This is a genomic window from Streptomyces sp. JK94 (assembly GCF_053613315.1).
On sequence record NZ_JBSICH010000053.1, the window covers coordinates 1 to 48,904 of the forward strand.

The following is a 48,904-nucleotide window of genomic DNA, read 5'->3' on the forward strand; positions in this document are numbered from 1 at the left end:
GGTCCTGACGCCGACGCCGGGCATCGACGTCAGGACCGGGGAAAGAGGGTGGGCCTCCAGCAGGGCGTTGATCTGGGCTTCCAGAGCCCGGCGCTGGGTGTGGACGGCGGCGAGCGAGGCGGCCAGGGAGGGCACGACGATGTCGAGGGTGCCGGTGCCGGGCACGACGACGGTCTGCTCGTCGAGCGCGGCGAAGACGTCGTCGATCAGCCGGACGGCCATGCGTGGGGCTTTCGGTCGGATCAGGTCGACGAGTCTGCGGCGGCCGGCCTTGCGCAGGGCGGACGGGGAGCCGTAGCGCTCCAGCAGCCAGGTGACGGCCTGGTGGTCCAGGCGCGGGCCCAGGACGCGTTCAAGGCTGGGGTGGAACTGGGTGAGCAGGCCGCGTATCCGGTTGGAGGTGCGGGTGGCCTCGGCTGCGAGGTCCTGGTCGAAGCCGACGAGGACCGTGAGTTCGGCGGTGATCTCGTCGGTCAGTTCCAGGGACCGCAGGGTGTGCGGCATGGTGCGGGCCGCGTCCGCGATCACCGCGGCGTCCCTGGCGTCGGTCTTGGCCTCGCCCGGGTAGAGATCGGCGATCCGGCGCATCGCCAGTCCGGGCAGGTAGGCGACCTTGCAGCCCGCGTCCCGGGCCACGGTCAGGGGCAGGGCACCGATCGAGGCGGGCTGGTCCACGATCACCAGGACGGTGCCGAACTTCGCGGCCAGCTTGTCGAAGACGGCCCGCAGCTTCGGCTCGCTGTTGGGCAGCTGCTTGTCGAAGACCTTCTTCCCGGCCGGGGTGAGGCCGTGGCCGTGGTGAGTGGTCTTGCCGACGTCCAGGCCCAGGAACACGCCCACGTCTTCGGTGTCGAACATCGCGCCCTTCTCGGGGTGTCGAACGTGCCGGCCTCGGCAGTGGTGTCGTACTCGCGCATCCACGTTATGCAGACCTGCCGTCCGCGAACTGCCCGGCGTTGCGCCGGACCGGACGGTGGCCGGACCTCTGATCAGCGTCTCCGACGGCACCTCCCGGGCCCGGTGACACCACCCCCCAGGTCATCCGTTCGACAGGGGGCAAAAGTCATGCCGGACCCGGAGGCCAGCGGCCCCGTTGCGGGACCGCGGAAAACATAACGGGGCGGGCTCCGGGGAACCGACGGGGTAGTGCAGCACCGGCTGCCAGTCGTGGCGGTGCAGGACCGAGAGGTGGGGCCAGCCGAGGCTGGTGGGTATCAGCAGCAGGCCGCCGTCCCCGGTGGACGTCACGCCGTCTCCGAGCTTGTCGACCGTGATCCGCCCCGCCGACTCGTCCAGCTCGACCGCCGGGGACACCGCGGCCAGCGCCCCGGCCAGGCCCTTGCGCCGCAGGATCTCCGTCTTGTGGCGGGCGTCCGCCGCGAGGGGGTGGCGCAGCCGGGACCAGGCCTCCGCGAAGAACGCCTCGTCGCAGTCCCGCGCGAACTGCCGCAGCCAGCCCCGGATGCGCGGCGGATCGGCCAGCAGCCGCTCACTGAAGCGCAGCTGCTGCGGCCCCCGCGCGGCGGCCAGATCGAGCGCGCGCCGGCGCACTCCGGCGTCCGTGAGCGCCGAGACCCCCTCGGGGCCGTGCGGCGGGACGCAGGTGAACTCCAGCGCCGCGTCCACGAACTGCTCGTCGGACAGCTTGTCGAGCAGGTCCAGGTCCTCGGCGAGGGTGGCGCCGGGCAGCGCGCCGCGGCCCGGCACCCCCGCGCAGGGCAGGAAGAGGTCCGAGAACGTCGTCCGCCACAGGAAGTCGGCCTCGCACATCCGGTCGGCCAGGTGGGGGTCGAGCCGGGTGGTCACGCCCGTGGCCCAGCCCCGCAGGCCCGGGTGGTGTCCCGCCTCGGACAGCGCGTGCAGTGCCATGCCCAGCTCGGCCAGGGGCGAGGGCACGACGGCGACCCTCTCCGGCCGCAGCCCCGCGATGTCGATGTGCACGCTCATGTCCTCATGGTGCACCTCGTCACTGACAGCGCCGGCGTCGATCGGCCGGTGCCGTCGACCGACCGGTGCCGTCGACCGACGGGGCCGCGGTGACGTACCGGCGCGGCCCGGACCCTCCGGCGGGGGGCGCGGCTTGTGGGGTCAGCCAGGCGGGTGGCCGGGCAGCCGGGCGGTCGGGAGGTCGGGCAGCGAGGGGGGCGGCTGCTCATCCGCTCGGTCAACCGTTCGGCCGCTCGGCCGCTCGGCCGCCCATGCGCTGGGCCAACTGCTCAGCCGGTCGGCCGCTCAGCCGGTCAGCCTGGCCAGTCCGGCCGTGAAGTCGGCCACCGCGGCCCTCACGTCGTCGGCCGTCCACCGGAGGCCCGCCTCCTCCACCCCGACCTCGGTGACGGCGAGCCCGGGCCCGGGGGACTGCCAGCCCCGGCTGAAGAGCATGGTGCCGGTCTCCTCGCCCTGCCGGACCGCGGCCTCGCCGACGACCTCGGGGCCGTACGGCAGCCAGACCTGGAACTCGTGGGTGTGCGGCACCTCGGGGTGCACCCGCGCCCACGGCAGCCCGGCCGCCGCGAAGCCGTCCCGCAGCGCGGCGGCCACCACGCGCGCGTGGGCCACGTACTCCGGCAGCCGGGGCAGCTCCCGCTCCAGACCGGCCAGCGCCGACAGCACCGTGGGGAACTGCTGGAAGACCGCGCCGCCGTACCGGTGGCGCCAGGCCCTGGCCTCCTCGACCAGGGTCCGGGGGCCGGCGAGGGCGGCGCCGCCGTAGCCCTTGAGCGACTTGTAGAACGAGACGTACACGCTGTCCGCGAGGCCCGCGATCGCGGGCAGCGGGCGGCCGAAGTGGACGGTGGACTCCCACAGACGGGCACCGTCGAAGTGGACCACCGCGTCGCGCTCCCGCGCGGCGTCGACGACCTCGGTGAGCTCCTCCCAGGTGGGCAGCACGAAACCGGCCTCCCTGAGCGGCAGCTCCAGCATCAGCGCCCCGAAGGGTTCCTCGAAGTCGCGCACTTCGTCGGCGGTCGGCATCCGGGGCTCGCTGGTCAGCCGGGCCGGGCGCAGTCCGCTGACCCGGCTGAAGGCGTTGCGTTCGTGCATCTCGGGGTGACTGAGCCCGTGCAGGGCGACGACGGGGTTGCCGGTGCGGCCCGCCCAGCAGCGCAGCGCCACCTGCTGGGCCATGGTGCCGGTCGGGAAGAAGACGGCCGCCTCGGTGCCGAGCAGGGCGGCGGTCCGCTCCTCCAGGGCCTCCACGACGCCGTTGCCGTACATGTCGGACGGTTCGTCGAGGTCGTACAGCTCGGCGGCCCCGTCCAGCAGGGCGAGCCGCTCGCGCAGCGTCGTGCCGAACCCCGGCCCGGCGAGCACGCGCCGGGCGCCGCGATGGGCGGCCACGCGCCGTTCCCGGAGCCGCGGGCCCCGCTCCTCCGCCGGCTCCGCCCCGGCCGGTTCCGGCGCCCCGGCCCCCCGCTCGCCCGGTGCCGCCTGCCGGCCCCCTCCCACGGGCCCGCCGCCTCCCACGGGCCCGCCGCCTCCCACGGGCCCGCCGCCTTCCGCGGGCCGGTCCGCTTCCGTGGGCCGGGCGCTTTCCGTCGGTCCGTCGCCTTCCGTGGGCCCGTCCCGTTCCGCGCGCTCGTCCTGTTCCGCCGTATCGCTCATGCCGGGATCATGCCGCGCGTGCGCCGACGCGGGCACCCGGGTTTCCCCGCCGCTTCCGTCCCGCCCGACCACGCGCGCGTGGAGGTGCTCCGCACCCCCGCACGGAAACCCACAGCCTGTGGACAACCGGACGCGCCCCGAACCAATCGCGTTAACATGACGAGAAATCGTCCGGTACCCCGAGCGGACTGGAACGGGAAGGCCGCCGTCGCGTGAACACAACCCACCTGCCAGACCCCAAGGACCGCCCCGCGCGGCTCACCGTCGGCGTCGTCGGCGCCGGACGCGTGGGCCCCGCGCTGGCCGCGTCCCTGCAGCTCGCCGGGCACCGCCCGGTCGCCGTCTCCGGTGTCTCCGACGCCTCCAGGCGGCGTGCCGCCGCGCTGCTCCCGGACGTGCCGCTGAGGGAGCCCGCCGAGGTCCTCCAGCGTGCCGAGCTGGTCCTGCTGACGGTCCCCGACGACGCCCTGCCGGGCCTGGTGGCCGGGCTCGCCGAGACCGGCGCGGTACGGCCGGGCCAGCTGCTCGTGCACACCTCCGGACGGTACGGCGCCGGCGTCCTGGACCCCGCGCTGCGCGCCGGCGCCCTGCCGCTGGCCCTGCACCCGGCGATGACCTTCACCGGCAGCCCCGTGGACGTCCAGCGCCTGGCCGGCTGCTCGTTCGGCGTCACCGCCCCCGAGGAGCTGCGGATGGCGGCCGAGGCCCTGGTCATCGAGATGGGCGGCGAGCCGGAGTGGATCGCCGAGGAGAAGCGCCCGCTGTACCACGCCGCGCTCGCCCTGGGCGCCAACCACCTGGTCACCCTGGTCGCCCAGTCCCTGGAGCTGCTGCGCACGGCCGGTGTCGAGGCGCCCGACCGGATGCTCGGCCCGCTGCTGGGCGCCGCCCTGGACAACGCCCTGCGCTCCGGCGACGCGGCCCTCACCGGTCCCGTCGCGCGCGGGGACGCGGGCACGGTCGCCGCGCACATCGTGGAGCTGCGCACCCACGCCCCGCAGGCCGTCGCCGGCTACCTGGCGATGGCGCGCGCGACCGCCGACCGGGCCCTGGACCACGGCCTGCTCAAGGCCGAACTCGCCGAGGACCTGCTCGGAGTACTCGCCGACGGAGCCGGTGGAGCGAGCACGACCGCCGGGACCGGCACGACCACCGGCGCCGCCGGGACCAGCACGACCGCCGGACCCGGCGAGACCGGTACAACCGCCGGCCCCGGTACGACCGGCCCCGACGCCCCCAGGCGCACCGAAGCCACCGAGGGACCCGAAGCCACCGGAGTCACCGAAGGCCCCGAACCCACCGGAGCCACCGAAGGCCCCGAACCCACCGGAGCCACCGAAGGCCCCGAACCCACCGAGGGCCCCGAAAGCCCCGAAGACGCCGAAGACCCGGGCCGCACCACCGGCACCACGGGCACCACCGGCACCACCGGCATCACGGGCACCGACCGCCCCGACGACCCCCACGGAACCGACGGCACCGAGGGAGACGCCCGATGACCGCCACTCCGCCCGCCCTGCTGCGCACCGCCGACGAGCTGCACGCGCGCGTGCGGGACGGTCGCCGGGCCGTCGTGATGACCATGGGCGCCCTGCACGAGGGCCACGCCACGCTGATCCGCGCGGCACGCGACCTCGCCGGCCCGGGCGGTGAGGTCGTCGTCACCGTCTTCGTCAACCCGCTCCAGTTCGGCGCCGGCGAGGATCTCGACCGCTACCCGCGCACCCTGGACGCCGATCTGGAGATCGCCGGGCGGGCGGGCGCGGACGCCGTCTTCGCCCCCGGCGTCGACGAGGTCTACCCGGGCGGCGAGCCCCAGGTCCGCGTCACCGCGGGCCCCATGGGCGAACGCCTGGAGGGCGCCTCCCGCCCCGGCCACTTCGACGGCATGCTCACCGTCGTCGCCAAGCTGCTCCACCTCACCCGCCCGGACCTCGCCCTCTACGGCCAGAAGGACGCCCAGCAGCTCGCCCTGATCCGCCGCATGGTCCGCGACCTGAACTTCGGCGTGGAGATCGTCGGCATCCCCACCGTGCGCGAGGAGGACGGCCTGGCCCTGTCCAGCCGCAACCGCTACCTCTCGCCCCGGGACCGCCGCACGGCCCTCGCCCTCTCCCAGGCGCTGTTCGCCGGCCTGGACCGGCACGCCGCCCAGGAGGCGCTGCGCGCGCGGGCCCGCGAGGTGCCCGCGACCCACGCGCGTGCCGAGGCACTCAGCGCCCTGGGCGAGTCCCGCGCGGCGGCGGACGCGCACGCCGTCGCCACGTCGGCCCCGGCGAGCGCCTCGGCGGTCCGCGCCGCCGCCCGCCTGGTCCTGGACGACGCCGCCCGCCTCGACCCGCCGCTGGAGCTGGACTACCTCGCCCTGGTCGACCCGTCCGACTTCACGGAGATCGGCGACGACCACACCGGCGAGGCCGTCCTCGCCGTCGCCGCCCGGGTCGGCGCGACCCGGCTGATCGACAACGTCCCCCTCACCTTCGGAGCCGCCTCGTGACCAGCACAGGCATACGACTGCACGCCCCCGCGCCCGGCTGGGCGGTCGACGCGGACGTGGTGGTCGTCGGCTCCGGCGTCGCCGGCCTCACCGCGGCCCTGCGGTGCGAGGCCGCGGGCCTGCGGACGGTCGTCGTCACCAAGGCCCGCCTCGACGACGGCTCCACCCGCTGGGCGCAGGGCGGCATCGCCGCGGCCCTCGGCGAGGGCGACACCCCCGAGCAGCACCTGGACGACACGCTGGTGGCCGGCGCGGGCCTGTGTGACGAGGAGGCGGTCCGCACCCTCGTCACCGAGGGCCCCGACGCCGTACGCCGCCTCATCGCCACCGGCGCGCACTTCGACGAGTCCACCGAGGGCGGCCTGGCCCTCACCCGCGAGGGCGGCCACCACCGCCGTCGCATCGCCCACGCCGGCGGTGACGCCACGGGCGCGGAGATCTCCCGCGCCCTGGTCGAGGCGGTACGCGCGCGCGGGATGCGCACCGTCGAGAACGCCCTCGTCCTGGACCTCCTCACGGACGCCGGAGGCCGCACCGCCGGCGTCACCCTGCACGTGATGGGCGAGGGCCAGCACGACGGCGTCGGAGCGGTCCACGCCCCCGCGGTGGTCCTGGCGACCGGCGGTATGGGCCAGGTCTTCTCGGCGACGACGAACCCGTCCGTCTCGACCGGCGACGGCGTCGCGCTCGCCCTGCGCGCGGGCGCCGAGGTGAGCGACCTGGAATTCGTCCAGTTCCACCCCACCGTCCTCTTCCTCGGCCCGGACGCCGAGGGCCAGCAGCCCCTGGTCTCGGAGGCGGTACGCGGCGAGGGCGCCCACCTGGTGGACGCGGACGGCGTGCGCTTCATGCGAGGGCAGCACGAACTCGCGGAACTCGCCCCCCGGGACATCGTCGCCAAGGGCATCATGCGCCGCATGCAGGAGCACGGCACCGAGCACATGTACCTGGACGCGCGCCACTTCGGCGCGGCGATGTGGGAGCACCGCTTCCCGACGATCCTCGCCGCCTGCCGCGCCCACGGCATCGACCCGGTCACCGAGCCGGTCCCGGTCGCCCCGGCCGCCCACTACGCCTCCGGCGGCGTCCGCACCGACGCCCGCGGCCGCACGACGGTCCCCGGCCTGTACGCGTGCGGCGAGGTCGCCTGCACGGGCGTGCACGGCGCCAACCGCCTGGCCTCCAACTCCCTTCTGGAGGGGCTGGTCTACGCCGAGCGCATCGCCGCCGACATCGCGGCGGGCCACGCGGCCGGCACCCTCCGCGCACGCGTGCCCGCACCACTCCCGCGGCCGGCCCACCCGGTGCACCCCCTCCTCCCGCCCGAGGCCCGCCTCACCGTCCAGCGGACCATGACCGAGGGCGCCGGCGTCCTGCGCTCGGCCGGCTCCCTCGCGCGCGCGGCCGACCGGCTGGACCACCTGCACGCCGAGGCCCGCGAAGCCCTGTACGAGAACGGCAAGACCTCCGAGCCGGGCGTGGACACCTGGGAGGCCACCAACCTCCTGTGCGTGGCCCGCGTCCTGGTGGCGGCCGCGCGGCGGCGCGAGGAGACCCGCGGCTGCCACTGGCGCGAGGACCACGCGGACCGCGACGACACGGCGTGGCGCCGCCACATCGTCGTACGTCTGAACCCGGACCGGACCCTCGCCGTGCACACCACGGAGACCGCAGACTTCCCCCCGACCACCCCCAGCCCCCAGGCCCCGCAGCGTCCCCAGGAGCAGTGACAGCAGTGAACACCCCCGACCTTTCCCTCGCCCCCGCCGGAGGCTGCGGCGACGGCTGCGCCTGCGGCGCGGACACCGACGAAGAGACCTTCACGGAGTGCGGCCTCGACCCCGCACTCGCGGCCCTCCTCCTGGACTCGGGACTCGACCCGGTGGAGGTCGAGGACGTCGCGAACATCGCCGTACAGGAGGACCTGGCGGGCGGCGTGGACGTGACGACGGTCGCGACCATCCCCGAGGACGCCGTGGCCACCGCCGACTTCACCGCGCGGGAGGCCGGGGTCGTGGCGGGCCTCAGGGTCGCCGAGGCGGTCCTGTCGGTCGTCTGCACGGAGGAGCTCGAGGTGGAACGCCACGTCGAGGACGGCGACCGCGTCGAAGCCGGCCAGAAGCTGCTCTCCGTCACCACCCGCACCCGCGACCTCCTCACCGCCGAACGCAGCGCGCTGAATCTCCTGTGCCGCCTGTCGGGCGTCGCGACGGCCACCCGCGCGTGGGCGGACGTCCTGGACGGCACGAGGACGAAGGTCCGCGACACCCGCAAGACGACCCCCGGCCTGCGCGGTCTGGAGAAGTTCGCGGTCCGCTGCGGCGGCGGCGTCAACCACCGCATGTCCCTCTCGGACGCGGCCCTGGTCAAGGACAACCACGTGGTGGCCGCCGGTGGCGTGGCAGCGGCCTTCCAGGCCGTCCGCGAGCGCTTCCCCGACGTCCCCATCGAGGTCGAGGTCGACACCCTGCACCAGCTCCGCGAGGTCGTCGAGGCGGGCGCGGACCTGATCCTGCTGGACAACTTCACCCCGTCCGAGTGCGAGGAGGCGGTCGCCCTGGTCGCCGGCCGAGCCGCCCTGGAGGCCTCGGGCCGCCTGACCCTCGCCACCGCCAAGGCGTACGCGGACACGGGCGTCGACTACCTGGCCGTGGGCGCCCTCACCCACAGCTCCCCGATCCTGGACATCGGCCTGGACCTGCGAGCGGCGGAGTAGAGCCATGCTGCTGACGATCGACGTGGGCAACACCCACACCGTCCTGGGCCTCTTCGACGGCGAGGACATCGTCGAACACTGGCGCATCTCCACGGACTCGCGCCGTACGGCCGACGAGCTGGCCGTCCTCCTCCAGGGCCTCATGGGCATGCACCCGCTCCTCGGCGACGAGCTGGGCGACGGCATCGACGGCATCGCCATCTGCGCGACGGTCCCCTCGGTCCTGCACGAACTCCGCGAGGTCACCCGCCGCTACTACGGCGACGTCCCCGCGGTCCTGGTCGAACCGGGCGTCAAGACGGGCGTCCCCATCCTCACCGACCACCCCAAGGAGGTCGGCGCCGACCGCATCATCAACGCCGTCGCGGCCGTCGAGCTCTACGGCGGCCCGGCGATCGTCGTGGACTTCGGCACGGCGACGACGTTCGACGCGGTCAGCGCGCGCGGGGAGTACGTCGGCGGGGTCATCGCCCCCGGCATCGAGATCTCGGTCGAGGCGCTCGGCGTCAAGGGGGCCCAGCTCCGCAAGATCGAGGTGGCCCGGCCGCGCAGCGTGATCGGCAAGAACACGGTCGAGGCGATGCAGTCCGGGATCGTCTACGGCTTCGCCGGCCAGGTCGACGGGGTCGTCAACCGCATGGCCCGCGAGCTGGCCGACGACCCGGACGACGTCACCGTCATCGCGACGGGCGGGCTCGCGCCGATGGTCCTGGGAGAGGCCTCGGTCATCGACGAACACGAGCCGTGGCTGACGCTGATGGGGCTCCGCCTGGTCTACGAGCGCAACGTGTCCCGCATGTAGCCGCCGCGCGCGGGGCGAACGTGTCCCGCATGCAGCCGCCGCGCGCGGGGCGGGCGCCGCGGGTGCCTCCCGCTCGGTCGCGTCCGAGCGGGAGGCCTCTTCCGCACCCGCCCGCCCCACCGCCCACGGCCTCCGCATCCGAGTGGCCCCCGCGCCACACCCACCCCCTATGCCTGGTTTGTCTGATTAGCGCGTATCGTCGCCGCATGCCCACGCCCTACGGATCCCGCGGCGGCATGGCGTTCGGTGCTCAGGAGCTGCGTGTGCTCCGGCGCGCCCTCGCCCTCGCCCTGAACCCCAGCCCCGCCTCGGCACAGGAGGCCGAGGACTGCCTCCGCCTCGCGGAGTCGCTCGACGAGGCGATGCGGGAGAGCGCCCGGTTGCGCGCCTTCCTGGTGGCCGACCTCGCCCGGTACCGCGCCGCCCTCCCGGGCACCGCCGTCGGCTACCTCGCGCTCCTGGACGAGGCGCTGAGCGCCGGGCACCGCCCGGACGCGGACGATCTCGCGGCCCTGGGGGCCCTGCGCGGCAACGCCACCGCGGCCGCCCTCCTGGCCCGCTGCCGCCCCCCGGGGGCCATGGCGGTCACGGCGCTCGCGACGCGGGCGGCCACCGTCGTCCTCCCTGCCGCGCGCACCCGTCTGCAGGCCCTCCCCGGTGGCCGGCAGCCCGACGGGAAGCCCGCGCAGAAGCCGGCCCCCCGCCCCGCCCCGGCCGCTCCCAAGCGCCCCGTCCCCACCCCGGGCGAGGTCTTCCCCCGCCGCAAGCCGGCTCCGCCCGCCCCCGGCTCGCGGCACCACCTCGTCGCCGGCTGAGCCGGGCTGGCTACCCTGGAGTCATGGACTACGTCTCCGCGCTCCTGCCCCCGGCCGTCATGGCCGTGTTCTTCATCGGCGTGATCAGGGTGATCGTGAAGACCCAGGGCGGCGCCAACAAGGCCAAGGAGGACGCGGCCGTCGACGCCGCGCTCGCGCGGGCGGAGGGTGCCCGCCCGTCCGCCCGCCCCGAGGCCTGACCCCGGCCGCACACCCGCGTACGACCCCCCGCGCCCCCGCGGAGGGTCGTACGCCCTTTTTGTGTCTTTTGGCGCTGAAGCGCACGTCCGGCACGCCGTCGCCGGGATCTCCCACTATCGTCGAAGCGTGCCTCGCCCATTGGGAGAACTCGAAGACGCGGTCATGACGAGGGTGTGGAAGTGGAACCGCCCCGTGACCGTTCGAGAAGTCCTGGAAGATCTGCAACAGGAACGGTCCATCGCGTACACCACGGTGATGACCGTTTTGGACAATCTCCATCAGAAGGGCTGGGTGCGCCGGGAGTCGGAAGGCCGGGCCTATCGATATGAGGCGGTCTCCACCCGCGCCGCCTACGCCGCCGCGCTGATGAACGACGCGTGGTCCCAGAGTGACAACCCCGCCGCCGCCCTCATCGCCTTCTTCGGCATGATGAGCGAGGAACAGCGTCAGGCGCTCACGGACGCCATCCGCATCGTGCAGGGGCCGGAAACCCCCGCACCCAACCCCGGCTCGGTACCGGACGCGGGCGAGCGATAGCGTCCCCCCATGCCAAAAGCCATCACCGTCCGGCGGGCCCGCACCGGCGATGTCCCGGACGTACGCCGGCTCCTCGACGCGTACGTCCACGACCGGATCCTGCTCGACAAAGCGATGGTGACGCTTTACGAGAGCATCCAGGAGTTCTGGGTCGCGGAACGGGACGACAACGCCGAGGTCGTCGGCTGCGGTGCCCTGCACGTGATGTGGGAAGACCTCGCGGAAGTGCGGACTCTCGCGGTGAAGCCCGGTCTGAAGGGCCTGGGCGTGGGGCACCGGTTGCTGGAGAAGTTGCTGGACACGGCGCGCCGGCTCGGTGTTCGCCGCGTTTTCTGTCTCACCTTCGAAGTGGACTTCTTCGTCAAGCACGGCTTCGTGGAGATCGGGGAGACCCCCGTCGACACCGATGTCTACGCGGAGCTGCTGCGTTCCTATGACGAGGGCGTGGCGGAGTTCCTCGGTCTCGAACGAGTGAAACCGAACACCTTGGGCAACAGCCGGATGCTTCTGCATCTGTGATCGTCGGGCATCGACGGTCATCCGCAGGACTACGCCAGGTTTATTCCGCCGACGGACCGTGCGCGGGTTCACGTGGGTTCCCTATGTCCGAAACGCGCACCTTTCCGGCCCGGAGGCGGGCTGCCGTCCTCCGCCGGGGGTTTGTGTTTTTCCGGCAAAAGCGGTTTGCTTTCCGACGTACTGCAGTACTGCATATAACAAGGGACGGCGATACGGCGGACGCCGGCGGACCTCCGGCCCTCACGTTATCGATGAAAGGAAATCCGGTGGCACAGAAGGTTCAGGTCCTTCTTGTCGACGACCTCGACGGTGGCGAGGCAGACGAGACCGTGACGTTCGCGTTGGACGGCAAGACGTACGAGATCGACCTCACCACCGCCAACGCGGACAAGCTCCGGGGGCTTCTCGACCCCTACGTGAAGGGCGGACGTCGCACCGGGGGCCGCGCCTCGGGCGGTCGCGGCAAGGCGCGAACCTCCTCCGGCGGCAGTCAGGACACCGCGGCCATCCGCGCCTGGGCCAAGGAGAACGGCTACGACGTCAACGACCGCGGTCGTGTCCCCGCGATGATTCGCGAGGCGTACGAGACGGCCAACGGCTGATCACCCGTCCCGCGCCACCGCCACCGGCATCGGTGACGCTCCGGGCACCTTCAGCGCGCCGTCCGGCGGGGACGCGGGGGCCGGAAGGGCGGGGCGAGCCGGACCCGCTGGCACTGAGTCGCCAGTGTGTGCACCAGTCGTGCGAGGTCGGGGGCGGTTCCGGTGCCTCCCACGGCCGACAGTGCCGGCAGCGAGGCCTCGACCTCGCGCCCCGGTTCCGGGGGCCGCAGCCAGACGGCGGCCCCCCGGCCACAACCCTCCGGGGTGTGCGGCGGCGGACCGGTCGAGCCGGGGCCACGGGAGCGGGGCGCGTCCATGAGGCCCCCGGTGCCGACCGCCGTGAGGCCGAGCGGCAGCGAGCCCCATTCGAGCCACTCCAGCAGCCCGGGCAGCTCCTCCGCGCTGCCCGCCGCCACGAGCAGCAGCATCCGCTCGCCCCGGACGGCAACCGGGAAGCCGTGCGCGGCGGTGCGGGGCCGCCCGAGTCGCTCCAGTGCCGCGCGGCCGGCCTCGACCGGAACCTCCAGGACGTCGAAGCGGACCCCCGTGCGGAGCCGCACCTCTGCCCCGGGGGCCGTCGGCCAGCCGAGCACGCTCTCGTACCACCACCGCAGGCGCTCCCGAGTGCCGCCCGGCCCGAGCGGCCGGCGGGGGAACGGCACCGCGGGGACCGGAGGGGCCGGAAAAGCCGGAGGAACCGGGAGCGGGGCGCCAACCATGCCAAGCGCAACAGCCGAAACGGCTTCCGGGTTACGCTGGGTGGCGCGGTGCATGCGCAGAGTGCCGGAGAAGGGGGCGCCCGGGGGTGCGGGGAGGCGCAAGGTTGTTCGCCCGTAGCGGAGGGAACCGGTGCGCGTGGCATGGAGTGTCCGTCCCGGCGGGTAAGACATCCCTAGTGGGAGGGGGCGACACGCAGATCGGGGCGTCTCACGTTCGCCATCGGCGTACTGGCGACTGGGGTAAGTGCCTGGCCTGCGGGAACATCGTCTCGCACCATCGGGTTGTGGCAGATGTCGGCGTCAGGGGTCAGGAGGCCATCGACGGTGTCGGCAGTTGGAATGAGCGGTCCCCGCTTGCGGGACTAAGCTGCGGAAGGACAGGGAGGGGAAGTTCCCCTTACTGCCTGACCGCTCTGAGGAGCGATTAACGATGTTCGAGAGGTTCACCGACCGCGCGCGGCGGGTTGTCGTCCTGGCTCAGGAAGAAGCCCGGATGCTCAACCACAACTACATCGGCACCGAGCACATCCTCCTGGGCCTGATCCACGAGGGTGAGGGTGTCGCCGCCAAGGCCCTTGAGAGCCTCGGGATTTCGCTCGAGGCGGTCCGCCAGCAGGTGGAGGAGATCATCGGGCAGGGCCAGCAGGCCCCGTCGGGTCACATCCCCTTCACCCCCCGTGCCAAGAAGGTCCTGGAGCTGTCGCTCCGCGAGGCCCTCCAGCTGGGTCACAACTACATCGGCACGGAGCACATCCTGCTCGGCCTGATCCGTGAGGGCGAGGGCGTCGCCGCCCAGGTCCTGGTCAAGCTGGGCGCCGATCTCAACCGGGTGCGGCAGCAGGTCATCCAGCTGCTCTCCGGTTACCAGGGCAAGGAGACCGCCACCGCCGGCGGTCCTGCCGAGGGCACGCCCTCCACGTCCCTGGTCCTCGACCAGTTCGGCCGGAACCTCACCCAGGCCGCTCGTGAGTCCAAGCTCGACCCGGTCATCGGGCGCGAGAAGGAGATCGAGCGGGTCATGCAGGTGCTGTCCCGCCGTACCAAGAACAACCCGGTCCTCATCGGCGAGCCCGGCGTCGGCAAGACCGCCGTCGTCGAGGGCCTCGCGCAGGCCATCGTCAAGGGCGAGGTGCCCGAGACCCTCAAGGACAAGCACCTCTACACCCTGGACCTGGGCGCGCTGGTCGCCGGTTCCCGCTACCGCGGTGACTTCGAGGAGCGCCTGAAGAAGGTGCTCAAGGAGATCCGCACCCGCGGCGACATCATCCTGTTCATCGACGAGCTGCACACGCTGGTCGGTGCGGGTGCCGCCGAGGGCGCCATCGACGCCGCGAGCATCCTCAAGCCGATGCTGGCCCGTGGTGAGCTGCAGACCATCGGTGCGACCACGCTGGACGAGTACCGCAAGCACCTGGAGAAGGACGCGGCCCTCGAGCGCCGCTTCCAGCCGATCCAGGTCGCGGAGCCGTCGCTGCCGCACACGATCGAGATCCTCAAGGGTCTGCGCGACCGGTACGAGGCCCACCACCGCGTCTCCATCACGGACGAGGCCCTGGTCCAGGCGGCGACGCTCGCCGACCGCTACATCTCGGACCGTTTCCTGCCGGACAAGGCGATCGACCTGATCGACGAGGCCGGTTCCCGGATGCGTATCCGCCGGATGACCGCGCCGCCGGACCTGCGCGAGTTCGACGAGAAGATCGCCGGCGTCCGCCGCGACAAGGAGTCCGCGATCGACTCGCAGGACTTCGAGAAGGCCGCCTCCCTCCGCGACAAGGAGAAGCAGCTCCTGGCCGCCAAGGCCAAGCGGGAGAAGGAGTGGAAGGCCGGCGACATGGACGTCGTCGCCGAGGTCGACGGCGAGCTGATCGCCGAGGTCCTCGCGACCGCCACCGGCATCCCGGTCTTCAAGCTGACCGAGGAGGAGTCCAGCCGCCTGCTCCGTATGGAGGAGGAGCTGCACAAGCGGGTCATCGGCCAGAAGGACGCCGTCAAGGCGCTCTCCAAGGCGATCCGCCGTACCCGCGCCGGTCTGAAGGACCCCAAGCGTCCGGGTGGCTCGTTCATCTTCGCCGGTCCGTCCGGTGTCGGTAAGACCGAGCTGTCCAAGGCGCTCGCGGAGTTCCTCTTCGGCGACGAGGACGCGCTGATCTCCCTCGACATGTCGGAGTTCAGCGAGAAGCACACGGTCTCGCGCCTCTTCGGTTCGCCTCCCGGATACGTGGGCTACGAGGAGGGCGGCCAGCTGACCGAGAAGGTCCGCCGCAAGCCGTTCTCCGTCGTCCTCTTCGACGAGGTCGAGAAGGCCCATCCGGACATCTTCAACTCGCTGCTGCAGATCCTGGAGGACGGTCGCCTGACCGACTCCCAGGGCCGGGTCGTGGACTTCAAGAACACGGTCATCATCATGACGACCAACCTCGGCACCCGGGACATCTCCAAGGGCTTCAACCTCGGCTTCGCCGCCGCGGGGGACACCAAGACCAACTACGAGCGCATGAAGAACAAGGTCCAGGACGAGCTGAAGCAGCACTTCCGGCCCGAGTTCCTCAACCGCGTCGACGACGTGGTCGTCTTCCCGCAGCTGAGCCAGGAGGACATCCTGCGGATCGTCGACCTGATGATCGACAAGGTCGACGAGCGCCTCAAGGACCGGGACATGGGCATCGAGCTCTCCCAGTCCGCCAAGGAGCTGCTGTCCCAGAAGGGTTACGACCCGGTGCTGGGCGCGCGTCCGCTGCGCCGCACCATCCAGCGCGAGGTCGAGGACACGCTGTCGGAGAAGATCCTCTTCGGCGAGCTGCGTCCCGGTCACATCGTGGTCGTGGACACCGAGGGCGAGGGCGACGCCCGGATCTTCACCTTCCGGGGCGAGGAGAAGTCGGCGCTCCCCGACGTCCCGCCGATCGAGCAGGCGGCCGGCGGCGCGGGCCCGAACCTGAGCAAGGAGGCGTAGCCCTCCGGGGTGAGCCTGGAAAGGGGGCTGCCCGGGACTTCGGTCCCGGGCAGCCCCCTTTCGCCGTGCCGCGTCAGCGTTCGTCCAGGACGACTTCCGCGTCCGGGAAGAGGGCGGCGAAGGGTGCGGTGTCGAAGCGGGCGCCGGGGGCGGTCTGGAGCACGACGGTGCGTACGCCGGGCACCAGGGCGGGGACGGCCGACACGTCCTCGTCCCCTTCGAGGGCCGCGAGACTCAGGCTGACGACGCCGGGGAGAACCGGCATCGGACCCAGGCCGTCCGGGAGAAGCGACACGTTCAGATACAGGGCTGTGAGCAGTGGCAGCCCGGTGATCTCCGTCCAGTCCCCCGCGTCGAGTGACAGGCCGGGGCCCAGGCTGAGGTACTTCACGCTCTGCCAGTGGGACAGCCCGCGAAGCCCGGTGCCGTCGACGGCCGTGAGGCCGAGGAAGAGGAACTCGAACGGTGCGGCCAGGGGAAGGGCGTCCGTCAGTCGGCTGCCCGGAAGCTCCTGCGTGAGGGAGAGGAAGCGGAGCGAGTCCATCTCGCGCAGACCCGACAGGTCGGCCACGTCACTGAGGGCCAGTTCCCTGAGCGGAAGCGCCGAAAGGCCGCCGAGCCCCCGGGCCGAACGGCACCCGACGAGCTGCAGGCGCCGCAGCGACCCGAAGGCCGACAGCTCACCCAGGTCGGTCAGACCGGGGTCGTCCGCGACGTGCAGTGTCTCGACCGCGTCCGGCTCCCTCACACGGCCGGTGATCCCGGACACGCTGCCCGCGCCACGGAGGTCCAGGCGGCTCCACGGCCGCATGTGGGCGAGGGTCGCGCGCTGCTCGTCCGTGACGCAGTTCAGAAACAGGTCCGTGCGGTCCAGGTGGTCGAGGACCTCCCTCGCGTACTCCCGCGCGTCGAACCGCTCCCACGTCCCGACCAGCTGACGCCGTACGTCCAGCGCGCCGTGCTCCCGGAACCGGCGTAGCAGAGCCAGTGCCCCGCCCGGCTCCTGCTCCGCCAGCCGGGAGGCCGCGACCGTGACCCCGTGTGCCTCCGCGTCCGTGAGTCCCTCCGGCCCCGGCAGCAGCTCCAGTACCAGCGGGCCGGCTTCCGCGAGCGCCTTCCCCTCCTCCTTCGAGCCCGGCGGAATCAGCCGCGCGGCCCGCGCCTCCACCTTTCCCCGCACCGCCGGGTCCAGGGCCGTCGCGTGCTCCAGGCAGGCCAGGGCCAGCAGCGTCAGCCGGGGCTCGTCCTCCGCCAGCAGCCGCCGCAGCAGCACCGCCCGCTCGCCGGGCCGGGCGTGGGCCACGGCCATGCGGATCACGTCCTCCCACTGGGTGTCGTCCGCGTGGGCCGCGATGACGTCGAGGTGGCCCTCCTCGACCGCGTACCGCGCGCCCAGGTAGTCCTGGAAGGTGCGGTGGACGAAGTCCAGCACCCCTTCTCCGGGCCGGCGGAGCAGGCCGCTGCGCAACAGCAGGGCCCGCAGCACCTCCGCCGCGTCACCCTGCCCCGCCGCCGAGGCGACCGACGGCAGCGCGCGCTCCACGATGCCCTGCGCCGTCTCCACCTCCATCTCCGTGCGCCCGCTCAGTACCAGCGCGTACGCCAGCCGCTGGAGCAGCTCCAGCTGCGCCTCCTCGCCCAGCTCCACCGCCTCCATGCCCCGCTCCCGGTCCCGGCGGACCAGCAGCATCGTGAGGGCGGCGTCGTACAGCTCCTTGCGTCCCGTGGGGAGGTAGCCCCGCCGTTCCCGGTGCAGGGCGCAGATCAGACCGCACATCAGCGGGTTGGTGGCGAGACGGGCCAGGTCGCGCTTGGTGCGCAGGGCGTCGAGGAGTCTCATCTCGTACTCGGGGGCGTCGGCCGCCGCGTGCCAGCGCCGTACGAACGTCGCCACGTCGTCCCGGCGCATCGGGGTGAGGACCAGTTCCCGGAAGCCCTCGGCGGCCAGCCAGTCGGGGCGTACGGCGGTGGGGCGGGAGGTGAGCAGCCAGCGGTTGCCGGGGAAGGCGCGGATCAGGGCGAGGAGCCAGTCGCGGGCGCGGTGCCGGTCGGCGGTGGGGAGCTCGTCCAGGCCGTCGACGAGGACCAGGCCCCGGCCGGTGCCCAGCACACGCTCCGCCCAGCCGTCCGGCGGGGTGAGCGGGCAGCCCACCGCGGTGAGGAAGGCCGCCGGGGCGGGCAGCGCGCCCGCCCGGACCAGGGTGCGCAGGGGCAGGACGTACGGGACCTGGTCCCCGCTCCGCGCGGCGGTCACCGCCAGCCACTGCACCAGGGTCGTCTTGCCGGAGCCCGCGTCGCCGCGCAGCAGCACGCGGTCGTGGGTGCTCAGGGCGTCCTCGGCGAAGAGGCGGACGACGCGTTCCGGTTCGGTGTGCTCGCCCGGGAGGGCGGCGCGTTCCTCGGTGGCGGTCGCCTCCAGGCTCAGGTAGGCGACCTCCAGGGGCCACCGGTCCGGGGAGTCGCGCAGGTCGATGCCGTAGATGGTGATGCGCTGGTGCCGCTCGGCCGCGTAGGGCAGGTACCGGCGTTCGAAGGCGGTGTCGCGGGCGTCGGGGCGCGGGGTGCGGGCGATCAGTTCGTCGACCTTGGCGATCAGTTCCGCGTGCCACCGGGACTGCTCCACCAGGGTCCGGGCGACGAAGGTGGAGCGCCGGGTGAAGAACTCCAGGATGTGCAGGCAGGCCCACTCCGTCACCGAGTCGAGGAAGTGGCAGGCGTCCGCGGACAGACCTCCGGTGGCCGAGGGCGCCCGGCACTGCAACTGCTTGGCCAGCTCCTGGTGGCCCAGCCGGACCGCCTGGACGTCGTCCATGTCCAGGTCGCCGAGGGCCAGCAGACGGGTCGTCAGGGCGTCGGTGACGGCCTCCGTCTCGTCCGCCGGGAAGGGCGGCTCGCCGGGGGAGTCCAGGGACGCCCCGACCAGCCGCCCGGCGAGCCTGCGCACCTCCGCCTCACCGAGGTGGCGCCGCTCGCCCCGGAAGGAGACCAGGCGGGCCAGCCGGACCGGCCGGTCGACCAGTCCGGCGCCGGGACCGCCCGTCACGAAGAGCTTCTTCACCAGTGGGGCGACCAGGCCGGACGCCAACTTCCCACCGAGCACCGCCGGTTCCATGCACCACCCCCGTGGTCGGCCGACCACGGGAGCCTATCGGGCGTCAGGACAACTGGCCGTCGTAGTCCGGGAGCTTGAAGCCCTTCTCGGCGTGGCCGCCCGACAGGTCGGTGGCGCTGTTGCCGATGTTCGCGATGATCGTGTAGCCCTGCGACTCGATGTCGGCGCGCTGGGCCGTCTTGTACTCGGCGACACCGCGGAACAGGTCGAGGAAGCCGCGGACGTAGAGACCGGAGGACTCGTAGCCGGCGTGGGCGAGGTTCCACTCGGTGGGCGCCTCGATGATGCCCGGCCGGGCGGTCACGAAGAACAGGGCGACACCGCGCTCCTGGGCGTACTCGGCGACCTCCAGGACCGGCCGGTTGGCGGGCTGGGGGTAGCGGAAGCCGAAGTCGGTCTCCAGCGAGGTGTTGTCGACGTCGAGGACGATCGCCTGCTTCTCGCCGGGCCGGGCGCCGGCGATGCGTTCCTTCAGGTACGGCAGTGCCTGGTCCATCACGGCCTGGCAGTCCCTCTGCCAGGTGTCGTAGCCGACGTCCGCGGCGGCGGACGCCCCGGTGGCGGACGCGGCGACGCTGGTGGGGGTCGCGGCGTCCGCCGGGGCGGCGAGGGCGACGAGGGCGGCCGTGGAGACCGCGCTCACCGTCGCGCGGCGCAACCAGGGGCGTCTGTTCATGAAGATCCTCTCGCGTCCGTACACGCTGCTGCTTGTCGAGTGCATGCTCGGTGGTGCGGGTGGCGCGAGAGGAACCGTAGGGTTACCGGACGGTAATCTGCCACCCCCCTGCGTGAATTGACGAGATTCCGCCGCCGGGTCCGGTCCGGGAGCGCGGGCCCACCGCGCCGGAGGCGGGAGGTGGGAGGCGAGGGGCGGGGCGGGGAGGCGGTCCGTGGCCGGCCGGGCGGCGGAATGCTCGTGGCCCGGCCGTACGGCCCGCACGTCGTCGAGGTCCGGGCCCCCGGGGGGGTGCGCGGTGCCCGGCGCGGGGAGTCGGTCGCGGCGCCCGGTACGGGGAGTCGGTCGCGGTGTCCGGCTCCGTACCGGCCGCGGGTGCCTCGCGCGGGTCCGTCCACCCCGCCCTCGGCCGTGCGACGGGCCGCGCCACCGTAGCCCCCGTCACATTCACGCTTCCCTCGATCGTGCCTGCCGGTGACATGCCGCACAGGCCGTTCGCGGTGTACTACGAGGAATAGTGGGCGCCGCAAGAACTACGAAAACGGACACTTCGGACCAGGGTGGTGGGAGTTTCCCGCGCCCCTGAGCTGGTTTTGTCCGGAATGAGGGCTCTGTCGTGAGTGGTGAAGTTTTACGCTGAAGTACTACATAGGGTCGTAGGTCACACCTTTGTGCGGTTCGGGGCCGCCGGGTTACCAAGGTGGAGCCCGCCCGGCGACCGCCCAGTGCGTCCCGTCGGAGGGGCTTTCCTCCGCACCCGTCCCCATGAGGTTCGAATGTTCCCGCGTGTCACGTCCCGTTCTTCCCGTACGACCCTCCGCACCCGCGCCGCGGTGATGGCCGCCGGCCTCGGCGCCTCGGTCGCACTGGGAGCCGGGGTCGCGGCCGCCACCGGCACCACGGCGGCCTCGAACACCTCCACCGCCGCGAGCGCCGTCGAGGCCCAGGCCGCGGCGCAGGCCAAGGCGGCGAAGGCCGAGAAGGCCACGAGCGCGAAGACCGTCGCCGCCAAGGAGACGGCCACCAAGAAGAAGGCCGCCTCCTGGGTGGACCCGGTGAAGAAGTACACGCTCACCGCCGGCTTCGCCCAGAACGGCGGCATGTGGGCGAGCAAGCACAGCGGCCAGGACTTCGCCGTGCCGGTCGGCACCAACGTCGTCGCCACGCACGGCGGCACCGTCGTCAAGGCCGGCGGCAACGGCGCCGGTGACGGCCCCGCCTACGGCAACGCCGTCGTGATCAAGCACGGCAACGGCACGTACTCCCAGTACGCGCACCTGTCCCAGGTCAACGTGAAGGCCGGGCAGATCGTGAAGACCGGCCAGTCGATCGCCAAGTCCGGCAACACCGGCAACTCCAGCGGTCCGCACCTGCACTTCGAGATCCGCACGACCCCGAACTACGGCTCGGCCGTCGACCCGGTCGCCTTCCTGCGCGCCAAGGGCGTGACCGTCTGACGGTGACCGGCTAGGAGCCGCCGGCTTCCCGGTGCGCCTGGGTCACCAGGCCGGTGGCGACCTCGAGGACGGCCGCGCGCTTCTCCTCGGGGTCGCCCTCCAGGTCCTGGAGCACGAACATCCCGGCGTGCAGCGTGAACAGCGCACTCACACAGCGGACCTGGTCGACCAGGTCCGCTTCCGGGTCCATGAGGATGTCGCGCAGGCCGAGCATGCGGGTCTTGAACATCTCGCCGATGCGCAGGTCCCGCACCGTGGCCTGGTTCTCCTGCATGAAGCGGAACAGGGGCGCCGCGGCCGCCAGGACCTCGCCGTAGCGGCGGACGATCTCCTGCTTCGTCTCCAGGGTGTGCGGCTGCCGCCGCCCCCACGCGATCAGGTCCTCGATCGGCCGGGTGAGATCCTCGAAGATGCTGACCAGGATCTCTTCCTTGGTCTTGAAGTGGTAGTAGAGCGCCGCCTTGGTGACGTCCAGGCGCTCGGCGATCTCGCGGAGCGAGGTCTTCTCGTACCCCTGTTCGGCGAAGAGCCCGAGTGCCACGTCCTGGATGCGCTGGCGGGTGTCCCCGCGGCGCCGCTGCTGCCTGGTGCCGTCCATCGTGCCGCCCATCCTCCTACGCACCTCCCGTTCCGCGCACCTGCCCACCGCTCCGTGCGGGCGGACCGCTCCGACCGCTTTCCTAAAAACTTACTTGACGACCGGCTAGTTACGCGTCTACTTTCCCGAGTGTAGTCAACTTGCCGGGCGGCAAGTAAGCGCGCAGCAGCGGTGGAGTGAGGGTCATGACGGACACATCGGTGGAAGAGGTCGTCGGCGCCGACGGCGAGCAGCCCAGGAGCGTACGGGTGGTCCTGCTCGCGCTCATGATCGCGATGATGCTCGCGATGCTCGACAACATGATCATCGGTACGGCGATGCCGACGATCGTGGGCGAGCTGGGCGGCCTGGAGCACCTGGCCTGGGTGGTCACCGCCTACACCCTCGCGACCGCGGCCTCCACCCCGCTGTGGGGCAAGATCGGCGACATGTACGGGCGCAAGGGCTCGTTCATGGCGTCGATCGTGATCTTCCTGGCCGGTTCGGCGCTCAGCGGCATGGCCCAGGACATGGGCCAGCTCATCGGCTTCCGTGCCGTCCAGGGCCTGGGCGCCGGCGGCCTGATGGTCGGCGTCATGGCCATCATCGGCGACCTGATCCCGCCGCGGGAGCGCGGCAAGTACCAGGGCATGATGGCCGGCGTCATGGCGCTGGCCATGATCGGCGGACCGCTGGTCGGCGGCACCATCACCGACCACTGGGGCTGGCGCTGGTCCTTCTACATCAACCTGCCGCTCGGCGCGGTCGCGCTGGTCGCCGTCAGCGCCGTACTGCACCTGCCGAAGAAGCGCAGCGAGGCGCGGATCGACTACCTGGGCGCCGTGCTGCTGACCGTCGGCATCACCGCCGTCGTGCTCGTCACCACCTGGGGCGGCACCGAGTACGCCTGGAGCTCCGCGCGGATCATGGAGCTGTCCGGCATCGGCGTCGCCGCGCTGGTCGGGTTCGTGTTCTGGCAGACCAAGGCGGCGGAGCCGGTCGTGCCGCTGCACATCTTCCGCAGCCGCAACTTCACGCTGATGTCCCTCATCGGCTTCGTCACCGGCTTCGTGATGTTCGGCGCCACCCTCTTCCTGCCGCTGTACCAGCAGGCGGTGCAGGGCGCGTCCGCCACCAACTCCGGGCTGCTGCTCCTGCCGATGCTGGGCGCGATGCTCGTCACGTCGATGGTCGCCGGGCGGGTCACCACCCACACCGGCCGCTACAAGATCTTCCCGGTGGCCGGCGGCGTGCTCATGACCGTCGGGCTGTACCTGCTGTCGCTGATGGACACCGACACCAGCCGCTTCACCTCCGGGGTGTACATGGCGGTAGTCGGTCTCGGCATGGGCTGCCTGATGCAGATCACCATGCTGGTGGCGCAGAACAGCGTGGAGATGAAGGACATGGGCGTCGCGTCCTCGTCCACCACCCTCTTCCGCACCCTCGGCTCCTCCTTCGGCGTGGCGATCATGGGTGCCCTGTTCAACCACCGGGTGCAGGACGTCATGGCCCAGAAGGCCGGCGCGCTGGGCACCAAGGTGACCGAGCAGTCCGCCCAGCTGGACGCGGCGAGCCTGGCCAAGCTGCCGGAGGCGGCGCGCGTGGCGTACCAGGACGCGGTGTCCGCCGGGACGCACGGCGCGTTCCTGCTCGGTGCCGTGGTGGCGGTGGCCGCGCTGGTCGCGGCGGTCTTCGTGACGGAGGTGCCGCTGAAGGGGGCGGGCCCGAAGGCGGCCGACACCCCGGCCGACGGCGACGGCGACGGGGGCGACGGCGACGGGGGCTACGACGACACGGCCACGGCTACGGCCGGGGTCACGGCTGCTGCCGCGCCCAAGGAGCCGGTGACCGGGGCGGTGTGACGCCTGTCCGCCACAGGGGCCTCCGGGGGGTTGCGGCCACCCGGAGGCCTTCGGTGTGGCCCTCACCTCCTGCACGCCGTGACCAGGGCGAAGGAGAGGAACTCCCCGCCGTCGGGGGCGAGCATGTCGATGACGGTCCGGTCGATGACGGTCCGGTCGTCGGCGGTCCGGTCGTCCGTGGTCCGGTGGTCCGGTGGTCCGGTGGTTCGTGGTCCGGTGGTCCGGTTGTTCGCGGTCCGGTCGTTCGCCCGGTACCAGGCCCCCGCCCGGGCCCACAGCAGCCAGTCCCGCCAGGCCCACGCCTGCCGTCGTCCGGCGGACCGGCGGCTGACGGGACCGGCAGCCCCGGCAGTCGTCGGCGCCCCCGCACTGCGCCGGTCCGGAGCAGGGACCACACGCGGCCAACGCGATCCAGCTGCTCAATTGAGCAGCCCGAGGACAGTCCACCCCGAGATGCTCACGCTGTCCGTGCCCCGTGCAGCCCTCGGCCGTATGGACGAGCTGCGGCCTCGACCCGGACCGGGACCAGGCCTGTCAGGCCGGGCCGCCCGGGGGGCCGCTGTGGGGCCGGTCCGGCAGCAACGGATAGCTCCCGGTGTTCGTCGGCGCGTGCTCCGGCAGCCACAGGACGGCGACCGCCCCCTCGGCCGGTACGTGATCGGGTGTCCCCGCGGGCCGTACGTTGCGGAAGGTGAGCCGGGCGCCCAGGACCCGGGCCTGGCCCGCCGCGATGGTCAGGCCGAGCCCGTGACCGCGGCCGGCCCGGTCCGCGCTGCCGGTGCGGAAGCGGCTCGGCCCTTCGGCGAGCAGGGCTTCGGGGAAGCCGGGCCCGTGGTCGCGGACCCGGATCACCCGGCCCTCGACGCTGACCTCGACGGGCGGCCGGCCGTGCCGGGCGGCGTTGGCGAGCAGATTGAACAGCACGCGTTCCAGGCGGCGCGGGTCGGTGGTGACCTCCGACTCGTGCACCACGTGGACCGCGACGTCCGGGTCCTTGGCCGCCACCCGCCGGGTCACGAAGTCGCCCAGCATGATGTCCTGCAGCTCGGCCCGCTCGGAGGCCCCGTCCAGCCGGGCCACCTCCAGGACGTCCTCGACGAGCGTGCGCATCGCCTTCGCCCGGTCCAGCACCAGCTCGGTCGGGCGGCCCGGCGGCAGTAGCTCGGCGGCCGTCAGCAGCCCGGTCACCGGAGTGCGCAGTTCGTGCGCGATGTCGGCGGTGACCCGGCGCTCCGCCTCCAGCCGTTCCTGCAGGGCGTCCGCCATCGCGTCCACGGCGCTCGCGAGGTCGTCGGTCTCGTCCCGGACGACCCCGCCGATGGCGTCCCGCACGCGGACGTCGGGCTCACCGCCCGCGACCCGGTGCGCGGCGGTGGAGGCCTTGCGCAACCGGCGCGACAACTGGCCGCCGATGAGCACGCCGAGTGCGCTGCCGCCGAGGACGACCGCGATGGAGCCGATGACCAGGGCCTGGTCGAGGTCCTTGAGGATGTCCGCGCTGCGGTCGGTGAACCCGGAGTGCAGGGACATCACGTGTCCGTCCTTGAGCGGCACGGCCGCCCAGATGTCCGTCACCCCGTCGGCCCGCTCGGAGACGTACGTCGCCCTGCGCCCGTCCTCGACCTTCCTGCGCAGCTCGGCCGGCAGTTCGGGGTCGTCGATCCGGGCGTTGGGGAAGTTCTGCCGCCCGGACAGCTCGTAGTTGCGCTGGGCGATCAGGACCCGGTCGTCGGCGAGGTCACGCGCGTTGTCCAGCATCGACACCCGGGCCGCGTTGTGCACGACCAGGCTCAGCGCGACCGCTACCAGCGCTCCGACCAGCGCGATGGCCGCGCTGAGCTTCCAGCGCAGCCCGGTGCGGATACCCAGAGCCCGGGCGCCCCGTCCGGCCCAGCCACCCCGCTCCGCCCACGCGCCCCGCTCCGCCCGGGCGCCCCGTCCGGCCCAGGCACCCCGCTCCGCCCGGGCGTCCCGTCCCGGCCGGGCACCCGGCTCCGTGCCGGGGTCCGCTGCCCTGCGCGCACCCGGCTGCGTGCGTGTGCCCGGTTCCCTGCGGACACCCGGCTGCGTACGGCCCGGTTCCCTGCGTGTGCCCGGCTCCGTGCGGGTGCCGGGACGCCCCGGTGGCGAGGCGGTCAGGTGTCGGAAGAAGCCCCGCATGTCCCTGTGTCCCCGCTCAGGCCTTCAACTTGTAGCCGAAACCGCGGACCGTCTCGATCCGGTCCTGACCGATCTTGGTGCGCAGCCGCTGCACATGGACGTCGACGACGCGGGTGTCCCCGCCCCAGCCGTAGTCCCACACGCGTTCCAGGAGCTTGTCGCGCGAGAGCACCGTGCCCGGCGCGGAGGAGAACTCCAGCAGCAGCCGCATCTCGGTCGGGGTGAGTGCCACCGGCTGCCCGGCCCGGCGCACCTCCATGCCCTCGGTGTCGACCTCCAGCTCGCCGAAGGTGAGCGGGCCCCCGGTGCCCGCGGTGCCCTCCGCGTCCGACCCGTCACCGCCGCCGGCGTGGCCGAAGCGGCGCAGCACCGCGCGGATCCGGGCGACCAGCACCGCCCCGTCGAACGGTTTGGTGACGTAGTCGTCCGCGCCGGCCTCCAGGCCGAGGACGACGTCGATGGAGTCCGCCCGCGCCGACAGCATGATCACCGGCACGGTGGACTCGTCCCGGATCCGGCGGCACAGGCTGACGCCGTCCAGGCCGGGGACCATGACGTCGAGGAGCGCGATGTCGGGGCGGTCGGCCCGGAACGCCTCCAGGCCCGACAGCCCGTCGGGCATCGCGGTGACCGCGAAGCCGTCCCGCTCCAGGGCGAGCTGGGTGGCTTCGCGGATGACGTCGTCGTCCTCGACGAACAGGACGTGTGTCTGGTCTGCCATCCCGGTGCTCTCAGTCCTCGTGTGCCGTCACTGGGGAGACGCGGAGGGCGCGCGCCGCGTTCACTTCTCCGTCGGTGTTCATGTCGCCATCGGTCCGAGCGGCCCGATCGGTTCACGTGCCGTGCGCGTCAGCTGCCCGGCTCCGGGACCGGTGAGGGCACGGCACCGACCGCGTTGCTGTAGTCGTTGTGGGTGCGGTACTCCTCGGTGAACCGGTTCGAGGCCCAGCGGTACGTGATCACGTCGTCGCCGGACGGACTGGACACCGGGTCGCCCTTCTCGTACACCTGCTTGGTCACCACCAGGTCGCCGCGGTCGATCTCCGCGTAGACCGGGGGCTCCTCCGCCTTGAACACATTCTGGTACGCGCCGCCCTCCTCGCGGTACACGTAACTGCCCACACCCACCGCGTCACCGCACGTCAGCACGTTGACGACGACGTCCTCCGCCGGGCCCCCGGTCAGTTCCCCGTACGACACGTCGACGGGGTACTCGTCGGCGACGCACGGTTCCAGCTCGCGCTTGACCTCCGTGGAGACCTCGGGGTCGGCCTTGACGAGCCGCACCGCGTCCACGCGGCCGGGGACCTCGGAGGGGGAGACCGCGGGCGAGGAGGAGGCGGCGCCGCCGCCCGCCGCGTCCGCGCGGGCCGGGCCCTCGTCACGGGCGCCGGTACCGCCGGCGCCGCAGCCGGAGAGGCAGACGCCGAGGACGGCGAACACGGCCACCGCCGTACTCGCCGCCTGCCCGCTCCCGCGGGCCCCCCCGGGTGATCGACCGACGGTCAGGCCGCGCAACGTTCCCGCTCCTCACGCTCCAGCGCCCGTGCGTCCAGATCGCGGGCGACCAGCTCCTCACGGAGCCGGGCGAGCGCCCGGTGCAGCGTGCTCTTGACCGTTCCGGCCGACATGCCGAGGGCGGCGGCCGTCTCCTCCGTTGACATCTGCTCCCAGTGTCGCAGCACCACGACGCTGCGCTGTTTGGGGGCGAGCACCTTCATGACGTCCATCAGCAGGGCGCGGTCCGCGTGCTGCTCGGTGGAGTCGTCCACGCAGGACTCCGGGAGCTGCTCGGTCGGCACCTCCTCCAGCTTCCGGGCCCGCCACCACTCGGTCCGCGTGTTGATCATCACCCGGCGCAGGTAGGCGTCCGCCAGCCGCTTGTCCTCGATGGTCGACCAGCGGCGGTACGTCCGTGCCAGCGCGGTCTGCAGCAGGTCCTGGGCGTCGACGGGGTCCGGGACCAGGCGCCGTGCGCTGCGCAGCAGCGCGTCCTGCCGGGTACGGACGTACTCCTCGAACTCGAGCACCTCGCCCTGCGCCATGGTCAACCGCCTTCCGATCCCCGTATCCGGCGGCCTGATCGCCACCGGGCCCACTGCCCGTGGTCCGTAGTCGCCCTGTGCCTGCGGGGCTTGGATACGAAAGTAGGGAAGCGTTGTCACGGCGCTGTGCGAAGCAGCCTGCGGCAAACCCTCGGCTGTCCGTCGGTTGTGTAACGGAGGCGGGGACGGATCCGGAGGATGGGTTGCTTGATGGCGGTAGGGGGTGATGTGTCCGGCGGTGCCGTCGTCACGGAGACCGTCGCGGTGTGGGCCCCCGCTGTGCGGCGGCTGTGGACGTCAGCTCAGCGGCAGCCGGTACATCCCGTCCGCCAGCGGTTCCACCAGGCCGTCGGCGACGAGGCCGTCCAGGGCGCGGGCGCGCTGGACCGGTTCGTGCCACACCTGGTCGAGGGCCGACTGCGGCACCGGCTCGTGCGCCTCCCGCAGCACCGCGAGCAGCCGGCCGCGCACCTGCCGGTCGGTGCCGGCGTACGTCTGGCCGCGGCGCGGGGGTCCGTCGTGCGCGGGCTTTCCGGCCAGCCGCCAGGTGCACCGGGCCGCGATCGGGCAGCGGTGGCACTGCTCGTTCTTCGCCGTGCAGACGAGCGCGCCCAGCTCCATGGAGGCGGCGGCCCAGCGCGCGGCGTCCGCCTCGTCGTCCGGCAGCAGGGCCCGTGCCAGTTTCCGCTCGGCGGCGGTGGTGGCGTTCGGCGGGTACTGCACGCCGGTGACCGCGCGGGCGAACACCCGGCGGACGTTGGTGTCCAGTACGGCGTGCCGCTGGCCGTAGGCGAAGGAGGCGACCGCGGCGGCCGTGTACTCGCCGATGCCGGGCAGCGCCAGCAACTGGGCGTGGTCCGCCGGTACGTCGCCGCCGTGCCGTTCCGTTATGGCCGCGGCGGCGCCGTGCAGGCGCAGGGCACGGCGCGGATAACCGAGCCGGCCCCAGGCGCGGACGGCTTCGCCGGGCGCTTCCGCGGCGAGGTCGGCGGGGCGCGGCCAGCGGGCCAGCCACTGCTCGTAGACGGGCAGGACCCGGCTCACCGGCGTCTGCTGGAGCATGAACTCACTGACCATCACACCCCAGGCGCCGGCCTCGGGGCGCCGCCAGGGCAGATCTCGGGCGTGCTCGTCGAACCAGTCGATGACGGGAGTGTGCAGCGGCACACCGGGCGCGGCCCGCTCCTCGGCCGGGGCGGTGGCCGGGGCCGGGAGCGGGGTCGCGGCGGGGTCGGAGGGGTCGTTGTGCGAGGGCTTCGTGGGCGCAGTCATGACCCTCCGATCCTGCCACGGGATGACCGCCGCACGGGTGCACCGCCACCCGGTGGCGGCCACGACACCTGACGATCCACGGGGGTGCCGCATGTCCCGCCGCTCGTCCCGCCGCTCGCGGCATCGGCTCCCGTGGCAGGCACCCGTCCCGAGGCGAGTGCCGCCAAGCGGCGACGCACAGCGCGCCGGACCGCAGGAGACCACCCGCCTCCGTCCGCACCTCCACCGCGTGTCGCGCCCACGCCGGGATGTTGTGGGCGAAGCCGGTGACGTCGCGGTGCAGCTCGTCCTCTTCGGAGGCCATACTCACGGAGGGTGATCGGGTGCCCGATACGGCCACGCTCTGCGATCGGCAGGTGCCGCACCGGACGACCGGCAGGCAGTCCGGGCCGTCTCCGGAATGATGATCCGTAAAAGTTGGTAACCCGAACGGCGGGTGGGACAGGGGAACGCGCCGATCTCTCGTACAGTTTGCGCCGTGGGATCTCTGCGCAATCCGGTCGGGCCGCTTCCCTCCTCCATCTACTGGCGACGGAGGGCCGTACTGCTGTCCCTGTTCGCGGTGTTGGCACTACTGATCGCATGGGTCGTGGTGGCCGGCGGCGGTGACGGCGGCAACGGCCGCCAGGACGGGGCCGACGGCAAGAACCCGGCGCCTTCGATCACTCCCGGGCCCTCGAGCTCCGGGCCGGCGATCAGTCAGGCGCCGGGCGGCCGCGACGAGTCGGGGAGCGGGGACTCCGGTGGATCGGGCTCCGGTTCGGGCTCGGGCTCCGGGAGCGGCGACGGGTCCGGTGCCGACGAGTCCGGCGGCGGTGCCGGCTCCGGTGGCGCGGGCGGTACCGGCGCGGGCGGTTCCGCGGGCGGTGCGGCGACCGGCGTCGGCGCGGGTGACGCGCTGCCGGTTGGTTCGAGCCTTCCCGACTGCACACCGAACGCGGTGAAGTTGAGCCTGCGCAGCGTCCGCAACACCTATACGCCCGGTCAGACCCCTACCTTCGAACTGACCGCGCGCAACACCTCCGGCAGCGACTGCAAGGTCGATCTCGGCCCCAAGCGCGCGGTGCTGACCATCACGCCGGCCGAGGGCGAGGACGTCTACTGGTCCTCCGACGCGTGCGTCCAGGGCACGGGCAGCCTGCAGTACCGGGTGGCGGCGGGGAGCGGCATCACCTCCACCGTGAAGTGGGACCGCAAGCCGAGCGCCAAGGAGTGCGGGACGCCTCCGACGGGGTCGGCCAAGGCGGGGACGTACCTGGTGGAGGCCGAGGCGGCCGGGTTCGAGAAGGTACGGACGTCGTTCGTACTGAAGAACGACTGACGCGACTGACGCGAACCGACCCGGGCCGGGCCGGTCAGACGTAGCGCTCCAGGATCGACGACTCCGCCAGCCGCGACAGGCCCTCCCGCACGCTGCGCGCCCGCGCCTCACCGACGCCGTCCACCGCCTGGAGGTCGTCCACGCTGGCGGCGAGCAGCTTCTGCAGGCCGCCGAAGTGCTCCACGAGGCGGTCGATGATCGCCCCGGGCAGCCGCGGCACCTTCGCCAGCAGCCGGAAGCCGCGCGGCGACACCGCCGTGTCCAGGGTCTCCGGGGAGCCGGTGTAGCCCAACGCGCGTGCCACCGTGGACAGTTCGAGCAACTCGGCGTGGCTCAGCTTGTCCAGTTCGACGAGCGCCTCGTCGACCGTGCGGGAGCGCTTGGCGGTGGGCTCGGGAACGTAGTCCCGCACGACCAGTTCCCGCTCGGGCTCCACGCCGGCGATCAACTCGTCCAGCTGGAGCGCCAGCAGACGCCCGTCCGTGCCCAGCTCCACCACGTACTCGGCGATCTCGGTCGCGATGCGGCGCACCATCTCCAGCCGCTGGGACACCGCCGAGACGTCCCGGACGGTGACCAGGTCCTCGATCTCCAGCGCCGACAGCGTGCCCGCGACCTCGTCGAGGCGGAGCTTGTAGCGCTCCAGGGTCGCCAGGGCCTGGTTGGCGCGGGACAGGATCGCCGCGGAGTCCTCCAGGACGCGGCGCTGGCCGTCGACGTAGAGGGCGATCAGGCGCATGGACTGGGAGACGGAGACGACGGGGAAGCCGACCTGCTTGCTGACCCGGTCCGCCGTACGGTGCCGGGTGCCGGTCTCCTCGGTGGGGATCGTCGGGTCGGGGAGGAGCTGCACGCCCGCCCGCAGGATCTTGCCGAGGTCCGCGGAGAGCACGATGCCGCCGTCGAGCTTGCACAGCTCGCGCAGCCGGGTCGCCGTGAACTCGACGTCCAGCACGAATCCGCCCGTGCACATCGACTCGACGGTCTTGTCCGAGCCCAGCACGATGAGACCGCCGGTGTTGCCGCGAAGGACCCGTTCCAGGCCGTCCCGCAGGGGCGTGCCGGGCGCCACCGCGCTCAGCGAGGCGCGCATCAGGCCATCGGCACCGGCACTCCCACCGGACTTTCCGGGAGCTGCTGCCCGGTCGTTGGCTGCCACTGCACTCCTCCGGTCGCAGGTTCTTCAGGCGTCCCCTGTCGCACACTCGGACGTACGGACGGGCGAGACCAGGGCAAAGTCTACCGGCGGTCCTCGTCCTCCCGTGGGGCCTCTCGCCGACGCGAGCGCGGAAGCACCCGCAGGGCGTCCCCTATGTCCGCGACCTCCAGAACCTTCATGCCGTCAGGGACCCGGCCGGGGTCGGTCGGTACCAGGGCGTGCGTGAAGCCCAGACGGTGCGCCTCGGAGAGCCTGCGCTGCACGCCCGTGACCCGTCTCACCTCGCCGGCGAGGCCCACCTCGCCGATCGCGACGAGGTTCTTGGGCAGCGGGGTGTCGCTCGCGGCACTCGCCAGCGCCAGCGCGACGGCCAGGTCGGCGGCCGGCTCGGAGAGCTTCACACCGCCGACCGTCGCGGAGTAGATGTCCCTTTTGCCCAACGCGCTGATGCGGCCGCGCTGCTCCAGGACGGCCAGCATCATGGAGACGCGGGACGTCTCCAGGCCGGACGTGGTGCGCCGCGGCGACGGGATCTGGGAGTCGACGGTCAGCGCCTGCACCTCGGCCACCAGCGGACGGCGCCCCTCCAGTGTGACGGTCAGACAGGTGCCGGGCACCGGTTCGGCACGCCGGGTGAGGAACAGGCCGCTGGGGTCGGTCAGGCCGGTGATGCCCTCGTCGTGCAGCTCGAAGCAGCCGACCTCGTCGGTGGTGCCGTACCGGTTCTTGACGCCCCGCACCAGCCTCAGGCGGGCGTGCCGGTCGCCCTCGAAATGCAGCACGACGTCCACGAGGTGCTCCAGCAGCCGCGGACCCGCGATGGCCCCGTCCTTGGTGACGTGGCCCACCAGCAGCGTGGACATCCCGCGGTCCTTGGAGGCGCGGATCAGCGCCCCCGCCACCTCCCGGACCTGCGCCATGCCGCCGGGGGCGCCGTCGATCTCGGGGGAGGCCACCGTCTGCACGGAGTCGAGGATCAGCAGCGACGGCTTGACCGCGTCCAGGTGTCCCAGCACGGCCGAGAGGTCGGTCTCGGCGGCGAGGTACAGGTGGTCGTCGATGGCCTTGATGCGGTCGGCGCGCAGCCGCACCTGGCTCGCCGACTCCTCACCGGTGACGTAGAGGGTCTTGTGCTCCTCGCTCGCCGACTTGGCCGCCACGTCCAGCAGCAGGGTGGACTTGCCGACGCCGGGCTCGCCCGCGACGAGCACCACGGCACCGGGCACGAGTCCGCCGCCGAGCACCCGGTCCAGCTCGGGCACGCCGGTGGAGCGGGCGGTGGCCTGCCGGCCGTCGACCTGGCCGATGGGCAGCGCGGAGGTGGTGACGCGCCCCGGCGTCGTCGTACGCACCGCGGGCGCGCCGTACTCCTCGACCGTGCCCCAGGCCTGGCATTCGGGGCAGCGGCCGAGCCACTTGGCCGTCTGCCAGCCGCACTCGGTGCAGCGGTAGGACGGCCGGTCCTTGGTGGTCTTCGCACGGGCAGCCATGCACGAACCGTAACCGCACCCACCGACAACGCGGCCCGTCCGGCCCACGGCGACCGGGCCGCGAGCGGCCGCAACGGCCCACGGCGACGAGGCAGCCACCGGACCTGACGCACCCCGCCTCGCCCCACGCCACCTCGCCCCACCCCGTCCCGCCCGGCCGAGGCGCTCCCCCCGCCGTCCCCGCCCGGCCTCCTCGCGCCGCCCCGACGGGCCGCTGCCACCCCGAACGAGCCACGGTCACCCCGAAACGGCCACGGAACATCCGCCTCCTGTCCCCTTATGAGGGATCGTTTCACCCGTACGGATTAAAAGGAGCCAATGCGCCACTTCGCGCCACCCATGGCCCCCTACGGTCGCCGAGTGATGAGGAGCAGTCCGGAAACCACGACCCGCACGACCGGCGCACACCGGGTGTACCGGGAAGCGCGTGACCGCACCGCGGCGCGCACGCTGGCGCAACGGCCGCCCGCGCGCTACGACGCGTATCTGGACGGCCTGTTCACGTACTGCCTGTCCGTGCTCTGCGACCACGACACCGCGACCGCCGCCCTGGGCGACGTCCTGGCGCTCGCCGAGCGCCGCGGCAACCGCGGGCCCGGGGACGCCGACGACCGCAGGGCCTGGCTGTACGCCCTGGCCCGCTGGGCGTGCCTGCGCAAGCTGGCCGAGGCCAAGCAGAAACGTCCGAGCAGCCACGCGGCAGGCCGCCCGGACCCCGCCCGCCGACCGTCCGCGCCCCCGCCCGCCTCCCCCGGGAACGACGAGGAGCAGGAGCGGCACCGCCGCGAACTCGCCCTCCTGGCCTGGCCGGAGGCGGCCGGCACCACCCCGGAGCAGCGCGAGGCCCTCGAACTCGCCGTACGCCACCAGCTCGCCGTCCACGAGGTCGCCGCCGTCCTCGGCATGGACCCGGCCGCCACCCGCGAACTGCTCGCCTCGGCGGCCTGCGAGGTCGAGCGCACCAGCGCCGCGCTGGCCGTCGTCGAGACCGGCAGCTGCGCGGGCGTGGCCCGCCTCACCGGCGACAACCAGTACGTGCTGAGCGCCGCCCTGCGCCGCGAGCTGGTCCGGCACGTCGACGACTGCCCGCGCTGCCGCCGCACCGCCGAGCGCGCGGTCCCCGGCCGCTGGCCCGGCACCAGCGTGACGCCCGCCGAGCTGCCCGTCCTGCGGGCGCCCCGCGCGGCGCTGCACACGGCCATGGCGCACCTCCCGCGCGCGCGGAGCGCGGCACCCCGGTTCGACCGGCGGGGTTTCCCGATGGACCCCAAGGACCGCGCGGCCCGGCGGGACCGCCTCCGCGCGCGTGCCGTCACCACGACCGTCGTCGCCACCGTCGTCGCGGCCCCCGTGCTCGCCCTGTGGGCGGCCTACCGGGGCACCCCGGTCGTCGAGGGCGAGGACGGCCGCTCGGCCAGCGCCGGCGAGCGGCAGAGCCCCGACGGCACGGACGGAGGATCGGCGGGCGGCGCCTACGGCTACGAGAACACCGGCAACACGCGCACCACGCCCGGCACCCGCTTCGGCCGGCACGGCAAGGCCGACGTCTCCGTCGAGGTCGTCAGTGTCTCCGGCGCCGGCGAGAAGGGGGCCGGCCACCTCGAGGTGAGGGCCGGCCACGACGGCGACACCACGCTGATCACGCTGACCGCGACCGGCGGCGCCCCGGTGCGCTGGTCCGCGACCACCGGCGCGCCCTGGCTCTACCTGAGCCGTTCGTCGGGCACCGTGCGTCCCGGCGAGACGCTGACGGTCAAGGTGTACGTCGACCACCTGCGCGAGCCCTCCGGCCACTGGAGCGCGCGGGTGGCCGTCTCGCCCGCCGGCGCGGTCGTCTCCATCGAGGGCTACGGCACGGCGCCCGGCCCGACCCGTCCGAACCCGCGGCCGAGCACGCCCGACGACTCCCCGTCCCCGTCGGACCCCGGCCCGGACCCGTCGCCGTCCACCTCGGCGCCCTCCGACCCGTCACCCACCCGGCCCGGCCCCGACCCGACGCCCACCGGCGACCCGTCACCCACCGGCGACCCGACGCCCACCGACGGCACGGGCGGTGTGTCACCGCCGCCCGGCAGCGGCGGACCGAGTCCGTCCACCGCGTAGCGCCGCGCTCAGCGGGCCGGGTCGGCCGGGTGCGGGGCCACCAGCGGCAGCTGCGAGGCCAGCCGCTCCTCGCACAGCTCGGCCAGCCGGTCGTAGCCCGCCTTGCCCATCAGCTCGGTCAGCTCCGGCCGGTAGGAGACGTACACCGGGTCGCCCGCGCCGTGCGCCGAGGTCGCCGAGGTGCACCACCAGTGCAGGTCGTGCCCGCCCGGGCCCCAGCCGCGGCGGTCGTACTCACCGATCGAGACCTGGAGCACGCGCGTGTCGTCGGGCCGGTCGATCCACTCGTACGTCCGGCGGACCGGGAGCTGCCAGCACACGTCCGGCTTGGTCTCCAGCGGCTCGCGGCCCTCCTTGAGGGCCAGGATGTGCAGCGAGCAGCCCGCGCCCCCGGCGAAGCCGGGCCGGTTCTGGAAGATGCAGGAACCCTGGAAGGGCCGGGTCTGCCGGGAACCCTCGTCGTCCTCGGAGATCCAGCCGTTCCGCGTGCCCTCGCCGTGGTGCTGCCAGACGTCCGGCGTGAGCCTCGCCACGTGCTCGGCGACCCGCCGCTCGTCGTCCTCGTCGGAGAAGTGGGCGCCCAGCGAGCAGCACCCGTCGTCCGCGCGGCCCGCCTGGATGCCCTGGCAGCCGCTGCCGAAGATGCAGGTCCAGCGGGAGGTCAGCCACGTCAGGTCGCACCGGAAGACCTGCTCGTCGTCCGCCGGATCCGGGAACTCCACCCACGCGCGCGCGAAGTCGAGGCCCTTCTCGTCGCCCATTTCGTACTTCTTGTCCTTCTTGGCCGACTTTGCGTCCTTCGCCTTCTTCGTCTTTGGCACGGCTCCAGGGTAAGACGCCCGGACCGGATGACGGCACCGCCGCACTCCCCGCTGGCAGTAGCGTTCCGCCCATGAGACTCGGTGTTCTCGACGTGGGATCGAACACGGTGCACCTGCTGGTGGTGGACGCGCACCCGGGCGCGTGTCCGCTGCCCGCCCATTCGCACAAGGCGGAGCTGCGCCTCGCCCAGCTCCTCGACGCGGACGGGGCGATCGGCCCCGACGGCGTCGACCGGCTCGTCGCGGTCCTCCGGGAGGCGCTCCAGGCCGCCGAGGACAAGGGCGTCGAGGACCTCCTGCCGTTCGCGACCTCCGCCGTGCGCGAGGCGAGCAACGCCGACGACGTCCTCGCGCGCGTGCGGGACGAGACCGGTGTCGAGCTGGCGGTCCTCTCCGGCGCGGAGGAGGCCCGGCTCACCTTCCTCGCGGTGCGCCGCTGGTTCGGCTGGTCCGCCGGCAAGCTGCTGGTCCTCGACATCGGCGGCGGCTCCCTGGAGATCGCCTACGGCATCGACGAGGAGCCCGACACCGCCGTGTCGCTGCCGCTCGGCGCGGGCCGGCTGACCGCCGCCTGGCTGCCGGGCGACCCGCCCGACGCGGACGACGTCAGGGCGCTGCGCCGGCACGTCCGTGCGGAGATCGCCCGTACGGTGGGCGACTTCAGCCGGTTCGGTGCCCCGGACCACGTGGTCGCCACCTCCAAGACCTTCCGGCAGCTCGCCCGTATCGCGGGTGCCGCCCGCTCCGCCGAGGGCCTCTACGTCCAGCGCGAGCTGAAGCGTGCCTCCCTGGAGGCCTGGGTGCCCCGCCTGGCCGCCATGACCACCCCCGAGCGCGCCGAGCTCCCCGGCGTCTCCGAGGGTCGTGCGGGCCAGCTCCCGGCGGGCGCCCTGGTCGCCGAGGCCGCGATGGACCTCTTCCGCGTCGAGACCCTGGAGATCTGCCCGTGGGCCCTGCGGGAGGGCGTGATCCTGCGGCGCCTCGACCACATGGGCCACGGGTGACGCCCCCGGGAGACGGCGGGCCGTACGCCGGCGTACGGCCCGCCGCATGGGCGCGGGCGACCGCGGTGGGCCCGCACCCGCCGCTATGGCAATCACCACAACGGGGCGCAGGCACCCCGCGGCTCCCGGCGCCCACCCCGTAACCTGGCCCTCGTGGCAGAACCAAGGGACGTAGTCCGCATCCCGGATGCGAAGGTCGCCCTGTCGACGGCTTCCGTCTACCCGGAGTCGACGGCGACGGCCTTCGAGATCGCCGCACGCCTCGGGTACGACGGCGTCGAAGTCATGGTGTGGACCGATCCGGTCAGCCAGGACCTCGACGCGCTGCGCAGACTCAGCGACTACCACCACGTGCCGATCCTCGCCGTGCACGCCCCCTGCCTGCTCATCACGCAGCGGGTGTGGTCCACCGACCCCTGGGTCAAGCTCCAGCGCGCCCGTGCCGCCGCGGAGCGGCTCGGCGCGAGCACCGTCGTCGTCCACCCGCCGTTCCGCTGGCAGCGCCAGTACGCCCGGGACTTCGTCGGCGGCATCTGGCGGATGGCGAACGAGACCGACGTGCGGTTCGCCGTCGAGAACATGTACCCCTGGCGCTACCGCGACCGCGAGATGCAGGCGTACGCCCCCGACTGGGACGTGACGAGGGACGACTACCGCCACTTCACGATCGATCTCAGCCACGCCGCCACCTCCCGCAGCGACGCCCTCGACATGCTCGCCCGCATGGGCGACCGCCTCGGCCACGTCCACCTCGCCGACGGCAGGGGCTCGGCGAAGGACGAGCACCTCGTCCCCGGCCGCGGCAACCAGCCCTGCGCCGAGGTGCTGGAACGCCTCGCACACACCGGCTTCGACGGCCACGTCGTCATCGAGGTCAACACCCGTCGCGCCATGTCCAGCGCCGAACGTGAGGCCGACCTCGCCGAGGCCCTGGCCTTCACCCGCCTGCACCTGGCCTCGTCGGGTCCGCCGGGCTCGCCGGGCTCGCCGGGCCCGGCGGCCTCGGCGGCGAAGGCGCACCGGCGATGAGCGACAGCGCCGGGGGAGCCCGGGAGGCTGCCGGGGAGCCCCGGGATGCCGCCGTGGTGACCCGGGGTGCCGCCGGGGGAGCCCGGGAGGCTGCCGGAGAGCCCCGGGGCACCGCCGGGGAGCCCCGGGACGCCGCCGGAGAAGCCCGGGACGCCGCCGGAGCGACCCGGCGCCGGGGCCGCCCGCCGCGCACGGAGTCCGCCGGCACCCGCGACCGCATCCTCACCGCGGCCCGCGAGGAGTTCTCCGAGCGCGGCTACGAGAAGGCTTCCGTACGCGGCATCGCCAAGGCGGCGGGCGTCGACCCGGCGCTGGTGCACCACTACTTCGGCACCAAGGAGCAGGTCTTCGAGGCGGCGATCGAGGTCGCCTTCGCGCCCGTCCGCGGAGCCCCCGAGACCATCGGCGACGGTTCCCCTGAGGGGGTCGGCGAGCGGCTCACCCGCTTCTTCTTCGGCCTCTGGGAGGACCCGGCCACCCGTACCCCGCTGCTGGCCGTCGTCCGCTCCGCCCTGAACAACGAGACCGCCGCCGCCGTCTTCCGCCGTCTGATCGCCGCCCAGCTGCTGCGCCGCATCGCCGTCCAGCTGGACCTGCCGGACGCCGAGCTGCGCGCCGAACTGGCGGCCGCCCAGCTGGTCGGGTGCGCGGTGCTCCGGTACGTGATCAGGGCGGAACCGCTGGCCTCGGCGGACCCGGAGCAGATCATCGCGCGCCTGGCACCGGTCGTGCAGAGCCACCTCACCGGACCCTGAGGCCTCCGCCGGGTGCCGCCGCCGTCGGGGGCGGGGAGACGCGTATCCCGCATTCCGGACGCACTGTCCCGAACCCTGGAAGACCGGCGTACGCTCGACGGCAGTCATTACTCCCCCTACGAGCGAGGCGAGCGACGATGCCCGAGCTGAGGTCCCGCACAGTCACCCACGGCCGCAACATGGCGGGCGCCCGCGCCCTTATGCGCGCCTCCGGTGTACCCGGCGCGGACATCGGACGGAAGCCGATCATCGCGGTCGCCAACAGCTTCACGGAGTTCGTGCCGGGCCACACGCACCTCGCCCCGGTCGGCCGGATCGTGAGCGAGGCGGTCGTCGCCGCCGGCGGCATCCCGCGCGAGTTCAACACGATCGCCGTCGACGACGGCATCGCCATGGGCCACGGCGGCATGCTCTACTCCCTGCCCTCCCGCGACCTGATCGCGGACAGCGTGGAGTACATGGTCGAGGCCCACTGCGCGGACGCCCTGATCTGCATCTCCAACTGCGACAAGATCACCCCGGGCATGCTCAACGCCGCCCTGCGGCTGAACATCCCCACGGTCTTCGTCTCCGGCGGTCCCATGGAATCCGGCCGCGCCACCCTGGTCGACGGCACGGTCCGCACCCTCGACCTGGTCGACGCGATGGTCGAGGCGGCCAACGACAAGGTCTCCGACGCGGACGTCCTGCGCATCGAGGAGAACGCCTGCCCGACCTGCGGCTCCTGTTCCGGCATGTTCACCGCCAACTCGATGAACTGCCTGACCGAGGCCATCGGCCTCTCCCTCCCCGGCAACGGCTCGGTGCTGGCCACCCACACCGCCCGCAGGGCGCTCTACGAGAACGCCGCCCGCACGGTGCTGGACCTGACCCGCCGCCACTACGAGCAGGACGACGACTCGGTCCTGCCCCGCAACATCGCCACGCCCGCGGCCTTCGGGAACGCCATGGCCCTCGACATCGCCATGGGCGGCTCGACCAACACGATCCTGCACCTGCTGGCCGCCGCCCAGGAGGCGGAGGTGGCCTTCGGCCTCACCGAGATGGACGCCCTCTCGCGCCGCGTCCCGTGCCTGGCCAAGGTCGCGCCCAACGTCGCCAAGGACCGCACGTACTACATGGAGGACGTGCACCGAGCCGGCGGCATCCCCGCCCTCCTCGGTGAGCTGCACCGCGCCGGCCTGCTCAACGAGGACGTCCACTCCGTGCACAGCCCGTCCCTGGCCGACTGGCTGAAGACCTGGGACGTGCGGGGCGGCTCCCCCTCCCCGGAGGCCGTGGAGCTGTGGCACGCGGCCCCCGGCTGCGTCCGCTCCGCCGAGGCCTTCTCCCAGTCCGAGCGCTGGGACTCCCTGGACGAGGACGCCGAGGGCGGCTGCATCCGCTCCGCCGAGCACGCCTACTCCGAGGACGGCGGCCTCGCGGTCCTGCGCGGCAACCTGGCGGCCGACGGCTGCGTCGTGAAGACGGCCGGCGTCGACGAGTCCATCTGGACCTTCGAGGGCCCGGCGGTCGTCTGCGAGTCGCAGGAGGAGGCCGTCGACAAGATCCTCACCAAGCAGGTCACGGAGGGCGACGTCGTCGTCATCCGCTACGAGGGCCCCAAGGGCGGCCCGGGCATGCAGGAGATGCTCTACCCGACGTCGTACCTGAAGAGCCGCGGCCTCGGAAAGGCCTGCGCCCTGGTCACCGACGGACGCTTCTCCGGCGGCACCTCGGGCCTGTCCATCGGCCACGCCTCGCCCGAAGCGGCCGCCGGCGGCACCATCGCCCTCGTCGAGGACGGCGACCGCGTCCGCATCGACATCCCGAACCGCTCCATCGAGCTGCTGGTCGACGACGCCGAACTGGCCCGCCGCGAGCAGGCCCTCAACGGCAGGTACGCCCCGAGGAACCGCGACCGCAAGGTCTCCGCGGCCCTGAAGGCGTACGCCGCGATGGCGACGAGCGCCGACAAGGGCGCCATCCGCGACGTGAGCCGGCTGGGCTGACGCCCGTACGACGGGACCGCGGCCGGAAGGCCTACCAGGCGGCGGGGTCCCGCCCCGCCACGCCGAACACGGTCCCGTCCGGCGCCCCGGCGTAGACGTGGCCGCCCGCGAGCAGCGGCGCGGGCAGTGACGCGGGCACCCGGTCGGAGTCGGCGCCGAGCCGCGGCCGGGTCTGCCCGAGAAGCCTGCCCTCGTGGGCGTCGACGCCCAGCAGCCGCCCGTCGGGGGCGGTGACGTACACGTGCCGGCCGTCGGAGACGGGTGCCGAGCCCCGGCTCACGCCCGTCTCCAGCCGCCACTTCTGCTTCCCCGCCGCCAGGTCGACGGCCACCAGCGAACCGCCCGCGCCCATGAGGTACACGGTGTCACCGTGCACACCGGCCACCGCCTGCTGGACCGGTACGGGCAGGTCGACCCGGCGGGTCGCCCCGGTGGCGGGCGTGTAGCCGACCACGGCCTTCGCGTCGCCGTGGGCCGCTCCTTCGGGGACGAGGTACACGGACCCCTCCGCCGCCCCCACGAGCGTCAGCGTCCCCTCCAGCTCCGCGTCCCACCGCACGTCCCCGCTCGCCGGGTCCACCGCGGTGACCCGGGTCCGCTCCCCGTCCGCGGTCCGGCTCGTGGCATACGCCGCAGGCCGCCGCTCCCCGGCGAACGAGGTGAAGTACGGCACGGACTGCCCGGCGATCCGACGGGCCCACCGGGTCCGCCCCGAGGCGCTGTCCACGCCCGTGACCATGCCGTCGGCGCGGGTGAGCAGGAGCATGTCGCCGACGCACCGCAGTCCGTCGTACGCGGGCGTGTCCTCCCGCCACACCGGTTCACCCGTGGCGGGGTCGAGCGCCTCCAGAGCACCGAGCAGCCCGACGGAGGGCTGCACGAGCCCGCCCGACACGACCGGCGGTTCGCTCCGTACGGCCTCCTCGACGGCGTGCCGCCACAGGATGCCGCCGTCGGCCGGATCGACGGCGAAGACCAGGCCGGGCCGCGCGCACAACAACCGTCGTACCGCGTACGAGCACTGGGGCATGCCACCGCCCTCCGCCGGCACCGTCTCCCACGTGCCGAAGCCGTCCGGCGCACTCCGCGCGGCGGGCGTCCGGCGCGCCGGATCGGTGCCGCCGAGCACCTGGACCGAGACCAGCCCGCCGAGCACGGCGAGGCAGAGCGCACCGGCCACGAGCCCCGTCCGCTTCCCGAGCCGCCGTACGGACGGTCCGGCGGGAGCCTCCGCCGGGGCCTCCGGGGCCGCGTCCGCCCGCGTCTTCGAAGCCACGCCGGTCTCCGGGGCGGACGCTTCCTCCGCCTGCCGCACCGGGACGGGGACGAACACCTGCGTGTCGTAGGCCGCCGCCGCCGACCGCAGCTCACGCATCACCTCGTCCGGCGTGGGCCGGTCGTCCGGCTCCTTGGCGAGGCACCGCAGTACCAGCGGCGCCAGCGTCTGCGGCAGGCCGGTCAGGTCGGGCTCGTCGTGGACGACCTGGTAGGCGACGACGTACGGACTGTCGGAGTCGAACGGCCCGCGTCCGGTCGCCGCGTGCACCATGAGCGACCCGAGCGCGAAGACGTCCGCGGCGGGCCCCACCTCCCGGGGCCGCCGGAACTGCTCGGGCGCCATGAACGGCGGCGTCCCGATCAGCTTCCCGGTCTCCGTCCGCAGTTCGCTGTCCTTCGGCCGGGAGATGCCGAAGTCGATGACCTTCGGCCCGTCCTCGGCGAGCAGCACGTTGCTCGGCTTCAGGTCCCGGTGCACGACCCCGACCCGGTGGATGTCCCGCAGGGCCTCGGCGAGCCCGGCCATCAGCCGACGCAACTGGTCCTCGTCCATGGACCCGTTCCGCTTCACCTGCTCCGAGAGCGTCGGGCCGGGAATGTGGAGCGTGGCCATCCAGGGCCGCCCGGCATCCGGATCGGCATCGACGACCGGTGCCGTGAAGGCTCCGCTCACCCGCCTCGCCGCGGCGACCTCCTGCCGGAACCGCCCCCTGAACTCGGGGTCCTTGGCGTACGCCGCATGCACGATCTTCACCGCGACCCGCATCCCGGAGGTGCTCCGGGCCAGATGCACGACGCCCATGCCCCCCGAGCCGAGACACGACTCCAGACGGTAGTGACCGACGTACTCCGGAAGTTCCGCTTCCGCGCCCGCTCCAGCGTTTCGCTGCGGCGCCATGGAACCACCCCCGTGCTTCTCGTTCGGGCGCGCGACGCTCGGAGCCTAGTCGATGGTGCGAACGGGACCGAGGCGGCTTGCTAGCCTCCGCGTGCGAGGTGCGAACTGGTGTTTCGCGGCTCGTTCCATGGGAATCACAGTGGCCCCACGACACCCGTGGGGTTCAACGGGGGAGGTTTTTCATGTCCGTCGACCAGGTCATGGACATCGGGGGCGAGGACGAGAAGGAGGCCGTCGCCACTGCCGCGGCCCTGCGCTCCTACGCCGTCGCGCCGGGCTACCGGCTGAACGTCCGCAGCGGCCCCGGCACCCAGTACTCCGTCGTGCGCGTCCTCCCCGAGGGCGCCAGGGTCCTGATCAACTGCCAGACCCCGGGCACCCGCGTATCGGGCCCGTACGGCACGTCGAACATCTGGGACGGCATCGGCAGCGGCGAGTACGTCTCGGACACCTACGTGCAGACCGGCAGCGACGGTTACGTCGCCCCGCGCTGCGCCTGATCCCCCCCGGAGCCCGCGGCACCTCCGGCGCCATAATCGACCCGTGAGCGCAGAGAACGGTACGAACGGCATCCCGGACACCCCCGCGGGCTCCGCACCTCCCGCCGGCCCCCGCCCCGAGCCCCTCAGGTTCTACGGCACGACGTGGGTCGACCACGACGACGGCTACGCCGCCCGGCGGGCCGGCCTGTCCGTGGGCTCCCTCGCCGCTGCGGCCGCCGCCTGCTTCGTCCTCCGCATCGCCTACCAGGGCCTCCAGATCGCCGAGGTCGGCAGCTTCGTCTCGCTGCTGATGACCGTCATGTTCGCGGTCTGCAGCGCCCTGGCCTTCCGCCACACCTGGTCCGGCTTCACCAGCCGTCCCGACCCCGACCGCCAGGCCTCCCTCCGCGGCCTGCTGGCCATCGGCTTCGTCGGCTCCCTCCTCGCCTACTTCCTCCGCACCTTCACCGAGGCCCCGGGCGAGAAGCTCCACCGCGCCGAGTACGAGAAGGCCCGCGCGGACTACGAGAAGCGCACCACCCGCCGTTCGGGCAACCCGTCGAAGAAGCGCCGACGCCGCTGACCCGCACCGCACCCGGGTAGCGGCGACCACCCACCCTCCGCGTCCCGAGCGGCGCCCGGCATCCGCTCGTCACCCGCTGGCCGGACGCCCCGACGCCACGGCACCGTCACTGCTGCCCCCCACCCGAACGGCCCTCGGCGCCCGCTCTCCGGCACCCGTCCGGCGGCTCCGCCCCGGCACCCGCCCCCGTCGCCTCCCTCACCGCGCCACCCCCGAGGCCACCATGGCCGCGCCTCCGCCGGAGCCCCCGCGCCGCCCCCAGGTCACCCGCGCCACCCGAGCCCACTCCTCCAACGCCGCCGCGGCCCAGTACGCCGCCAACCGCCCCTCCTGCCCGTCCGTCCGCCTCGACGCGCTGGAACAGCTCGCCGGCCGGCTCCCGCGGCGTGGGCATCGGCGCCGGCACGGGCATCGCCACCGCCCGCACGCGCGCGGCGCCGCCACTTCGGCCCCGAACCCCGCCTCCAGCTCGCCGGGCCCCCACCCGCGACCGCTTGACGGCACCTGGGCGGGAGAGCATTATTCATCACATGATGAATTACATCTCCCGCCCACCCGGCGACCAGGAGACCGCCCCCGCCGTCCGTGCCGAGAACCTCACGGTCGTCCGCGGCTCCCGCACCGTCCTGCGCTCCCTCGGGTTCACCGTCCCGCGAGGCCGCATCACCGGCCTCCTCGGCCCGTCCGGCTGCGGCAAGTCGACCCTGATGCGCGCCGTCGCCGGCACCCAGGCCGGAATCACCGGCACCCTGGAGGTCCTCGGCCGCCCGGCCGGCCACCCGGCCCTGCGCACCCGCATCGGCTACGTCACCCAGGCCCCGTCCGTCTTCGACGACCTGACCGTCCGCCAGAACCTCGACTACTTCGCCGCGATACTCGCCCCCGGCCGCGCCTCCTCCGACCGCCGCCACGAGACCGTCACCCGCGCCCTCGCCGACGTCGACCTCACCCCCCACGCCGACGCCCTGGCCGGCACCCTCTCCGGCGGCCAGCGCAGCCGTGTCTCCCTGGCCGTGGCCCTCCTGGGCACCCCCGAACTCCTGGTCCTCGACGAACCGACCGTCGGCCTCGACCCCGTCCTGCGCCGCGACCTGTGGGCCCTCTTCCACTCCCTCGCCGCCGACCGCGGCGCCACGCTCCTCGTCTCCTCCCACGTCATGGACGAGGCCGAGCGCTGCGACCGCCTCCTCCTGATGCGCGAGGGCCGGGCCCTCGCCGACGACACCCCCGACGCCCTGCGCACCCGCACCGGCTCCGAGACGGTCGAGGAGGCCTTCCTCCATCTGGTGGACGAGGCGACCGCGACGACCCGCGCGAAGGAGACCAGCCGATGAGCACGCCGACCGCCCCCACGGCCCTGCACCCCGCCCCCACCCGCCCCCTGAGCCCTGCCCGCACCACAGCCACCGCGGCCCGCGTCCTGCGCCAGCTGGCCCACGACCCGCGCACCATCGCCCTGCTGCTCCTGATCCCCTGCGTGATGCTGTTCCTGCTGCGCTACGTCTTCGACGGCAGCCCGCGCACCTTCGACGACATCGGCGCCTCACTGCTCGGGATCTTCCCGCTGATCACGATGTTCCTGGTCACCTCCATCGCGACCCTGCGCGAGCGCACCTCCGGCACCCTCGAACGCCTCCTGGCCATGCCCCTGGGCAAGGGCGACCTCATCGCGGGCTACGCCCTCGCCTTCGGGGCCCTCGCCCTCGTCCAGTCGGCACTCGCGACCGGCCTGGCCGTCTGGTTCCTGGGCCTCGACGTCACGGGCAGTCCGTGGCTCCTCCTCCTGGTCGCGTTGCTGGACGCCCTCCTCGGCACCGCACTCGGCCTCTTCGTGTCGGCCTTCGCGGCCTCCGAGTTCCAGGCGGTGCAGTTCATGCCGGCCGTGATCTTCCCCCAGCTGCTCCTCTGCGGCCTGTTCACCCCGCGCGACAAGATGCATCCGGCACTGGAGACCGTCTCCGACGTCCTGCCGATGTCCTACGCGGTCGACGGCATGAACGAGGTCCTGCGCCACACCGACATGACGGCCGCCTTCGTACGGGACGTCCTGATCGTGGCGGGCTGCGCCCTCCTCGTCCTCGCCCTGGGCGCGGCCACCCTCAGACGCCGTACGGCATAGCCCGCGGCGGTGACGACCGGCATCCCGTCCAGTGGACGCCCCGCCCCCCAGCGTCCCCGCGGTGCGAGGATGACGGCAGACGACGCATCCCGGAGGGAACCCCAGGAGGGCACCGAAAACCATGACCCAGAAAGTCGCAGTCCTCGGCACCGGCAAGATCGGTGAAGCCCTGCTCAGCGGAATGATCGGAGCCGGCTGGGCCCCCGCCGACCTCCTGGTCACCGCCCGCCGCCCGGAGCGGGCCGACGAACTCCGCGCCCGCCACGGTGTCACCCCCGTCACCAACGCCGAGGCCGCCAAGTCCGCCGACACGCTGATCCTGACGGTCAAGCCGCAGGACATGGGCACCCTCCTCGACGAACTCGCGCCGCACGTCCCGGCCGACCGCCTGGTCGTCAGCGGCGCGGCCGGTATCCCGACGTCCTTCTTCGAGGAGCGCCTCGCCCCCGGCACCCCGGTGGTCCGCGTCATGACGAACACCCCGGCCCTCGTCGACGAGGCCATGTCCGTCATCTCCGCCGGCACCCACGCCACGGCCGGCCACCTCACCCACGCCGAGGAGATCTTCGGCGCCGTCGGCAAGACCCTGCGCGTCCCCGAGTCCCAGCAGGACGCCTGCACCGCCCTCTCCGGCTCCGGCCCGGCGTACTTCTTCTACCTGGTCGAGGCCATGACCGACGCCGGCATCCTCCTGGGCCTGCCCCGCGACAAGGCCCACGACCTGATCGTCCAGTCCGCGATCGGCGCCGCGACCATGCTCCGCGACAGCGGCGAGCACCCGGTCAGGCTCCGCGAGAACGTCACGTCCCCCGCGGGCACCACGATCAACGCCATCCGCGAACTGGAGAACCACGGCGTCCGTGCCGCCCTCATCGCGGCCCTCGAAGCCGCCCGCGACCGCAGCCGCGAACTGGCCTCCGGCACCAAGGACTGACGCCCCGGCGGCGAGGCCACGACGCGCCGGCGCCCGGCACCGCGCCTCGCCACCGGTCCCCGCGGCTACCCGGCCGCGTCCGCGGGAGGCAGCAGCCCGATCGCCCGGTAGGCGGCGTCCACGGTCGGCCGGGCCATGGCACGGGCCTTCTCCGCGCCCTCCCGCAGCACGTCCTCCACATGTCCGGGATCGGCGCACAACTCCTTGTGCCGCTCCCGGACCGGCCGCAGCACCTCGATCACGGCCTCCGCGGTGTCCTTCTTCAACGTGCCGTACGAGTCGTACGCACCCGCCAGCCCGGCCGGCTCCCCGCCCGTGCAGGCCGCGAGGATCTCCAGCAGATTCGCGAGCCCCGGCCGCTCCTCCCGGTCGTGGACGACGTCCCGCCCGCTGTCGGTCACGGCCCGCATGACCTTCTTCCGCACCACGTCCGGCTCGTCCAGGAGGTAGACGATCCCCGGCCCGGCGTCGTCGCTCTTCCCCATCTTCGACGTGGGTTCCTGCAGGTTCATCACCCGCGCCGCCACCGCCGGACTCGTGGCCCGCGGCACCGTGAACGTGTGCCCGTACCGCTGGTTGAACCGGACCGCCAGGTCCCGCGCCAGTTCCACGTGCTGCGCCTGGTCGTTCCCGACCGGCACCTCGTCCGTCCCGTACGCCAGGACGTCGGCCGCCATCAGCACGGGATACGTCAGCAGCGACAGCCGCACACTCCCGCCCCGCCCCTGCTCCCGCGCGGCCTTCTCCTTGTACTGGATCATCCGCCGCGTCTCCCCGTCGGTGGCGACGCACTCCAGTACGTACGACAGCCGCGCGTGTTCGTCCACGTGGCTCTGCACGAACACGGTGCACAGGCCGGGGTCCAGCCCCGCCGCCAGCATCAGGGACGCGGCCTGGCGGCTCAGCCTGCGCACCCGCGCGGGATCGTGGTCCACGGTCAGCGCGTGCAGATCGACGACGCAGAACAACGCGTCCGACCGGTGCTGGTCCTCCACGGCCCACCGCCGCAGGGCCCCCAGATAGTTCCCCAGCGTCAGGTGCCCGGTCGGCTTGACCCCACTGAAGACCCGTGTCATCCCTCTACCTCCTGGTCAGGACCGCCGCCCGCCGGCCGCCCCTCCTGGAGGGAGATACGAGAACGGCCGCCGGAGCGGCGGCCGTCGCGTGCATACGTGACTACGGCCGCCGACAGGCGGCCCACCAGCACTGGGTGCACGTACGCGTCATCACGCCGTCCACGGTACGCCTCCGGAGGCCCCGGGACCCGGGGTTTGACACGCCCGCCCCGCGCTCGTAGTGTTCTCCGAGTTGTCCGACGTGAGCGCCGATCCCGGTCGGTCCCCGGACAGCGATTCCGCAAGTACCCACCACTCTTCGACGAACAGTCGTGTTGTCGGCGTCGTCGTCGTGCCGGTGCGTGTGTGTTTACGGAATGAGGAATCCACGTTCGAAAGGACGCGGCCCCGATTAGCTCGGGAGCCGGGAATCCGCTAGAGTCTCACCTCGTTGAAACGGCCCAACAGCCGCGGATACACCCCCTTCTGACGGGGAATCGGAGCCCGAAAGGATCTGATAGAGTCGGAGCCGCCGGAAAGGGAAACGCGAAAGCGGGAACCTGGAAAGCGCCGAGGAAATCGGATCGAAAAGGATCTGATAGAGTCGGAAACGCAAGACCGAAGGGAAGCGCCCGGAGGAAAGCCTGAGAGAGTCTCTCGGGTGAGTACAAAGGAAGCGTCCGTTCCTTGAGAACTCAACAGCGTGCCAAAAGTCAACGCCAGATATGTTGATACCCCGACCTGATCG

Annotated in this window: 41 protein-coding genes and 1 pseudogene; 24 read left to right on the forward strand and 18 right to left on the reverse strand. The window is 73.0% G+C overall.

Annotated features, from left to right (window positions below):
• The 3 genes and pseudogenes from ACVV2G_RS31900 to ACVV2G_RS31910 all read right to left on the reverse strand — a co-directional run.
• The coding region (locus ACVV2G_RS31900) for an IS110 family transposase (protein ID WP_453845108.1) at positions 1–858 on the reverse strand (858 nt) is incomplete at its 3' end.
• 261 nt (positions 859–1,119) lie between these two features.
• Positions 1,120–1,947 (reverse strand): annotated as a pseudogene (locus ACVV2G_RS31905) (DUF5937 family protein); the annotation flags it as partial.
• A gap of 285 nt (positions 1,948–2,232) precedes the next feature.
• The gene (locus ACVV2G_RS31910) at positions 2,233–3,606 is read right to left on the reverse strand and encodes a threonine aldolase family protein (protein ID WP_453846278.1); all 1,374 of its coding nucleotides are present in this window, start codon (positions 3,604–3,606) and stop codon (positions 2,233–2,235) included.
• Positions 3,607–3,818: 212 nt separating this feature from the next.
• Between ACVV2G_RS31910 and ACVV2G_RS31915 the strand changes: the two genes are divergently transcribed.
• The 10 genes from ACVV2G_RS31915 (at position 3,819) to ACVV2G_RS31960 (ending at position 12,295) form a co-directional block, all read left to right on the forward strand.
• Entirely contained in the window at positions 3,819–5,105 is a 1,287-nt protein-coding gene (locus ACVV2G_RS31915; protein WP_453846279.1) for a Rossmann-like and DUF2520 domain-containing protein, read from the forward strand.
• Positions 5,102–6,103: a pantoate--beta-alanine ligase gene (gene panC / locus ACVV2G_RS31920; protein ID WP_453846280.1), complete on the forward strand. Its 1,002-nt coding sequence runs from the start codon at positions 5,102–5,104 to the stop codon at positions 6,101–6,103. The genes ACVV2G_RS31915 and panC overlap by 4 nt, the downstream gene beginning before the upstream one ends.
• A complete protein-coding gene (locus tag ACVV2G_RS31925) occupies positions 6,100–7,833 on the forward strand; it encodes an L-aspartate oxidase (RefSeq protein ID WP_453846281.1) in 1,734 nt (577 codons plus the stop codon). Before panC ends, ACVV2G_RS31925 begins: the two co-directional genes overlap by 4 nt.
• Before the next feature lie 5 nt (positions 7,834–7,838).
• On the forward strand, positions 7,839–8,819 hold the full coding sequence (gene nadC, locus ACVV2G_RS31930) for a carboxylating nicotinate-nucleotide diphosphorylase (RefSeq protein WP_453846314.1): 981 nt from the start codon (positions 7,839–7,841) through the stop codon (positions 8,817–8,819).
• Positions 8,820–8,823: 4 nt separating this feature from the next.
• On the forward strand, positions 8,824–9,621 hold the full coding sequence (locus ACVV2G_RS31935; RefSeq protein ID WP_059302165.1) for a type III pantothenate kinase: 798 nt from the start codon (positions 8,824–8,826) through the stop codon (positions 9,619–9,621).
• A 206-nt stretch (positions 9,622–9,827) separates the two neighbouring features.
• On the forward strand, positions 9,828–10,436 hold the full coding sequence (locus ACVV2G_RS31940) for a hypothetical protein (RefSeq protein WP_453846283.1): 609 nt from the start codon (positions 9,828–9,830) through the stop codon (positions 10,434–10,436).
• A gap of 23 nt (positions 10,437–10,459) precedes the next feature.
• Positions 10,460–10,636, forward strand: coding sequence for a hypothetical protein (locus tag ACVV2G_RS31945; RefSeq protein WP_107478769.1), 177 nt, complete (start codon positions 10,460–10,462; stop codon positions 10,634–10,636).
• A gap of 139 nt (positions 10,637–10,775) precedes the next feature.
• Positions 10,776–11,174 carry a BlaI/MecI/CopY family transcriptional regulator gene (locus ACVV2G_RS31950; protein WP_453846315.1) on the forward strand — a complete coding sequence of 133 codons (399 nt, stop codon included), beginning with the start codon at positions 10,776–10,778 and terminating at the stop codon, positions 11,172–11,174.
• Between the two features lie 9 nt (positions 11,175–11,183).
• The gene (locus tag ACVV2G_RS31955) at positions 11,184–11,693 is read left to right on the forward strand and encodes an amino-acid N-acetyltransferase (RefSeq protein WP_453846284.1); all 510 of its coding nucleotides are present in this window, start codon (positions 11,184–11,186) and stop codon (positions 11,691–11,693) included.
• A 266-nt stretch (positions 11,694–11,959) separates the two neighbouring features.
• The gene (locus ACVV2G_RS31960; protein ID WP_453846285.1) at positions 11,960–12,295 is read left to right on the forward strand and encodes a histone-like nucleoid-structuring protein Lsr2; all 336 of its coding nucleotides are present in this window, start codon (positions 11,960–11,962) and stop codon (positions 12,293–12,295) included.
• Positions 12,296–12,345: 50 nt separating this feature from the next.
• On the opposite strand, the gene ACVV2G_RS31965 is transcribed toward ACVV2G_RS31960, so the two are convergent.
• Positions 12,346–13,014, reverse strand: a complete 669-nt coding sequence (locus tag ACVV2G_RS31965) for an SCO3374 family protein (protein WP_453846286.1) — start codon at positions 13,012–13,014, stop codon at positions 12,346–12,348.
• Positions 13,015–13,444: 430 nt separating this feature from the next.
• Between ACVV2G_RS31965 and ACVV2G_RS31970 the strand changes: the two genes are divergently transcribed.
• Positions 13,445–15,970 (forward strand): ATP-dependent Clp protease ATP-binding subunit, encoded by a 2,526-nt coding sequence (locus ACVV2G_RS31970; protein WP_453846287.1) that lies wholly within the window; start codon positions 13,445–13,447, stop codon positions 15,968–15,970.
• A gap of 73 nt (positions 15,971–16,043) precedes the next feature.
• On the opposite strand, the gene ACVV2G_RS31975 is transcribed toward ACVV2G_RS31970, so the two are convergent.
• Together ACVV2G_RS31975 and ACVV2G_RS31980 are read right to left on the reverse strand one after the other, a co-directional pair.
• Entirely contained in the window at positions 16,044–19,082 is a 3,039-nt protein-coding gene (locus ACVV2G_RS31975) for an NACHT domain-containing protein (RefSeq protein ID WP_453846288.1), read from the reverse strand.
• A gap of 43 nt (positions 19,083–19,125) precedes the next feature.
• Positions 19,126–19,758 (reverse strand): HAD family acid phosphatase, encoded by a 633-nt coding sequence (locus ACVV2G_RS31980; protein ID WP_453846289.1) that lies wholly within the window; start codon positions 19,756–19,758, stop codon positions 19,126–19,128.
• A 776-nt stretch (positions 19,759–20,534) separates the two neighbouring features.
• On the opposite strand from ACVV2G_RS31980, the gene ACVV2G_RS31985 reads away from it, so the two are divergent.
• Positions 20,535–21,215, forward strand: a complete 681-nt coding sequence (locus ACVV2G_RS31985) for a M23 family metallopeptidase (protein ID WP_453846290.1) — start codon at positions 20,535–20,537, stop codon at positions 21,213–21,215.
• Positions 21,216–21,225: 10 nt separating this feature from the next.
• Here ACVV2G_RS31985 and ACVV2G_RS31990 read toward each other — a convergent pair whose 3' ends face one another.
• Positions 21,226–21,813 carry a TetR/AcrR family transcriptional regulator gene (locus ACVV2G_RS31990; protein WP_453846291.1) on the reverse strand — a complete coding sequence of 196 codons (588 nt, stop codon included), beginning with the start codon at positions 21,811–21,813 and terminating at the stop codon, positions 21,226–21,228.
• 185 nt (positions 21,814–21,998) lie between these two features.
• Here ACVV2G_RS31990 and ACVV2G_RS31995 point away from each other — a divergent pair, with 185 nt between their 5' ends.
• Complete coding sequence (locus ACVV2G_RS31995; RefSeq protein WP_453846292.1) at positions 21,999–23,657, forward strand: MDR family MFS transporter; 1,659 nt, start codon at positions 21,999–22,001, stop codon at positions 23,655–23,657.
• A gap of 62 nt (positions 23,658–23,719) precedes the next feature.
• Here ACVV2G_RS31995 and ACVV2G_RS32000 read toward each other — a convergent pair whose 3' ends face one another.
• From ACVV2G_RS32000 to ACVV2G_RS32025, 6 genes are all read right to left on the reverse strand, one after another.
• Positions 23,720–24,052, reverse strand: coding sequence for a hypothetical protein (locus ACVV2G_RS32000; protein WP_453846293.1), 333 nt, complete (start codon positions 24,050–24,052; stop codon positions 23,720–23,722).
• Positions 24,053–24,191: 139 nt separating this feature from the next.
• On the reverse strand, positions 24,192–25,817 hold the full coding sequence (cseC, locus tag ACVV2G_RS32005; protein WP_453846294.1) for a two-component system sensor histidine kinase CseC: 1,626 nt from the start codon (positions 25,815–25,817) through the stop codon (positions 24,192–24,194).
• A 16-nt stretch (positions 25,818–25,833) separates the two neighbouring features.
• Entirely contained in the window at positions 25,834–26,538 is a 705-nt protein-coding gene (cseB, locus tag ACVV2G_RS32010; RefSeq protein ID WP_453846295.1) for a two-component system response regulator CseB, read from the reverse strand.
• A gap of 128 nt (positions 26,539–26,666) precedes the next feature.
• Positions 26,667–27,335, reverse strand: coding sequence for a hypothetical protein (locus tag ACVV2G_RS32015; protein ID WP_453846296.1), 669 nt, complete (start codon positions 27,333–27,335; stop codon positions 26,667–26,669).
• Entirely contained in the window at positions 27,323–27,862 is a 540-nt protein-coding gene (locus ACVV2G_RS32020; RefSeq protein ID WP_053134953.1) for a SigE family RNA polymerase sigma factor, read from the reverse strand. The genes ACVV2G_RS32015 and ACVV2G_RS32020 overlap by 13 nt, the downstream gene beginning before the upstream one ends.
• Positions 27,863–28,159: 297 nt before the next feature.
• Positions 28,160–29,134 carry an HhH-GPD family protein gene (locus tag ACVV2G_RS32025; RefSeq protein WP_453846297.1) on the reverse strand — a complete coding sequence of 325 codons (975 nt, stop codon included), beginning with the start codon at positions 29,132–29,134 and terminating at the stop codon, positions 28,160–28,162.
• Between the two features lie 478 nt (positions 29,135–29,612).
• Here ACVV2G_RS32025 and ACVV2G_RS32030 point away from each other — a divergent pair, with 478 nt between their 5' ends.
• On the forward strand, positions 29,613–30,455 hold the full coding sequence (locus tag ACVV2G_RS32030; RefSeq protein WP_453846298.1) for a hypothetical protein: 843 nt from the start codon (positions 29,613–29,615) through the stop codon (positions 30,453–30,455).
• Positions 30,456–30,489: 34 nt separating this feature from the next.
• Here ACVV2G_RS32030 and disA read toward each other — a convergent pair whose 3' ends face one another.
• Together disA and radA are read right to left on the reverse strand one after the other, a co-directional pair.
• On the reverse strand, positions 30,490–31,614 hold the full coding sequence (disA, locus tag ACVV2G_RS32035) for a DNA integrity scanning diadenylate cyclase DisA (protein WP_453846299.1): 1,125 nt from the start codon (positions 31,612–31,614) through the stop codon (positions 30,490–30,492).
• 80 nt (positions 31,615–31,694) lie between these two features.
• Complete coding sequence (radA, locus tag ACVV2G_RS32040) at positions 31,695–33,104, reverse strand: DNA repair protein RadA (RefSeq protein ID WP_453846300.1); 1,410 nt, start codon at positions 33,102–33,104, stop codon at positions 31,695–31,697.
• A gap of 363 nt (positions 33,105–33,467) precedes the next feature.
• On the opposite strand from radA, the gene ACVV2G_RS32045 reads away from it, so the two are divergent.
• On the forward strand, positions 33,468–35,207 hold the full coding sequence (locus tag ACVV2G_RS32045; protein WP_453846301.1) for a BACON domain-containing protein: 1,740 nt from the start codon (positions 33,468–33,470) through the stop codon (positions 35,205–35,207).
• Positions 35,208–35,215: 8 nt separating this feature from the next.
• On the opposite strand, the gene ACVV2G_RS32050 is transcribed toward ACVV2G_RS32045, so the two are convergent.
• Positions 35,216–36,028, reverse strand: coding sequence for a DUF3109 family protein (locus ACVV2G_RS32050; protein ID WP_453846302.1), 813 nt, complete (start codon positions 36,026–36,028; stop codon positions 35,216–35,218).
• 71 nt (positions 36,029–36,099) lie between these two features.
• Here ACVV2G_RS32050 and ACVV2G_RS32055 point away from each other — a divergent pair, with 71 nt between their 5' ends.
• The 4 genes from ACVV2G_RS32055 (at position 36,100) to ilvD (ending at position 40,807) form a co-directional block, all read left to right on the forward strand.
• Entirely contained in the window at positions 36,100–37,032 is a 933-nt protein-coding gene (locus ACVV2G_RS32055) for a Ppx/GppA family phosphatase (RefSeq protein ID WP_453846303.1), read from the forward strand.
• Between the two features lie 153 nt (positions 37,033–37,185).
• Positions 37,186–38,061 (forward strand): sugar phosphate isomerase/epimerase family protein, encoded by an 876-nt coding sequence (locus tag ACVV2G_RS32060; protein ID WP_453846304.1) that lies wholly within the window; start codon positions 37,186–37,188, stop codon positions 38,059–38,061.
• Positions 38,058–38,816 (forward strand): TetR/AcrR family transcriptional regulator, encoded by a 759-nt coding sequence (locus tag ACVV2G_RS32065; protein ID WP_453846305.1) that lies wholly within the window; start codon positions 38,058–38,060, stop codon positions 38,814–38,816. Before ACVV2G_RS32060 ends, ACVV2G_RS32065 begins: the two co-directional genes overlap by 4 nt.
• A gap of 137 nt (positions 38,817–38,953) precedes the next feature.
• Positions 38,954–40,807 carry a dihydroxy-acid dehydratase gene (gene ilvD, locus ACVV2G_RS32070; protein ID WP_453846306.1) on the forward strand — a complete coding sequence of 618 codons (1,854 nt, stop codon included), beginning with the start codon at positions 38,954–38,956 and terminating at the stop codon, positions 40,805–40,807.
• A gap of 31 nt (positions 40,808–40,838) precedes the next feature.
• On the opposite strand, the gene ACVV2G_RS32075 is transcribed toward ilvD, so the two are convergent.
• Positions 40,839–42,983 (reverse strand): serine/threonine-protein kinase, encoded by a 2,145-nt coding sequence (locus ACVV2G_RS32075; RefSeq protein ID WP_453846307.1) that lies wholly within the window; start codon positions 42,981–42,983, stop codon positions 40,839–40,841.
• Between the two features lie 182 nt (positions 42,984–43,165).
• Here ACVV2G_RS32075 and ACVV2G_RS32080 point away from each other — a divergent pair, with 182 nt between their 5' ends.
• The 5 genes from ACVV2G_RS32080 (at position 43,166) to proC (ending at position 47,101) form a co-directional block, all read left to right on the forward strand.
• Positions 43,166–43,483: an SH3 domain-containing protein gene (locus ACVV2G_RS32080; RefSeq protein ID WP_453846308.1), complete on the forward strand. Its 318-nt coding sequence runs from the start codon at positions 43,166–43,168 to the stop codon at positions 43,481–43,483.
• A 43-nt stretch (positions 43,484–43,526) separates the two neighbouring features.
• Complete coding sequence (locus tag ACVV2G_RS32085; RefSeq protein ID WP_453846309.1) at positions 43,527–44,048, forward strand: EamA/RhaT family transporter; 522 nt, start codon at positions 43,527–43,529, stop codon at positions 44,046–44,048.
• 530 nt (positions 44,049–44,578) lie between these two features.
• Complete coding sequence (locus ACVV2G_RS32090) at positions 44,579–45,382, forward strand: ABC transporter ATP-binding protein (protein WP_453846310.1); 804 nt, start codon at positions 44,579–44,581, stop codon at positions 45,380–45,382.
• Positions 45,379–46,167 (forward strand): ABC transporter permease, encoded by a 789-nt coding sequence (locus ACVV2G_RS32095; RefSeq protein WP_453846311.1) that lies wholly within the window; start codon positions 45,379–45,381, stop codon positions 46,165–46,167. The genes ACVV2G_RS32090 and ACVV2G_RS32095 overlap by 4 nt, the downstream gene beginning before the upstream one ends.
• A 121-nt stretch (positions 46,168–46,288) precedes the next feature.
• Positions 46,289–47,101, forward strand: a complete 813-nt coding sequence (gene proC, locus ACVV2G_RS32100) for a pyrroline-5-carboxylate reductase (protein ID WP_453846312.1) — start codon at positions 46,289–46,291, stop codon at positions 47,099–47,101.
• A gap of 65 nt (positions 47,102–47,166) precedes the next feature.
• Here the strand turns inward: proC and trpS are convergent, their stop codons facing one another.
• Complete coding sequence (trpS, locus tag ACVV2G_RS32105) at positions 47,167–48,177, reverse strand: tryptophan--tRNA ligase (RefSeq protein ID WP_453846313.1); 1,011 nt, start codon at positions 48,175–48,177, stop codon at positions 47,167–47,169.
• Between the last annotated feature and the right edge of the window lie 727 nt (positions 48,178–48,904).

Excerpts from the sequence above, each read along its gene's own strand:
- ACVV2G_RS31910 (WP_453846278.1), bottom strand. The coding sequence starts at position 3,606 with ATGAGCGATACGGCGGAACAGGACGAGCGCGCGGAACGGGACGGGCCC.
- panC (WP_453846280.1), top strand. The coding sequence starts at position 5,102 with ATGACCGCCACTCCGCCCGCCCTGCTGCGCACCGCCGACGAGCTGCAC.
- ACVV2G_RS31935 (WP_059302165.1), top strand. The coding sequence starts at position 8,824 with ATGCTGCTGACGATCGACGTGGGCAACACCCACACCGTCCTGGGCCTC.
- ACVV2G_RS31940 (WP_453846283.1), top strand. The coding sequence starts at position 9,828 with ATGCCCACGCCCTACGGATCCCGCGGCGGCATGGCGTTCGGTGCTCAG.
- ACVV2G_RS31945 (WP_107478769.1), top strand. The coding sequence starts at position 10,460 with ATGGACTACGTCTCCGCGCTCCTGCCCCCGGCCGTCATGGCCGTGTTC.
- ACVV2G_RS31955 (WP_453846284.1), top strand. The coding sequence starts at position 11,184 with ATGCCAAAAGCCATCACCGTCCGGCGGGCCCGCACCGGCGATGTCCCG.
- ACVV2G_RS31965 (WP_453846286.1), bottom strand. The coding sequence starts at position 13,014 with ATGGTTGGCGCCCCGCTCCCGGTTCCTCCGGCTTTTCCGGCCCCTCCG.
- ACVV2G_RS31970 (WP_453846287.1), top strand. The coding sequence starts at position 13,445 with ATGTTCGAGAGGTTCACCGACCGCGCGCGGCGGGTTGTCGTCCTGGCT.
- ACVV2G_RS31975 (WP_453846288.1), bottom strand. The coding sequence starts at position 19,082 with ATGGAACCGGCGGTGCTCGGTGGGAAGTTGGCGTCCGGCCTGGTCGCC.
- ACVV2G_RS31980 (WP_453846289.1), bottom strand. The coding sequence starts at position 19,758 with ATGAACAGACGCCCCTGGTTGCGCCGCGCGACGGTGAGCGCGGTCTCC.
- ACVV2G_RS31985 (WP_453846290.1), top strand. The coding sequence starts at position 20,535 with ATGTTCCCGCGTGTCACGTCCCGTTCTTCCCGTACGACCCTCCGCACC.
- ACVV2G_RS31990 (WP_453846291.1), bottom strand. The coding sequence starts at position 21,813 with ATGGACGGCACCAGGCAGCAGCGGCGCCGCGGGGACACCCGCCAGCGC.
- ACVV2G_RS31995 (WP_453846292.1), top strand. The coding sequence starts at position 21,999 with ATGACGGACACATCGGTGGAAGAGGTCGTCGGCGCCGACGGCGAGCAG.
- cseC (WP_453846294.1), bottom strand. The coding sequence starts at position 25,817 with ATGCGGGGCTTCTTCCGACACCTGACCGCCTCGCCACCGGGGCGTCCC.
- cseB (WP_453846295.1), bottom strand. The coding sequence starts at position 26,538 with ATGGCAGACCAGACACACGTCCTGTTCGTCGAGGACGACGACGTCATC.
- ACVV2G_RS32020 (WP_053134953.1), bottom strand. The coding sequence starts at position 27,862 with ATGGCGCAGGGCGAGGTGCTCGAGTTCGAGGAGTACGTCCGTACCCGG.
- ACVV2G_RS32025 (WP_453846297.1), bottom strand. The coding sequence starts at position 29,134 with ATGACTGCGCCCACGAAGCCCTCGCACAACGACCCCTCCGACCCCGCC.
- radA (WP_453846300.1), bottom strand. The coding sequence starts at position 33,104 with ATGGCTGCCCGTGCGAAGACCACCAAGGACCGGCCGTCCTACCGCTGC.
- ACVV2G_RS32045 (WP_453846301.1), top strand. The coding sequence starts at position 33,468 with ATGAGGAGCAGTCCGGAAACCACGACCCGCACGACCGGCGCACACCGG.
- ACVV2G_RS32055 (WP_453846303.1), top strand. The coding sequence starts at position 36,100 with ATGAGACTCGGTGTTCTCGACGTGGGATCGAACACGGTGCACCTGCTG.
- ACVV2G_RS32065 (WP_453846305.1), top strand. The coding sequence starts at position 38,058 with ATGAGCGACAGCGCCGGGGGAGCCCGGGAGGCTGCCGGGGAGCCCCGG.
- ilvD (WP_453846306.1), top strand. The coding sequence starts at position 38,954 with ATGCCCGAGCTGAGGTCCCGCACAGTCACCCACGGCCGCAACATGGCG.
- ACVV2G_RS32075 (WP_453846307.1), bottom strand. The coding sequence starts at position 42,983 with ATGGCGCCGCAGCGAAACGCTGGAGCGGGCGCGGAAGCGGAACTTCCG.
- ACVV2G_RS32080 (WP_453846308.1), top strand. The coding sequence starts at position 43,166 with ATGTCCGTCGACCAGGTCATGGACATCGGGGGCGAGGACGAGAAGGAG.
- ACVV2G_RS32090 (WP_453846310.1), top strand. The coding sequence starts at position 44,579 with ATGATGAATTACATCTCCCGCCCACCCGGCGACCAGGAGACCGCCCCC.
- ACVV2G_RS32095 (WP_453846311.1), top strand. The coding sequence starts at position 45,379 with ATGAGCACGCCGACCGCCCCCACGGCCCTGCACCCCGCCCCCACCCGC.
- proC (WP_453846312.1), top strand. The coding sequence starts at position 46,289 with ATGACCCAGAAAGTCGCAGTCCTCGGCACCGGCAAGATCGGTGAAGCC.
- trpS (WP_453846313.1), bottom strand. The coding sequence starts at position 48,177 with ATGACACGGGTCTTCAGTGGGGTCAAGCCGACCGGGCACCTGACGCTG.